The 49927-nt window shown below is 76.4% G+C and carries 46 protein-coding genes and 2 pseudogenes; 19 read left to right on the top strand and 29 right to left on the bottom strand.

What is annotated here, in order from left to right; translation table 11 throughout:
* Positions 1-49: 49 nt before the first annotated feature.
* Both IEX99_RS20665 and IEX99_RS20660 read right to left on the bottom strand, forming a co-directional pair.
* Positions 50-337, bottom strand: a complete 288-nt coding sequence (locus tag IEX99_RS20665; RefSeq protein ID WP_188903835.1) for a hypothetical protein — start codon at positions 335-337, stop codon at positions 50-52.
* A gap of 66 nt (positions 338-403) precedes the next feature.
* Positions 404-886 (bottom strand): peroxiredoxin, encoded by a 483-nt coding sequence (locus IEX99_RS20660; RefSeq protein ID WP_188903833.1) that lies wholly within the window; start codon positions 884-886, stop codon positions 404-406.
* Positions 887-1080: 194 nt separating this feature from the next.
* On the opposite strand from IEX99_RS20660, the gene IEX99_RS20655 reads away from it, so the two are divergent.
* Complete coding sequence (locus IEX99_RS20655) at positions 1081-1677, top strand: YqgE/AlgH family protein (protein ID WP_229678186.1); 597 nt, start codon at positions 1081-1083, stop codon at positions 1675-1677.
* Positions 1678-1734: 57 nt separating this feature from the next.
* Here IEX99_RS20655 and IEX99_RS20650 read toward each other — a convergent pair whose 3' ends face one another.
* Positions 1735-2484, bottom strand: coding sequence for a hypothetical protein (locus IEX99_RS20650; RefSeq protein WP_188903831.1), 750 nt, complete (start codon positions 2482-2484; stop codon positions 1735-1737).
* Positions 2485-2625: 141 nt separating this feature from the next.
* Between IEX99_RS20650 and IEX99_RS20645 the strand changes: the two genes are divergently transcribed.
* A complete protein-coding gene (locus IEX99_RS20645) occupies positions 2626-3372 on the top strand; it encodes a helix-turn-helix transcriptional regulator (RefSeq protein WP_188903829.1) in 747 nt (248 codons plus the stop codon).
* A 24-nt stretch (positions 3373-3396) separates the two neighbouring features.
* On the opposite strand, the gene IEX99_RS20640 is transcribed toward IEX99_RS20645, so the two are convergent.
* Positions 3397-4260: a TIGR01459 family HAD-type hydrolase gene (locus IEX99_RS20640; protein WP_188903827.1), complete on the bottom strand. Its 864-nt coding sequence runs from the start codon at positions 4258-4260 to the stop codon at positions 3397-3399.
* Positions 4261-4268: 8 nt separating this feature from the next.
* Positions 4269-5321, bottom strand: a complete 1053-nt coding sequence (locus tag IEX99_RS20635; RefSeq protein ID WP_188903825.1) for a quinone-dependent dihydroorotate dehydrogenase — start codon at positions 5319-5321, stop codon at positions 4269-4271.
* A 137-nt stretch (positions 5322-5458) separates the two neighbouring features.
* Between IEX99_RS20635 and IEX99_RS20630 the strand changes: the two genes are divergently transcribed.
* Positions 5459-6337, top strand: coding sequence for a DMT family transporter (locus IEX99_RS20630; protein WP_229678185.1), 879 nt, complete (start codon positions 5459-5461; stop codon positions 6335-6337).
* 185 nt (positions 6338-6522) lie between these two features.
* Here IEX99_RS20630 and IEX99_RS20625 read toward each other — a convergent pair whose 3' ends face one another.
* The 3 genes from IEX99_RS20625 to IEX99_RS20615 form a co-directional block, all read right to left on the bottom strand.
* Positions 6523-6822 (bottom strand): hypothetical protein, encoded by a 300-nt coding sequence (locus tag IEX99_RS20625; RefSeq protein ID WP_188903823.1) that lies wholly within the window; start codon positions 6820-6822, stop codon positions 6523-6525.
* Between the two features lie 235 nt (positions 6823-7057).
* Entirely contained in the window at positions 7058-7516 is a 459-nt protein-coding gene (locus tag IEX99_RS20620) for a cell wall hydrolase (RefSeq protein WP_188903821.1), read from the bottom strand.
* Positions 7513-7914, bottom strand: a complete 402-nt coding sequence (locus IEX99_RS20615; RefSeq protein ID WP_188903819.1) for a hypothetical protein — start codon at positions 7912-7914, stop codon at positions 7513-7515. The genes IEX99_RS20620 and IEX99_RS20615 overlap by 4 nt, the downstream gene beginning before the upstream one ends.
* A gap of 89 nt (positions 7915-8003) precedes the next feature.
* On the opposite strand from IEX99_RS20615, the gene IEX99_RS20610 reads away from it, so the two are divergent.
* On the top strand, positions 8004-8225 hold the full coding sequence (locus IEX99_RS20610) for a hypothetical protein (RefSeq protein WP_188903817.1): 222 nt from the start codon (positions 8004-8006) through the stop codon (positions 8223-8225).
* 14 nt (positions 8226-8239) lie between these two features.
* Here the strand turns inward: IEX99_RS20610 and terL are convergent, their stop codons facing one another.
* The 11 genes and pseudogenes from terL to IEX99_RS20560 all read right to left on the bottom strand — a co-directional run bounded on the left by terL (position 8240) and on the right by IEX99_RS20560 (position 19986).
* Positions 8240-9694: a phage terminase large subunit gene (gene terL, locus IEX99_RS20605; protein WP_188903815.1), complete on the bottom strand. Its 1455-nt coding sequence runs from the start codon at positions 9692-9694 to the stop codon at positions 8240-8242.
* The gene (locus tag IEX99_RS20600) at positions 9669-10016 is read right to left on the bottom strand and encodes a hypothetical protein (protein WP_188903813.1); all 348 of its coding nucleotides are present in this window, start codon (positions 10014-10016) and stop codon (positions 9669-9671) included. The genes terL and IEX99_RS20600 overlap by 26 nt, the downstream gene beginning before the upstream one ends.
* Positions 10013-12295, bottom strand: coding sequence for a hydrolase (locus tag IEX99_RS20595; protein WP_188903811.1), 2283 nt, complete (start codon positions 12293-12295; stop codon positions 10013-10015). The genes IEX99_RS20600 and IEX99_RS20595 overlap by 4 nt, the downstream gene beginning before the upstream one ends.
* Before the next feature lie 50 nt (positions 12296-12345).
* On the bottom strand, positions 12346-12786 hold the full coding sequence (locus tag IEX99_RS20590) for a hypothetical protein (RefSeq protein ID WP_188903809.1): 441 nt from the start codon (positions 12784-12786) through the stop codon (positions 12346-12348).
* Position 12787: 1 nt separating this feature from the next.
* Positions 12788-14680, bottom strand: coding sequence for a hypothetical protein (locus IEX99_RS20585; RefSeq protein WP_188903807.1), 1893 nt, complete (start codon positions 14678-14680; stop codon positions 12788-12790).
* 9 nt (positions 14681-14689) lie between these two features.
* A complete protein-coding gene (locus IEX99_RS20580; protein WP_188903805.1) occupies positions 14690-15262 on the bottom strand; it encodes a hypothetical protein in 573 nt (190 codons plus the stop codon).
* An 82-nt stretch (positions 15263-15344) separates the two neighbouring features.
* Positions 15345-16178: a phage capsid protein gene (locus IEX99_RS20575; RefSeq protein WP_188903803.1), complete on the bottom strand. Its 834-nt coding sequence runs from the start codon at positions 16176-16178 to the stop codon at positions 15345-15347.
* A gap of 430 nt (positions 16179-16608) precedes the next feature.
* Positions 16609-17334, bottom strand: a pseudogene (locus tag IEX99_RS22605) (capsid assembly protein); the annotation flags it as partial.
* 8 nt (positions 17335-17342) lie between these two features.
* Positions 17343-18809, bottom strand: a complete 1467-nt coding sequence (locus IEX99_RS20570; RefSeq protein WP_188903801.1) for a portal protein — start codon at positions 18807-18809, stop codon at positions 17343-17345.
* A 263-nt stretch (positions 18810-19072) separates the two neighbouring features.
* Positions 19073-19606 carry a hypothetical protein gene (locus tag IEX99_RS20565; RefSeq protein ID WP_229678184.1) on the bottom strand — a complete coding sequence of 178 codons (534 nt, stop codon included), beginning with the start codon at positions 19604-19606 and terminating at the stop codon, positions 19073-19075.
* A complete protein-coding gene (locus tag IEX99_RS20560) occupies positions 19603-19986 on the bottom strand; it encodes a hypothetical protein (protein ID WP_188903799.1) in 384 nt (127 codons plus the stop codon). The genes IEX99_RS20565 and IEX99_RS20560 overlap by 4 nt, the downstream gene beginning before the upstream one ends.
* Positions 19987-20143: 157 nt before the next feature.
* Here IEX99_RS20560 and IEX99_RS20555 point away from each other — a divergent pair, with 157 nt between their 5' ends.
* Entirely contained in the window at positions 20144-20806 is a 663-nt protein-coding gene (locus tag IEX99_RS20555) for a S24 family peptidase (protein ID WP_188903796.1), read from the top strand.
* Between the two features lie 22 nt (positions 20807-20828).
* Here IEX99_RS20555 and tldD read toward each other — a convergent pair whose 3' ends face one another.
* The 3 genes from tldD to IEX99_RS20540 are packed head-to-tail and all read right to left on the bottom strand — an operon-like array spanning position 20829 to position 25743.
* Positions 20829-22289: a metalloprotease TldD gene (gene tldD / locus IEX99_RS20550; RefSeq protein WP_188903794.1), complete on the bottom strand. Its 1461-nt coding sequence runs from the start codon at positions 22287-22289 to the stop codon at positions 20829-20831.
* On the bottom strand, positions 22286-24589 hold the full coding sequence (locus tag IEX99_RS20545; RefSeq protein WP_188903792.1) for a PAS-domain containing protein: 2304 nt from the start codon (positions 24587-24589) through the stop codon (positions 22286-22288). The genes tldD and IEX99_RS20545 overlap by 4 nt, the downstream gene beginning before the upstream one ends.
* Positions 24586-25743 (bottom strand): COX15/CtaA family protein, encoded by a 1158-nt coding sequence (locus IEX99_RS20540; RefSeq protein WP_229678183.1) that lies wholly within the window; start codon positions 25741-25743, stop codon positions 24586-24588. The genes IEX99_RS20545 and IEX99_RS20540 overlap by 4 nt, the downstream gene beginning before the upstream one ends.
* A gap of 182 nt (positions 25744-25925) precedes the next feature.
* On the opposite strand from IEX99_RS20540, the gene IEX99_RS20535 reads away from it, so the two are divergent.
* Complete coding sequence (locus IEX99_RS20535; protein ID WP_229678182.1) at positions 25926-26759, top strand: glycosyltransferase family 2 protein; 834 nt, start codon at positions 25926-25928, stop codon at positions 26757-26759.
* Positions 26756-27499 carry a TVP38/TMEM64 family protein gene (locus IEX99_RS20530; RefSeq protein WP_188903788.1) on the top strand — a complete coding sequence of 248 codons (744 nt, stop codon included), beginning with the start codon at positions 26756-26758 and terminating at the stop codon, positions 27497-27499. The genes IEX99_RS20535 and IEX99_RS20530 overlap by 4 nt, the downstream gene beginning before the upstream one ends.
* 22 nt (positions 27500-27521) lie before the next feature.
* Here IEX99_RS20530 and IEX99_RS20525 read toward each other — a convergent pair whose 3' ends face one another.
* Positions 27522-27797 carry an usg protein gene (locus IEX99_RS20525; protein WP_188903786.1) on the bottom strand — a complete coding sequence of 92 codons (276 nt, stop codon included), beginning with the start codon at positions 27795-27797 and terminating at the stop codon, positions 27522-27524.
* Positions 27798-28196: 399 nt separating this feature from the next.
* Between IEX99_RS20525 and IEX99_RS20520 the strand changes: the two genes are divergently transcribed.
* From IEX99_RS20520 to IEX99_RS20510, 3 genes are all read left to right on the top strand, one after another.
* Positions 28197-28511 carry a co-chaperone GroES gene (locus tag IEX99_RS20520; RefSeq protein WP_188903784.1) on the top strand — a complete coding sequence of 105 codons (315 nt, stop codon included), beginning with the start codon at positions 28197-28199 and terminating at the stop codon, positions 28509-28511.
* Between the two features lie 44 nt (positions 28512-28555).
* Positions 28556-30193, top strand: a complete 1638-nt coding sequence (groL, locus tag IEX99_RS20515) for a chaperonin GroEL (RefSeq protein ID WP_188903782.1) — start codon at positions 28556-28558, stop codon at positions 30191-30193.
* Between the two features lie 277 nt (positions 30194-30470).
* A complete protein-coding gene (locus IEX99_RS20510) occupies positions 30471-30674 on the top strand; it encodes a cold-shock protein (protein WP_188903780.1) in 204 nt (67 codons plus the stop codon).
* 48 nt (positions 30675-30722) lie between these two features.
* Here IEX99_RS20510 and IEX99_RS20505 read toward each other — a convergent pair whose 3' ends face one another.
* Positions 30723-31277, bottom strand: coding sequence for a hypothetical protein (locus tag IEX99_RS20505; protein WP_188903778.1), 555 nt, complete (start codon positions 31275-31277; stop codon positions 30723-30725).
* A gap of 91 nt (positions 31278-31368) precedes the next feature.
* On the opposite strand from IEX99_RS20505, the gene IEX99_RS20500 reads away from it, so the two are divergent.
* Positions 31369-32337 carry a threonine dehydratase gene (locus tag IEX99_RS20500; RefSeq protein WP_188903776.1) on the top strand — a complete coding sequence of 323 codons (969 nt, stop codon included), beginning with the start codon at positions 31369-31371 and terminating at the stop codon, positions 32335-32337.
* A gap of 463 nt (positions 32338-32800) precedes the next feature.
* Here the strand turns inward: IEX99_RS20500 and IEX99_RS20495 are convergent, their stop codons facing one another.
* From IEX99_RS20495 to IEX99_RS20485, 3 genes are all read right to left on the bottom strand, one after another.
* A complete protein-coding gene (locus tag IEX99_RS20495; protein WP_188903774.1) occupies positions 32801-33616 on the bottom strand; it encodes a sulfotransferase domain-containing protein in 816 nt (271 codons plus the stop codon).
* An 82-nt stretch (positions 33617-33698) separates the two neighbouring features.
* Positions 33699-34184 (bottom strand): tellurite resistance TerB family protein, encoded by a 486-nt coding sequence (locus IEX99_RS20490; protein WP_188903772.1) that lies wholly within the window; start codon positions 34182-34184, stop codon positions 33699-33701.
* A gap of 93 nt (positions 34185-34277) precedes the next feature.
* Positions 34278-37109, bottom strand: a complete 2832-nt coding sequence (locus tag IEX99_RS20485) for an ATP-dependent DNA helicase (protein ID WP_188903770.1) — start codon at positions 37107-37109, stop codon at positions 34278-34280.
* Between the two features lie 228 nt (positions 37110-37337).
* On the opposite strand from IEX99_RS20485, the gene IEX99_RS20480 reads away from it, so the two are divergent.
* The 4 genes from IEX99_RS20480 to pgmG all read left to right on the top strand — a co-directional run bounded on the left by IEX99_RS20480 (position 37338) and on the right by pgmG (position 43899).
* A complete protein-coding gene (locus IEX99_RS20480; RefSeq protein WP_188903768.1) occupies positions 37338-39089 on the top strand; it encodes a lysine--tRNA ligase in 1752 nt (583 codons plus the stop codon).
* Positions 39086-41056 carry a phosphatidylglycerol lysyltransferase domain-containing protein gene (locus IEX99_RS20475; protein WP_188903766.1) on the top strand — a complete coding sequence of 657 codons (1971 nt, stop codon included), beginning with the start codon at positions 39086-39088 and terminating at the stop codon, positions 41054-41056. The genes IEX99_RS20480 and IEX99_RS20475 overlap by 4 nt, the downstream gene beginning before the upstream one ends.
* Before the next feature lie 87 nt (positions 41057-41143).
* Positions 41144-42454 carry a UDP-glucose dehydrogenase family protein gene (locus tag IEX99_RS20470; RefSeq protein WP_188903764.1) on the top strand — a complete coding sequence of 437 codons (1311 nt, stop codon included), beginning with the start codon at positions 41144-41146 and terminating at the stop codon, positions 42452-42454.
* A 26-nt stretch (positions 42455-42480) separates the two neighbouring features.
* Complete coding sequence (pgmG, locus tag IEX99_RS20465) at positions 42481-43899, top strand: phosphoglucomutase/phosphomannomutase PgmG (RefSeq protein WP_188903763.1); 1419 nt, start codon at positions 42481-42483, stop codon at positions 43897-43899.
* Between the two features lie 213 nt (positions 43900-44112).
* Here pgmG and IEX99_RS20460 read toward each other — a convergent pair whose 3' ends face one another.
* Positions 44113-45120 carry a Bug family tripartite tricarboxylate transporter substrate binding protein gene (locus IEX99_RS20460; RefSeq protein ID WP_188903761.1) on the bottom strand — a complete coding sequence of 336 codons (1008 nt, stop codon included), beginning with the start codon at positions 45118-45120 and terminating at the stop codon, positions 44113-44115.
* Between the two features lie 267 nt (positions 45121-45387).
* On the opposite strand from IEX99_RS20460, the gene IEX99_RS20455 reads away from it, so the two are divergent.
* The 4 genes and pseudogenes from IEX99_RS20455 (at position 45388) to IEX99_RS20440 (ending at position 48526) form a co-directional block, all read left to right on the top strand.
* Positions 45388-46029 carry a tyrosine phosphatase family protein gene (locus IEX99_RS20455; protein ID WP_229678181.1) on the top strand — a complete coding sequence of 214 codons (642 nt, stop codon included), beginning with the start codon at positions 45388-45390 and terminating at the stop codon, positions 46027-46029.
* Positions 46030-46077: 48 nt separating this feature from the next.
* Positions 46078-46374, top strand: a complete 297-nt coding sequence (locus IEX99_RS20450; protein WP_188903759.1) for a hypothetical protein — start codon at positions 46078-46080, stop codon at positions 46372-46374.
* Positions 46375-46417: 43 nt separating this feature from the next.
* Entirely contained in the window at positions 46418-46672 is a 255-nt protein-coding gene (locus IEX99_RS20445) for a hypothetical protein (RefSeq protein ID WP_188903757.1), read from the top strand.
* Positions 46673-46829: 157 nt separating this feature from the next.
* Positions 46830-48526: pseudogene (locus tag IEX99_RS20440) on the top strand (M3 family oligoendopeptidase).
* A gap of 744 nt (positions 48527-49270) precedes the next feature.
* Here the strand turns inward: IEX99_RS20440 and IEX99_RS20435 are convergent.
* Entirely contained in the window at positions 49271-49753 is a 483-nt protein-coding gene (locus IEX99_RS20435) for a MarR family winged helix-turn-helix transcriptional regulator (protein ID WP_188903755.1), read from the bottom strand.
* Positions 49754-49927 lie beyond the last annotated feature (174 nt).

The following is a 49927-nucleotide window of genomic DNA, read 5'->3' as shown; positions in this document are numbered from 1 at the left end:
AGACACCACCGCCCCATGCGCAGACCGCAGACGCAAAGCCGACAGGTTGCTAGGCCGCCTCCGCGAGGAACGCGCGCAGCGCCGTGCCGGGCGCGTCCGCCGCGGCGTCGAGGAGGGCGGCGCCCCGCGCCGCCGCCACCGCGCCGGCGTCGGCGCCGCGCAGCGCGGCGCGGCTCGCCGCGACCCATCCTTCGGCGGCGGCGCGCTGCTTCTCGATCGCCATCGCCGTGAGGCTCGCCGCCGCCTCGGCCGGCCGGGCCCAGAGCCGCGCGCCGCGCAGCGCGAACACCCAGCCGCTCTGCCAGGCGAACCAGGCGAACCCGGCCGGGTGCCGCATCGGGCCTCTCCTCGCGGAACCGCCCCCATCGGCGGCGTCAACGCGCCGCCGGGGGGCGGACGCGCATCACAGCTTCTCGAGGATCGCCTCGGCCTTCGACACCTCGAAGGCGCCCGGCGCCTCGACGGCGAGGTGCGTCACCTTGCCGTCCTTCGCGACGAGGGCGAAGCGCTGGCAGCGCACGCCGAGGCCGCGCGGCGTCAGGTCCATCTCCAGCCCCAGCGCCTTGGTGAAGGCGGCCGAGCCGTCGGCCAGCATCGTCACCTTGTCGCCCACGCCCTGGTCCTTGGCCCAGGCGCCCATCACGAAGGCGTCGTTCACCGCCATGCAGACGATGGTGTCCACGCCCTTCGCCCGGATCGCGTCGGCCTGCTGCACGAAGCCCGGCAGGTGCTTGGCCGAACAGGTGGGCGTGAACGCCCCCGGCACGCCGAACAGCACCACGGTCCTGCCCTTGAAGATCTCGTCGGTCGAGACCTCGCGAGGCCCCTCCGCCGTCGCCTGCATCACCTTCACCGAAGGGATGGTGTCGCCGACCTTGATCGCCATGGATGCTCCCTCTCCGTTCCTGACCGGGCGTGACTGCGTGACTGGAGGTCCGGGTCCGATTGCCCGACCGCGCCGCTTGGGCACTGTCCGTGTAGCGTCTGCCGGCCGCGCTGTCATGGGGGCGGCCGCCGCTCCCGCAACGGTGGCGCCGCCGGGTTGCACCGCCGCGGCCGCGCCGCCATGTTGAGGCAGCCATGGCCAGACGCGCGATGCCCGCCTCGGACTCCCTGGGCGAGGGAGGCTACCTCGCCGGCCAGCTGCTCATCGCCATGCCCGGGATGCAGGATCCGCGCTTCGCGCACTCGGTGATCTGCCTCTGCGCCCATTCCGCCGAGGGCGCGATGGGCATCGTGGTGAACAAGCCGCTGGACGGCCTCTCCTTCGACGACCTGCTGCGCCAGCTCAACCTCGACCCGGTGCCGCCGCAGCGGCGCATCCGCCTGTTCGCCGGCGGGCCGGTGGAGGGCGGGCGCGGCTTCGTGCTGCACACCACCGACTGGTCCACCGAGGGCAGCCTGCCGGTCAGCGGCGAGGTCGCGCTGACCGCGAGCGTGGACATCCTCAAGGCCATCGCCGGCGGCGGCGGGCCGCGGCGGGGCATCCTCGCCCTCGGCTACGCGGGCTGGGGCCCGGGCCAGCTGGAGGAGGAGATCCAGCGCAACGCCTGGCTCTCCGTGCCGCCGGACGAGGCGCTGCTGTTCGGCGAGGACGACGAGCGCAAGTGGCGCGACGCGCTGGCCAAGCTCAGGATAGACCCGCTGCTGCTGTCGAGCACCGCCGGCCGCGCCTGAGCGGGGCGGGCCGCGCGGGGCGGGGCACCGTCACCGCCGCCGGGCGGGCCCGGAGCCTCATCGCTGCCCGGTGGCGGTCGTCGTCGCGTCACGGGCGAGCAGGGAAGCGGCGCAGCGGCCGCCGGTTGCGTCGCCGGTCACCGCCGCCACCGCGGCGCACAGCAGCGGAACCCGCTCCGGCCACCGCTCCGCGGGCGGCGGCGGCGTGCCGGCGGCGAAGCGCGTCGTCCCCGCCCCGATCGCGATCGCGGCGACGAAGCGCGGCCCCTCCGCGCCGAGATGGGAGGCGGCGACCGACTCGTCCGCCGCCGCCAGGGCGGCGTCGGCCGCCGCGCCGCATCCGATGGCGAGCACGACCGGCCCGGCGCCCGCGTCCCGCCGCAGCGCCCGCAGGGCGCCGAACAGCGTGACCAGCGGCGCCGCATGCCCCGCGGCGGCCGGGGCGGCGTCGAGTTCCAGCACCCCCGTTTCCTCGGCCAGCAGCGCGGCGATCAGCCGGTCGCGCACCCCGCCGGCATCGCATCCGGCGCCGCCGAGCAGGACGGCGACCGCATCGCCCAGCGCCCATCGTGGTGGAACGGCGAGGGGTGCCATGCGCAGCGGCGCCGGGGCCGACGGCCCCGCCGGCGCCGGCGCCGCCTCGAACCAGACCGGCAGGGTATCATGCGGCGGGGCGCGGAACCCGGCAGCCGAGGGCGCCGCGGCGCCACCGACCGCGAGGACGAGCAGCGCGGCGCCGATCGCCCGCCCGCCAGGGAGGCGCAGGGACCGCGCGGTCGCGATGCCGGGGCGGCGATGTCCGCGCATCGGGGGGCCTGTCCGCTCCGCGGCCGGCCGGGCCGGCCCGCCGCCGCCCGCATCCGGGTCACACCCAGCGGAGCGCGATCCCGGCTCGCCCGGAAGCTGGGGAATTCCGGTATGCTTCCGTCCCGGCCGCGGAGCCGGCGCATGGACCCTTCCCTGCTCGCACTGCTCGACCGGCTGGCCGCCGCGCGCAGCATCGAGGCCGCCTGGTCGGAGGCGGTCGCCGGCTTCGCCGCGATCGGCGTCGCCTGGTGCCACCATGCCTACGCCCCGCCCGCCTGGTCGCCGCCCGGCGCGCCGGCCCGGCTGCGGCTGACCACCCTGCCGCCCTCCTGGACGGCGCACTACGAGGCGAGCGGCTTCTCCGGGACCGACGCGGCGCGGCGGCGCTGCGCGCACGCCGTCGCGCCCTTCCCGGTCGGCGAGGAGTTCGCCCTGGCGCTCGGCGACCGGGCATGGGCGCGGATGTGCGCCGAGGCGGCCGCGATCGCCGGCATCGGCTGCGGCCTCGCGGTGCCGCTGCGGCCGGCGCCGGGGGCGGCGCAGGGCGGCTTCACCCTGCTGACCCGGCTGCACGGCGCGGCCTTCGCCGCTTGGCGCGGCGCCCACGAGCGCGTCGCCGTGCTCGCCGCGCACGCGGCCGCGCAGCGCATCCTCGAGCTGGCCGAGGACCCCGCGGCCGCCGCGGCGCAGCGCCGCCTCAGCCCGCGCGAGCGCGAGTGCCTGCTCTGGCTCGCCGCCGGGCTGCGCAACGACCGCATCGCCGAGCGGCTCGGGATCGCCACCGCGACCGTCGCGCTGCACCTCGCCCGCGCCCGCCGCAAGCTCGGCGCCGCGACGCGGGAGCAGGCGCTGGCGAAGGCGCTGTCCCTCGGGCTGCTCGCGCCCTGACGCGGCGGCGCCGGGGCCGCCGCCTCACCAGCGCAGGCCGCGCACCGCCGCCAGCGGCCGCACCGCGTGCTCCGCGAGCGCCTTGCGCAGCGGCTCCGGGCCCGGGTCCTCGCCATGCGCGTCGGCGGCGAGGCCGGTGAGGGCCCAGACCGCGTCGAGCCCCGCCGCCTGCGCGCCGGCGAGGTCGGTGTGCGGCGAATCGCCGATCGCCAGCACGCGCTCGCGCCGCCGCACGCCGAGCAGGTCGAGCACCGGCGCATAGACCGCGGGGTCGGGCTTGCCGATCTCCGCCACCGCGCCGCCCATCTCGCGGTAGCGCGCGGCGAGGGCGCCGGCGCAGATCAGCCGCTCGCCGGCGACCATCACGGCGAGGTCCGGATTGGCGCAGACCATCGGCAGGCCGAGGCCGGCGCAGGCGGCGAGCGTCTCCTCGTAGGGCGCGACGCTCTTCGGCCCGCGCCGCGGGTCGGGGCCGGTGTTGAGCACCCAATCCGCCCGCGCCGGGCTGTCCGCGAAGGCGAGGTCGAGGCCCTCGATCACCGAGTGGTCGCGCTCCGGCCCGATGTGGAAGACGCGGCGGCCGAGGCGGGCGAAGAACGGGTCCTCGCGCCGCGCGAGGTGCCGCCAGACCAGCTCGCCCGAGGTGATCACGCCGTCGTAGTGCGCGCCCCTGGCGATGCCCATGCCGGCGAGCTGCCTCTCCACCACCCGGGCGCGGCGCGGGGCGTTGGAGAGGAAGGCGACGCGCTTGCCCGCCTCGCGCAGCCGCGCGAGCGCCTCGACGACGCCGGGATAGGGGCGGCGCCCGTCGTGCACCACGCCCCAGAGGTCGAGCACGAAGCCGTCGTAGCGCGGCGCGAGGGGGGCGATTCCGTCGAGGATGTCCATGCGTGTGCTCAGGCGTCCGTTCCCACCGCCTCGGAGAGGCGCGCGAAGCCCTCGCGCCGCAGCAGGGCGGCGAGGTCGTCCTTGATCCGGCGGATCAGCGCCGGCCCCTCGTAGGCGAGGGCGGTGTAGAGCTGCACCAGCGACGCGCCGGCCCTGATCTTGGCCAGCGCGTCCGCGCCCGAGGCGACGCCGCCGACGCCGATCAGGACGAGCCGCCCGCGCGCCAGGCGATGGACGCTGCGCAGCACCGCGGTCGAGAGCGCGAAGAGCGGCGCGCCGGAGAGGCCGCCCGCCTCGCCGCGGTGGCGCGAGCGCAGCGTCGCCGGCCGCGTGACGGTGGTGTTGGAGACGATCAGCCCGGCGACGCCGCGCGCGACGCAGGTCTCGACCAGCGGGCCGAGGGCGTCCCCGGCGAGGTCGGGGGCGATCTTGACGAGCACCGGCGGGCGGCGCGGCGCGGGGGCGGCGGCGATGGCGTCGAGGATCGCGGCCAGCCGCTCCTCGCCCTGCAGGTCGCGCAGCCCCGGCGTGTTGGGGGAGGAGACGTTGACCGTCACGTAGTCGGCATAGGGCGTGACGGCGGCGTAGGCGGCCGGATAGTCGCGCTCCGGCTCCGCCCCCTCCTTGTTGATGCCGATGTTGACGCCGAGCGGGGCGGGCAGCGGGCGCGGCAGGGCGGCGAGGCGGGCGAGGAAGGCGTCGAGGCCGCCGTTGTTGAAGCCCATGCGGTTGATCACCGCCCGGTCCTCGGCGAGGCGGAACAGGCGCGGGCGCGGGTTGCCGGGCTGCGGCCGCGGCGTGACGGTGCCGGCCTCGACGAAGCCGAAGCCGAGGCGCATCAGCGGCAGCACCGCCACCGCGTCCTTGTCGAAGCCGGCGGCGAGGCCGACCGGGTTGCGGAAGGAGAGGCCGAAGGCCTGGGTCGCCAGGATCGGGTCGTCCTCCGCCGGATCGGCGCCGACGAGGCCGGCCCGCAGCGCGAGCAGGGCGAGATCGTGCGCGCGTTCGGGGTCCATGCCGCGCAGCAGCGGCATGAGGGCGGAGGCGAGGCGGGGGGTCATGTCGGCGGCCTGAATGCCCGACCGGCGCGGCGCTGGAAAGGCCCGCGCGCCGCGGCGCGTTGACGCCCGGCGGCGCGGCGGCGAGAAGGAGGGCGGCGGCCGGCCGACGACCGCCGGGCCGGGAGGGAACATCGCGCGTGCGGGGACCGGCGCTCCTGGTCGCGGGGATCGCGCTGTTCGGGCTGCTGGACGCGAACAGCAAGCTGCTCTCCGGGCAGTACGGGCTCGGCCAGGTCGTGTTCCTGCGCTACGCCGTGCTGGTGCTCGCCTTCCTCGCCGCGCGCGCGGCCTGGCGCGGGGCCGGCGGCGAGCTCGGGACGCGCCATCCCTGGCTGCACCTGATCCGCGCCGCGGCGATGATGGTCTCCGCCGGGGCGTTCTTCCTCGCCTTCCGCCGGCTGAGCCTGGCGGAGGGCTACCTGGTGTTCTTCACCGCGCCGTTCTGGGTGCTCGCCCTCGCCGCCCTGGTGCTGCGCGAGCCGGTGCCGCGCATCGCCTGGGCGTGGAGCGCGGTGGCCTTCGCGGGCGTGGCGCTGGCGGTGGCGCCGCGGCTGCTCGAGGAGGGCGCGAGCTTCTCGGCGGCGGGCTACGCCTTCGCGCTCTGCGCGACCTTCTCCTACGCCACCACGATGACGGTGAACCGCCGGCTGCGCGGCGAGAGCGGCGCGGCGCGGGTGCTGCTCTGGCCGACGCTGCTCGGGATCGCGCTGTACGGGCCGCTGGCGGCGCTCGACTGGACCACGCCCGGCCCGCGCGACGCGGCGATGCTGGCGGCGAACGGGCTGTTCGCGGGGGCGGCGGTGGTGTGCACGGCGGCGGCGTTCCGCCACGCCGACGCGGCGCGGCTGGCGCCGTTCAATTTCGTCGGGCTGCCGGTGTCGCTGCTGCTCGACCTCGCGATCTGGGAGGTGTGGCCGCGGGCGACGACGGTCCTCGGCGGCGCGGTGGTGGTGTTCGCCTGCCTGATGAGCGAGCGGGCGATGCGGCGGCTGCGGGCCGGGCCGCGCGGGCGCTGACGCGGGAAGACCCGGCGCCGTCCGCCCGCGCCGGGCGGAGCGCGACGGCATGCGCGGCGGCGGGCCAGGGGTCGTCCCGGCCCGCAGGGCGCCTCGCCGCGCTCGCGGGGCGCCGCGCGGGGGCCCTTGCGGCGGTCCTCGCCGGTGCCGCGGCAGGCGCCGGTCCGCGGCCGGGGGGCCGCGCCTCAGCCGCGCGCGTTCCGGCGCAGCAGCCAGAGCCGCTCATGCGCGGCGATCAGCGCCTTGATGTCGTGCCGCTGGCCGGGGGCCGTCGTGCCGCCGCCGCGGAGGATGGCGGCCTCGGCCGTGCGCAGCAGGGCCGAGGCCACCTCGTGCTCGCCCTGGTCGCAGGCCTGGTGGAAGGCCCGCAGGATCGTGCCGGCGAGCCGCTGCGCGCGGCCGGCGCGCGCACGGCGCGCGCGCGAAGGGGAGTCGCATCGCCGGACCAGGGATCCGGGCCATGCGGTCGCAGGCGTCGCGGTCATCGGCCATGTCCTCCGTGCAGCGATCGGGCCCCGAGGCCGGCCCGGCCCGCGACGCCGCCCACCGCCGCCGGAAACCGCCCTCCCTCCGACGTCCCATGCGCTTCAGGTCGTGCGGCGAGGATGCGGCACCGCCGCTGCGCCGACCATTGCACCGTCGTTAAGGATTTCCGTGAAAAAGGCGCTGCTCACGCGAAAGGGAGGCCAGGGGGGACCCCGGCGCACCGCCGGGCGGCGCTCAGCGGCCGGCGTCGTCGAGCCGGTAGAAGACCAGGCCGCCGATCTCCGCCACCGGCACCGCGCCGATCGCCCAGCGCGGCAGCGTCGCGGCGTCGTGGTAGCGCGTCGCGCCGCCGGTGGGGTCGGGCAGGGCGCCGGCCACGGCGCGGGCGGCGACGCGGCGGCAGAGGGCGAGGGCCGCATCGCCCTCGGGCGCGTCGGGCATCGCGGTGCGGCGCCGATGGCGCGACGTCCCGCAGGGGAACCGCAAGGGCGCGCGGCAGACGCCGGCGATGCCCCGGCCCCGGTGCGACGGGCCGCCCGGGGCGGCGGCGAGGCGCACGCGGTTCATCACCACCGCCGCCACCGCCTCGACGGCCCGCACGGGGCGGCCGGCGGCCTCGCCGAGCAGGGTGCGGGCGAGGATCTCCGTCGCCGCGGCGCGGTCGCGGCCCTCCCGGCGCGGGGCGGCGCTCATGCCTCCTCCTCCCCCGCCGCGCCGCCGAGGCGGGCCCCCGCGGCGCGGTGGCCCCCTGCGGCCGTCGCCTTCTGCGCGGCGTCGAGCGCGGCCGCGGCGGCGGTGGTGGCGCGCGAGACCTCCTCGAGCTTCGACTCGATGCGCAGGAGCTGCTGCGAGAGGCGGCGGTCGATCTCGCGCACCAGCGAGAGCGGGACGTAGGTGCGCGCGACCTCGAGCTTGAAGGCGGCGAGGTCCTCGCGGGTGCGGCCGAGCGCCTCCGAGTCGCGCTCGTCGGCGCGGTCGATGCGCGCGTGCAGGTCGCGGCGCAGGCCGTGCAGCATGTGGAACAGGGCGGCGACGACCGGGATCTCGATCACCGAGATCCACCAGGTCGGCTCGATCTGGATGGGGGTCATGCGGGGCTTGCCTTCTTGCGGGGGCGGGCGGGGCCGATCACCTTGCGGGCGGGCGATCGCCCCCCTCTCTGCTGGACGCGACGCGAGCGATGTGGAACGAGCCCTACCTGGAGACCTGCTGCCGCTCCGCGCTGCACCGGCTGACGCTGGTCGGCGAGCTCGGGCGGCCGCCGGGGCTCAAGGACGGGCCCTGCCTGGAGCGGCTGGCGGGCATGGGCCTCGCGCGGCGGCGCGAGGCGGACGGGCGCTACGAGATCACGCCGGCGGGCGTGGCGCGGCATGCGAGCGAGGTGCTGAAGCGGGCGGGGTAGCGCGGCGGCCGCCGTCAGGCGCCCCGCCACTCCGCCCTTCGCGCCGCCGCCGGCACCGCCGGCAGGCGCACCGGCTCGGCGAGCAGGCAGCCCGCCACCGCGTCGAGCGCGTCGTCGCGCGCCGCGCCCGGCGCGTCCGGCCGCCAGGCCGCCATCTCCGCCGGGAAGGGCGTGCGCCACACGCCCTCGTGCGCGTAGAGGCGGCGCGCGGCGAGCGCCGGCTCCAGCGCGGCGAGGATGCGCTCCGCCTTCGCCCGCGTGCTGGCGTGCTCGATCACCGCGCAGGCGGCGCCGGCGCGCGCCATCTCGCGCCGCAGCAGCGCGGGGAGGAAGCGGCCGAGCCCGTTCGTCTCCACCCGCACCGCGGGCAGCATCAGCGCGCGGGCGATGGCGGCGACGGCGCGGCACTGCTGCGTCGCCGGGTCCTCCGGCCGCTCCGGGTCGTGCGCCAGGTAGGCGAGGCGGTGCAGGTAGCGGTTGCCCTCGCCGTCGGCGTAGACGGCCGCGAGCACCGAGGCGTCGCCCCCGCCGCCCGCCCGCCCGTAGGCCGGGTCCCAGAACCCGCCGCCGGAGACGAGCCGCCGGCCCAGCAGCGTCAGCACCGCGCGCCCGCCGGCCTCGCGGTATTCCGGCTCCTCCGCGTAGCGGACCAGCGCCGCGGGATCGAGCCGGGCGGCGCCGTCGGCGACCGCGCGCAGCAGCATGTGCCGCGCGAATTGCAGCGGGCCCACGCGCCGGCGCAGCGCCGCGATCGCCTCCGGCGGGAAGCGCTCCGGCCAGACGCTGCGCCCGGCGGCGTTGAGCAGCGGCAGGGCGAGGCGGCGGTAGCCGGCGAGGAACACCTCGTCGTCCTCCCCCTCCGGCGCGCGGTAGAGGCTGTCGGCGCAGTGCGGCGTGCCGACGTAGAGGATGGTGCCGCCGGGGACGAGGACGAACTCGGTCTCCGCCAGCCGCTCGCGCAGCTCGGCGCGCTTGGCCGGCGTGTCGCTGTTGCCGGCGACCTCGACGTCGTCGCAGACGATCAGGTCGGCGTGGCTGCCGGTGATGTTGCCGCCGACGCCCTGGGCGAGCATCGAGGGATCGCGCAGCACCGCCCGGCGCGCGACGGTGAAGCGGTCCGCCGCCCACGCCTCCGGCCCGGCGGGGCGGATCGCGGCGCAGAGCGCGTGGCGCTCGACGATGCGGCGCACCGTGGCGACCATCTTGGTCGCGAGCGCGTGGTCGGCGGCGAGGACGAGGATGCGCGCGTCGGGATCGCGCGTCAGCGTCCAGGCGCAGTAGAGGCCGACCAGGGTGCTCTTGCCCGAGCCGCGGAAGGCGGTGAGCAGCAGCCGGCGGTCGCCGGCGTTGCGGCGGGCCTGGAGCCAGCGGGCGATGCGCCGGTGCAGCACCGGCGTGTCGAGCCGCTGGCGGCGGTTCCAGACCCAGACGAATTCGAGGAAGTCAGCCGGCCGCGTCGGTTCCGGCATCCGCCGCCTCCTCCTCGTCCTCCTCGCCCGGCGGCAGCAGGGCCATCTCGCTGCGCGCCTCGGCCAGCGCGGCCTCCGCCTGGATCAGCGCCGCGTCGCGGGCGGCGCCGATCTCCCCGCCCATCGCGCGGGTCAGGCGCAGCAGGTGCTCGAGATGGGCGAGCGCGGCGCGGCAGGCGGCGTGGCGGGCGGCGAAGGCCCTGGTGTCGGTCCCCTCCGGCGGGGCGGCGGCGAAGGCGCGGTAGTCCTCGACGACGTGCAGCACCATCTCCGCGAGCCGGGCGGCGGGATGCCGCGCGGCGGCGGCGCGACGTCGCCTCATGCCTTCACCACGCGCGCGCGCACCGTGCCGGCGCCGAGGTCGATGGTGACGCCGCTGCGGTTCCACGCCGTCACCGTCACCACGTCGGACGCGCCGACATTGGCGAGGAAGACGATGCCGGAGGTGGCCAGGCTGAAGCCGGCCTGCGCGAAGTCGCCGGCCCGCGCGCCGGGCAGCGGCACGTTGACCTGCGTGCTGGCGCCGGCGGCGAGCGAGGGCGGGTCCCAGGCGAGCTCGGCCGTCAGCTCGCGCCGGCCGTGCGGCAGCCAGGGCAGGCCGTAGAGCAGGGGCGGCGAGAAGGCCGGGTCGCAGCAGAGGCGCAGCGCCCGCACCTCGTAGTCGGCGGAGATGCGCGCGATGCCGATGATGGCGTAGGCGACCTGCGGGGCGAGGCGCACCACCTGCAGGCGCAGCAGCCCGGCATCGGTCATGTCGGCCGAGCCCTGCCACCAGCGCGCCGTCGCGTTGTAGGCGAGCGTCTGGCCGGAGGCGAGGGCGAGCGGCCCGGCGGCGTCGGTCAGCAGGGCCCGGTTGGCGTCGAAGCACTGCACGACGAGGCGCGGGCCGTCGGCGTCCACGGCGAGGGCGAATTCGCGGCAGCGCCGCGCGTCCACGACGAAGCCGAGGCCGCGCCCGCCGGTCAGCAGCACGCCCGCGTCGGTCAGCACGTACTGGTCGAGCCCCGGGAAGGCGAAGTGCTCGAGCAGGCCCGGGCTGCCGGAGACGCTGGTGGAGAGGCAGGCCAGCCGCTCGAAGCCGGTCTCGGTGTTCGACCAGCGCAGCGCCGCCGCGCGCAGCGAGGGGACGGCGGCGACCTCGCGCGCGAACTCGCGATGCGCGGCGGCGCGATGGTAGCGCCGCACCACCGAGCCGGCGCGCGTCGCGCCCGGCGCGTAGTCCACGTCCACCTCGTAGCCCTGGCTCGCCCAGGCGACCTCGTAGAGGTGGTCCTCCGCCGCGCCGGTGTGGCGGGCGACGTAGGGCGAGCAGCCCTCCATGCGGATGCCGCGCGCCCAGACGGCGCGGCTCGACACCTCGGAGAGGAAGGGGATGCCGCTGATCGGGCGCCCCTCCGCCTGCAGCTCGAAGTTCGGGCCGTCGAAGAGGTGGCGGTTGTGCGCGATGTAGGCGCCGGGCGCCGCGGAGAGGCGCACGCCGAACCGGTCCTTGTCCGTGTGCAGCGCGGAGGCGACGGTGAAGTGGCCGCCGTAGTAGCGGACCGAGGTGTTCCACCCGGCCGCGGTCGCGGTGCGGATGTCGAGGCCGATCCGGTTGTTGCTGAAGCGGCCGAGGACCAGGGTGGTGTCCTCGAAGCCGCGCTCCTCGCCGAGGGTGCGGGCGCCGATGGTGAAGCCCTCGACCTGGCGGATCTCCACCCGGCTGGCGTCGAGGTTGCGCAGCACGATGCCGATGTCGGCCTCGTCGAGCCAGTCGGAGACCGTCTCGCGGACGACGCGCAGGCCCTCGTAGAGCTTGGCGGCGTTGCGCACCGCGGCGCCGTCGCCGAGGGTGAGCGCGGCCTGGCCCGCGGGCCCGGCGTAGAGGATCGCGCCGCGCATGGTGAGCCCGGCGGCGGCGCCGGGGAGCGAGAGCGGCTGGCCCGTGCGGTAGGTGCCCTCGCCGATCTCGAGGTGCCGGCCCGAGGCGGCGGCGGCGTTCATCGCCGCCTGCAGGGCGGGGCCGTCGTCCGCGACGCCGTCGCCCACCGCGCCGAGGTCGCGGGCGGAGAGGCGCTCGGCAAGCTTGTCCTCGACCGTGCGCGGGATGCCGCCCGGGTGCGGCACGCTCAGCGTCGGCTCGCCGCGGGCGAACACCGTGGCGTCGCCGAGGCTGTCGAAGCCGAGCAGGCGGTTGGCGCGCGCCTCGCGCGGCGGCAGGGTCAGGCGCCCGCCGGCCTCGGAGGGGTCGAGGCGGATCGCGCCCGCGGTCTCCGCCGCCACGTCCTGCAGGGCGGCGGTCTGGTAGTCGAGCTCGTCGTTCAGCGTGCGCGCGCGCAGCACGCCGTTCTCCTGGAAGTCGGTGGTGCGCGCGATGCGCAGGCGGCGGCGCAGCGCGACCAGGGAGCCGGCCGCGGGCGGCGCGGCGAACACCACCTGGCCGCCGCCGGACTGGCCGGCGCCGGTGACCGCGTAGCCGCCGGACTGCAGCACGCGGTTCAGCCGCACCTCGAGGTCGGCGGCGGCGAAGATCGGGAAGGGATAGGTGAAGGCGGTCTGCACGCCGTCCGCGACGTAGAGCGCGTGCGGCGCGACGTCGCCGATCGTGATGTGCTCGGGCATCGGGGGGACCTTGCGATCGAGGTCGGGAGGGGGCGCGGGCCGGCGCCCGGCTAGTCGAGCAGGCTGCGCAGCGCGGTGCCGAAGCTCCGGCCCGCGCGCAGGTAGGCGTTGAGCGAGCCGTCGGGCCGCAGCAGGCTGGAGCGGCCGGTGGAGAGCCGCAGCGCGTAGAGCGCGTCGTCGTCGGCCTGCGCCGCGGCGGCGTCGCGGGCGAGGCCCTGGGCCAGCGCGGCGCCGGAGCCCTCGTCCGGGTTCACGCCGCCGGCGGCGAGGCGCGTGCGCGCGGCGGCGATGGTGCGGCGCAGGCGCTCGGCGCGCTCGCGCGCCCGGGCCTGCTGCTCGATCTGCAGCTCCTGCTGGCGCGCGGCCTCCTGCGCGGCGAGCTCGCGCGCGCGCTGCCTCTGATACTTCTCGATCTGCTGCCCCTGGCGGATGTTGGCGTAGGTGGAGACGCCCGCGCCGATCAGGGTCGCGAGCGAGGCGAGCTGGGCCATGTCAGTCGTTCGTCCTCGTCTCGGTGGTGACGGAAAGCAGCGTCAGCGGCAGCGGCGCGTCGCCCTCGACGCGCCACAGCGGGGCGAGGCTGTCGCGCCGCCAGCCGAGGCCGCGCAGCGTGACGTCGCCGGTGAAGGGCGCGGGCGGCGCGTCGAGCACGGGCGTGTCGAGCCGCCGGAACGGCACGGGCTGCGGCCCGCGCCCGAGATCCACGGCGAGCGCCGCCGTGCCGAGCAGGCGGAAGGTCGCCGAGACCAGCCGCACCGGCCCGGTGCGCGCGGCGCCGCCGGGCGCCAGCACGTCCGGCGGCAGCGGCTCGACCAGGTGGCGGAAGGGCAGGCCGAGCTGCACCGCGCGCGCCGGCGGATCGAGCGTCACCGCGCCGTCCAGCACCGGCGCCGGCGCGCGCACCGAGCCGTCCGCCAGCACGCCGACCGTGCGGCCTTCGAGGTGCGCGAGGCCGGACCAGACCGCCTGCGGCGCCGCGGCCTCCGCGGCCACCGCCGCGTCGAGTCCGAGCGTCGCGTCGAAGCGCTCGAGGAAGAACCGGCCGCCGCCGTGCCGCTCCACCACGGCCCAGACGGTGCCGTCCACCTCGGCGAGCGCGCGGAAGGCGCCGTCGGTCTCCTGCCGCGTCCAGGCGGTGACCTGCTCGGCGCGGAACAGCGTCAGCGTGCCGAGCGCGCCGTCCGCCATCGCGAGGTGCAGCAGGCGGAGCGCCGGGTCGTAGCACATCGCCGCCGGCGCCTCGACGAGATGCCGCGCGAGCAGCGCCAGGTCGTTCGCCTGGTAGCTGTCGGCGACCTCGGTGTAGGCGAACTCGCAGACGCCGCGGCCGCCGCGGGCGACGAAGATGGTCGCCCCGTCCACGTCCACCGGCGGCACCTGGCGGTCGGTGGGCGAGCCGACCCGCGTCTGCCGGTGGAGCTGGATCGAGGCCGGGGTCAGCGGCTCGCCGCTCACCATCCACTCGGCGCCGGAGGTGAAGACCTGCAGGTGGCGGCCGGAGAAGACGGCGCGGATCGCGTTCGCCTGGTCGGAGACGAGGCCGAAGGCGATCGCCTCGTCGTCGAGCCCGCCGCCGAGGTCGAAGTCCGCCGGCGCGCCGGTGCGCGACATCCACAGCCGGTTCGGCAGGTCGCGCGAGCCGCCGAGCACGAGCCGGTCCTGGTGGAAGCAGGCCGAGACCGGCCAGCCGCGGGCGGCGGAGAAGGCCGCCTCGTCCCATTCGGCGGTCGGCGCGGCGGCGGCGAGCGCCTCCTCCACCACGGCGGTGGCGCTGGTCGCCGACGCCACCCCGGTGACCAGCACCTTCCCGCCGCCGAGACGGAAGCGCGCGCCGGCATGGCCGGCGAGGAAGACGGGGGCGGAGGCCGTGAGCGCGATGGTGCCGGTCGTCGCCGAGGGCGCGAGCGTCACCCCGGCCGGCGCGAAGCGGTGGAAGGGCTCGCGCGCGAAGGCGAAGGGCGCGATCGTCCAGGCGCCGCCGTCGTCGCGCGCCACCCGCTGCGGCGGCATCGCGGGGTGGAGCAGCAGCAGCGAATCGGCGTTCTGCGTGAACGCCATCTGCGGCAGCATGGCCGCGGTCCAGGGCGCGGCGACCTCCGCGATCCGGTCGTCGCCGCGGAACACCGAGAGCGCGCCGGCGGTGAGGGCGAGCAGCCAGGTCTCCCCGGCGCCGTGCTCGAAGGCGACGAGGCGGGCCGGACCGGGCAGCTCGGCGACGAAGCGCAGGCCCGGGCGGCGCGTCACGCCGCCGGTGGGCTGGAGGAAGACGTTGCGCAGGCGCCGCGCGCCGTTCTCCCAGACGCGCAGGTCGCCGCGGCCGAGCAGCTCGGGCGCCAGCTCGCCGGCGGCGAAGCTGGTCTTGGCGCGGCGGATCGGGCTGGCCATGGGCGGCGCTCAGCTCCCCCGCGCCGCGATCAGCGGGAAGCCCGCGAGCGCGGCCGTCGTGTGCTGCTGGCTGTCGGCGAGGCGCGCGGCGCGCAGCTCGCCCTCGGCGAGGCGGAACAGCAGGTCGGCGCGCGAGGCGCTCTCGGTGATCGGGATGCAGAACTCGGCGGCGAGCCGCGCCACCAGGGCGGCGGCGAAGAAGGCCGGGAAGGCGCCCTCCTCGGGGCGGAAGATGTAGGTCAGGGTGATGCGGGCGGAGTTCGCGTGCAGCCGGTCCTCGGCGATGCGGTAGGGCACGCCGCGCCCCGCGCCCTCGCCGCCGGCGGAAAGCGCGCGCAGGAAGTCGGGCGGGAGCTGGAAGGCGTAGGCGAAGTCGGCGACCGGCACGGCGGCGAGGCGCGGCAGGGTCGTCTGGCCGGTGGCGAAGCTCCACGGATGCGCGGAGAGCAGCGCGTCGCGGATGCCGGGATAGAGGTTGGCCGCGACCTCGGCCTCGGCGGTGCCCTCGTCGAGCGAGGCGACGGGCCGCGCGCCGATGCGGATCAGGGCGCGCGAGCAGAGCGCGAGCGCGGACAGGGCCATCGGGGGCTCCGGAAAGCGTGGGACGGGAGGGCCGCCCGCCGGCGGCGCGGCCGGCGGGCGGGAGCGGTCGGGGCGCGGCCCGCTACTCGAAGCAGCGCATGCGCACGACGCCGGTGTCGTCGATCAGCACCGCGCCCTGCGACATCATGTTGTTGACGAAGTAGGCGGCGCGGTCGCCGTGCCAGGTGATGTCGGTCACCACCTCGCTGCCCACGGCGTGGCCGACCGCGGTCTTGTGGTAGAAGTAGCAGTAGCGGAGCTGCCCGGTCTTGGTCAGGCCGGAGTGCGGGATCCACAGCGCGCCGAGCCAGCGCTTCGCCTGCGTGCCCTTCCAGGGCAGCTCGTCGTCGCCGATGTAGTCGGCGTTGGCGAACTCCTCGATCTGCAGCAGCTCGCTCCACTGCTTCCAGCCGACGACGGCGTAGCGCTGGCCGTCGTCCGGCACGTCGGCCTCGCCCATCATCTCGAAGGCGAGCAGCACCTTCTGCCGGGTCAGCCCGTCGGTGTCGGTGATGCCGGTGCCGGTGCCGCTGGCCTCGCGCGTCGCGGTGTCGAGGGCGGCGATGATCAGCTCGTCGGTCTTGCGGCCGAGCGCGTAGGCGCCGGCGGCGGCGACCACCGCGCGCTCGTCGAGCGCGGTCTTGAGGTCGTCGAAGTGGTCGATCCACTCGCCGGCGTAGTAGTCCTGCAGGAAGCACTCGGCGTTGGCGTATTCGAGGTTCATCACCGGCACGGCGCCGTTGCGCGCCTTCGACGCCGCCGTGCCCTTGCCGACGCGCGGGAACACGGTGGAGGCGCCCTTGACGCCGGTCTTGGAGCGCACGGTCGGGCGCAGCTTCGAGCCCTGGCGCTGGTAGGCCTCGTGCACCTCGGCCTCGAACTGCTTGATGAAGGCCTGCTCGATGTTGATGGACATGCGCGGTCGGTCCTCGCGGGGATGGAGGGGACGGGGCGCCGCCGCGCGGTTGGCCTCGCGGGGCCGCGCGGCGGCGCGGGGCGCCCGCGGCCCCGGGGGGTTGGCGCGGGCGGCAACGGGGCGGGGCGGCGGCATCCCGGACGGGCGGGCGGCAGGCAGGGCGGCGCGCCCGGCGCGGGACGCGGGGAGGATCGTCCTCGCGCGCCGGGGGCGGGCCGCCGCGGGGATCGCGCCAGGATGCGGCACGGGGCGCGATCCGGCCTGCCGCCCGCCCCGGGGCCGCCGATGCGCGCCGGAAGGGGCGGGCGGGCGCATCGGCGGCCGGCGGCGGGGCGAGCGGCGCGGGGAGGGCGGGCCGCTCGAGCCCCGCCGCGCAGGCGGCGGCGGCGCGCCGCGCCGCGCCGCCGCCGCCGACCAGGCGCCGGAAGCCCTCGGTGACGCGGCGCACGAATTCCGGCTCGCGCGTGCGCCAGTAGCGCGGGTCGCGCATCAGCGCGCGCAGCGCCGCCTCGTCGGGGGCGTCCTGCGCCTCGGCGTCGCGCGCGAGCGCCGGCTCCTCCTTCTGCATCATGCGCTGGAGCGTCAGCACGCCCTCGTAGGTCGAGGCCAGCGCGTCGAAGACGGAGGCCGGCAGCCTCGCCCTGCCCCAGGCGGCGAGCTGCGCGGCGACGCGGCGGAACCGCTCCTCGCCGCCGAAATGCGCGCGCAGCCGGTCGAGCTCGCGCTCGGTCTCCAGCGCCTGCGCCGCCTCGGCGACCAGCGGCAGCAGTCGCTCCGCCGCCAGGTCGTAGACGAGCTGCGCCTGGGCGCAGGTGAAGCCGGCCGCGTGCAGCCGGGCGTTGATCTCGGGGTCCGGCCCGCACAGTTCGTGGCGCGCCTCGATCGCGTACTCCTCCGGCGTCTCGGGGACGCCGAGGGCGCGGCGGTAGCGGCGCTTCTCCTCCTCCGGCGCGTCCTCGGGCGGCGGGGCGAGGCGCTGGGAGAGGCGGCGCTCCAGCTCGCGGTAGGACTTCAGCAGGGCGTCGAGGCGCACCGCGCCGCGCTCGGCATCCCAGAACTTCTCCGGCACCTCGGGCGGGCGCCGGGGCGCGGCGGTGGCGTCCTTCGCCGCCTCGCCGCCTTCGGCGAGCGCGGTCTCGAGCAGGTCCTCGGCCATGCGGGCGGTCACTCCTCAATCGCGTTGGGGGTGGAGGGCGGAAGCGGGCGCAGGATCTCGGGCGGCGCGCCGAGGGTTCGGGCGAGCCAGCGGGCGGCGGCGGCGGTGTCCACCTGCGCCGCGCCCTCGGCGCCGAGGGCGCGCACGGCCTGGAGGAAGAGCAGCGTGTTCGCCGCGTCCGCCCGGCCCTGCACCTGGGCGAGCGGGCTCGCGTAGCGCAGCCGCACCTCGCGCCCGTCGAGGATCACCGGCGGGACCTCGCCGCGCCGGCGCAGGATGGCGAGGCAGCGCGCGACCAGCGGCGTCAGCAGCTCGGCCTGCAGGCGGCCGTAGGTGGCGCCGAGCAGGCGCGCGGATTCGGCGCTGCGCTCGATCACCTCGGTCGCGGTCATGCGCGCCGCGGAGTCGCGCGCCGGGCCGAGCCGGTCGGCGAGCAGGGCGCGGCGGATGCGCGCGCGCAGGTCGTCGAGCACGAGCTGCGAGACGTCGAAATCCCCCGGCGCGGCGAGCGGCGTCAGGCCGGAGGAGCCCGGCGCCTTCGGGATGATCGCCCCCGGCACTAGGCGCACCGTCGCCGGGTTCAGCACCCCGTCGTCCTCGGCCTGCCAGATGCCGGTGGCGGCGATCGAGGCGTTCTTCAGCACCAGCTCGACCACCTTGTTGGCGGTGCGGATGTCGGGCAGCGCCTTCGCCACCGGGCCGCGGCCGTAGGTCTCGCCCGGCGCCTTGAGCCAGCGGAAGGCGACGAAGGGCGACTCGGCGAAGCGGCCCGCGGCGAGGCCGACCGGCGCCGCGCCCGGCAGGTCGAGCACGGCGGCGTAGCGGTAGCCCTGCGCGGCGCCGGCCTCCGGCCAGACGGCCTCGACCACGGCATGGCGCGCCGCGTCGTCCTCCGCCGCCTCGCGTGCCGCCTCGGCCTCGATCGCGCGCGGCAGGGCCGCGCCCGGCCAGCGCGCGCGGATCGCGGCGGCGGGGAGGCGGGCGGTGCGGAACACCGTGTCGAGGCGGCCGGAGGGGCCTTCCTCCAGCACCGCCTCGCGCAGCGGCACCGCGGCGAAGCGCAGCGCCGAGGCCTCGCCGGGCGGCGCCTCCTCCACCAGCAGGACGCCGGTGCCGGCGATGACCAGGTCGAGGAAGGCCTGGTGCAGCTCGAGGGCGAAGTTCGAGCGGTCGAGGTGGCCCTGCAGCGTCTCCGCCACCTCCTCCAGGGCGCGCGCGGCGGCGGCGCCCTCCGCGGTGTCGCCGATCCCGCGCGCGGGCGAGAGGCCGAACCAGCGCGACCAGGGCGGCGCCAGCTCGGCGAGCAGCGAGGCGGCGAGCTGCTCCGCCGCGTCGGCGGCGGTGGCGTCGAACAGCGCGGCGGCGCCGCTCGCGGGCGGCAGGACGTGGTCGTAGCAGTCCTGCCAGAGGGCCTCGTGCGGGCGGCGGCGCTCCAGCGCGCGGCGCTGGCGGGCGAGGATGTCGGCCGGGCTCATGCGGCGCCCCGCCGGGGGGGGCGGCGCCGGATGGTGCCGCGGGGCCCGGCGGCCGGCGGCGGTGGCGGCGGCGTGTCGCGGAAATGGCCACCCATGGGCGTGCGCTTCCCCTCTCTCGCTGCGGGACGGACGGGCGACCTCCGCGCGCCCGGGAAAAGGCCGCGGGCCCGGCCGCCCGGGAGGAGGCGGCCGGGCCCGCGGTGGCAGGGTCCGGGGAACGGGAGGAAGGCCAGGGCGCAGTTCGCCCGCTGGCGAGGGGAGAGCTACACCGGGGCGGCGGGGGCGGTCAAGGTATTTTTTCCTAGACCGGCGAGACGCCGCCGCAGCTTGCGGAACAGCCCCCGCGGCGTCAGCGCGAAGGGCGCCCCCGCGCCGAGCAGTGCCCGGCACAGCGCCACGCAGGTGAAGGGGGCGAGCGGCGGCAGCCGGCGCCGCCGCGCCGGCCCGGGCGCGAACGGGCCGAGCACCGCGAAGCCGGCCCGCCGCCAGGCGCGCGGCAGGTCGAAGCCCGGCGGCAGGTCGAGTCGCGCCACCACCAGCCGCCCGGACAGCGGGTCGAGCACCGTCCAGCCGCCGGCGGCGTCGCGCAGCGCGGCGAAGCAGTGCCGGAAGCCAGGGCGCAGCACCCGCAGCCAGGGCTGGTCCGCCCGGCCGCCGAAGGCGATCCACACCTGCGGTGGCCCCCCCGGCGCGGCGACGCCGCCGGCCGCGCGCAGATGCGCGAGGCGCGGCGCGCCGGCGCGCCCGGCGCCGCCCGCCGCGGGGCGGGCGACGGCGCGCCCGGGCGCGGCGCTCACGCCACGATCCCCTTGACGCGGAGCGGCCATTCCAGCCGGTCCAGCGCCTCGCGCCAGAGCCGCCAGTCGCTGCGCTCGCGCGGCGCGCGCGGATCGGGCGGCACGCCGCGCTCGCCCCAGATGCGGAGGATGCGCGCGTGCACCAGGTCCACGCGCCGCTGGCGGTAGAGCCGGTCGAGGCACTTCACGACGTCGTCGGGCTCGCAGGGCCGCAGCGTGCGGCCGGCATTGGCGACGATGCGCGCCCCGTCGCGGCGGGCGACGAGGGCGGCCATGGTCCAGAACCAGGCCTCCTCGGCGTCGCGGAAGGGGACGGCGCGGGAGAGCGGGGAGAGGCCGGCATGCGGGGCGGCGCGGGAGGCGGCGGTGCGGGGGGCCATGCGCGGTCGGGTCCTCCGACGTGTGGAACATTCGTAGAACATAACCACCAGTTGTTGCCGCCGGCAAGCCGGAATGTGCAAATGTTCCTATTGAACGGGGAGGCGAGACCTAGGATATTCTGCCCATGCGGCCCGCACGCTCCGGGGAGGCCTCCGCTTGAGGCACGACGACATCTGGCGCGCCATCGACGCGCTCGCGGCGGAGCATGGCCTCTCCGCCTCCGGCCTCGCGCGCAAGGCCGGGCTCGACCCGACCGCCTTCAACCCCTCCAAGCGCGTCGGCGCCGACGGCCGCGCCCGCTGGCCCTCCACCGAGAGCGTCGCCAAGGTGCTGAGCGCCACCGGCACGGGCTTCGACGCCTTCGCCGCCCTCGTCACGGGCGCGGCGAGCGCGCTCTCGCACGGCGCGGCCGGGCGCGGCGGCGGCGGCGGGGCGCGGCGCATCCCCCTCATCGGCCTCGCCCAGGCCGGCGGCGAGGGCTATTTCGACGACGGCGGCTACCCGGTCGGCGGCGGCTGGGACGAGATCGCGGTGCCGGAGATCGGCGATCCCAACGCCTACGCGCTCGAGATCAGCGGCGATTCGATGGAGCCGGTGTTCCGCGACGGCGACATCGTCATCGTCTCCCCCGCCGCCCCGGTGCGGCGCGGCGACCGCGTGGTGGTGCGCACCCGCAAGGGCGAGGTGATGGCGAAGGAGCTGCGCCGCCAGTCGGCCCGGCGGATCGAGCTCGCCAGCCTCAACCCGGCGCACCCCAGCTACGGCTTCGAGCTGCCGGAGATCGCCTGGATGCACCGCATCGTCTGGGCGAGCCAGTAGCCCCCGCCGCCGCGCGGCGCGGTCAGCGCACCGCCGTCCCGCCCACCGTCAGCCCGCTCAGCTTCAGCGTCGGCTGCCCGACCCCGACCGGCACCCCCTGCCCGTTCTTGCCGCAGGTGCCGATCCCCGGATCGAGCGCCATGTCGTCGCCGACCATCGTCACCCGGGTCAGCGCGTCCGGCCCGTTGCCGATCAGCGTCGCGCCCTTCACCGGCGCGCCCACCTTGCCGTCCTCGATCAGGTAGGCCTCGGAGGCGCTGAAGACGAACTTCCCGCTGGTGATGTCCACCTGCCCGCCGCCGAAATTCACCGCGTAGAGCCCGCGCTTGACGCTGCGCAGGATCTCCGCCGGCTTGTGCGCCCCGCCCAGCATGATCGTGTTCGTCATCCGCGGCATCGGGATGTGGGCGTAGCTCTGCCGCCGCCCGTTGCCGGTGGGCCGCGCGCCCATCAGCCGCGCGTTCTGGCGGTCCTGCAGGAAGCCGACCAGGATGCCGTCCTCGATCAGCACCGTGCGCTGCGAGGGCGTGCCCTCGTCGTCCACGGTGAGCGAGCCGCGGCGGTCCGGGATCGTGCCGTCGTCCACCACCGTCACCCCCGGCGCCGCGATGCGCCGCCCGAGCAGCCCGGCGAAGGCGCTGGTCCCCTTGCGGTTGAAGTCGCCCTCGAGGCCGTGGCCGATCGCCTCGTGCAGCAGGATGCCGGGCCAGCCGGGGCCGAGCACCACCTCCATCTCCCCCGCCGGCGCCGGCACGCTCTCGAGGTTCACCAGCGCCTGGCGCAGCGCCTCGTCCACCGCCGCCTTCCAGCCCGCCTCGTGCACGACGCGGCCGTACCCGAAGCGCCCGCCGGTGCCGTAGCTGCCGGTCTCGCGCCGCCCGGCCTGCTCGACCACGACCGAGACGTTGAACCGCACCAGCGGGCGGAGGTCGGCGACGCGCGTGCCGTCCGGGCGCAGCACCTGCACCGCCTGCCACTCGCCGGAGAGCGAGGCCATCACCTGCACCACGCGCGGGTCCCTCGCGCGCGCGTAGGCGTCCACCGCGGCGAGCAGCGCCGTCTTGGCCTCGAACGGCATCCCGGCGAGCGGATTCGCGTCCGTATAGAGCTTCGCGTTGGTCGCCCGCGGCGCCACGTCGAGCGTGCCGCTCCGCCCCTGGCGCACCGCCTTCACCGTCTCCGCCGCGCGCTTGAGCGCCGCCTCGGAGAGCTCGGCCGAGTGCGCGTAGCCCGCCGCCTCGCCCAGCACCGCGCGCAGGCCGAAGCCGCGCGTCGCGTCGAAGGCGGCGGCGCGGATGCGGCCGTCCTCGAGCGACAGCGCCTCGCTCTCGCGGTATTCGAGGAACAGCTCGCCGTCCTCGCTCCCCGCCGTCGCCTCCGCCAGCAGGCGCTCGGCCGCGGCCCGGTCGAGCCCTTCGGGGCCGGCGAAGAACAGCGCGTCGGTGGCGGAGAGGGGATCGGTCGTCGTCTTCGTCGGCGTCATGCCGGCATGGCTCCTTCTGCGGCGGCACCTTCGGGCGGCAGCAGCCGCTCGCGCGGCAGGCGCACCGTCGCGGTGGTGCCCGCCCCCGGCGCGCTCTCCAGCGTCAGCCCGCCGCCCTGCGCCTCGACCAGCGCGCGCGACAGCGGCAGGCCGAGTCCCGAGCCCGCGAACCGCCGCGCCAGCGAATCGTCGAGCTGGGTGAACGGCTCGAAGGCGCGGGGGATGTCCTCCGCCGGCATGCCGATGCCGCTGTCCGTGACGCGGAACAGCAGGTCGCCGGTCGCCGGCTCGATCGCCGCGGAGAGCGTGACGCTGCCGCCCGTCGGGGTGAATTTCACGGCGTTGGAGATGAGGTTGAGCAGCACCTGGCGCAAGCGCCGCTCGTCGGCGCGGAGCCGCGGCAGCCCCGGCTCCAGCCGCAGCGACAGGACGAGGCCCGCGGCCCCCGCGGCCGCCTGCATCACCCGCACCACCCCCTCGGCCAGCGCCGCCGGGTCGAGCGGCGCCTCGGTGACCTCGAAGCCGGTCGTCGCCGCCCGCGCCACGTCGAGCACGTCCTCGATCAGCGACAGCAGGTGCCGCCCGGCGTCGTGGATGGCGCGCGCGTATTCCTGCGCCGGGCCGTGCAGGCCGGGCTGCGCCAGCAGCGCCTCGGAGAAGCCGATCACCGCGTTCAGCGGCGTGCGCAGCTCGTGGCTCATCATCGCGAGGAAGCGCGACTTCGCCCGGCTCGCCGCCTCCGCCGCCTCCTTCGCGCGGCGCAGCTCCTCCTGCGCCCGGCGGTCGGCGGTGACGTCGGTGTAGGTGCGCACGAAGCCGCCGTCGGGCGTCGGATCGGTGGTGACCTCGATCGCCATCCCGTTCGGCCGGGTGCGCTCGTAACGCCGGCCCTCGGCGATCCCCGGCCGGGTCGCCAGCCAGGCGGCGGCGGCCGGGCCCTCGCCGAACTCGCCGCGGGCGAGCTGCAGCCGGCGCAGATCGGCGAGGTTGCGGCCGGGCGCCAATTCCTCCGGCGTCAGCCCGGTCATGCGCGCGGCCAGCGCATTGGCCGCGACCACGTTCCCCTCGGCGTCGAACAGGCAGATGCCGTGGCGGGTGTTCTCGAGCATCAGCGTCAGGATCTCCGCCCGCCGGCTCGCCTCCTCCCGCGCCCGGTGCAGCTCCGTCACGTCGGTCACGACCGAGACCCAGCCGCCGTCCGGCAGCGGCGCGGTGCGGACCTCGATCGCCGTGCCGTCCGGCCGCACGCGGTGCCGCGCCTGCGGCCGGTCGAGCGGGCGGCCCAGCTCGCGCCGCGCGATCTCCTCCGGGTCGCCGGGGCCGAACTCGCCGGCCCGGGCGCGGCGGCGGATCACCTCCTCCAGCCCCTCGCCGGCCGCGATCGGCGCGCCGCGCATGATGCGCCCGTAGGCCGCGTTGACGCGGGCGAGCCGGCGGTCCGGGCCCCAGATCGCCACCCCGTGCGGCAGCGCCTCGAGCACGCCGTCGAGCAGGGCGGCGCGGCGGCGCGCCTCGTCCTCCGCCCGCTTCAGCGCCGTGACCTCGGCCACCTCGATCAGGAACCCGCCATCCGGCATCGGCTGGCTGCGGAAGCGCAGCACCTCCCCGCTCGGCCGCTCGCGCTGGTAGGTGGTCGGGCGCGAGCGGTCCATGGCGGCGCGCTGGCGCACCACCGAGTCCGCGTCCGCGTTGGTGAACTCGCCGGCCGCCGCCAGCTTGCGCAGCACCTCGGTGAGCGTCAGCCCCGGCCGCACCTCGTCGCGGTCGAGGCCGACCAGCTCCGCGTAGGCGGGATTGAACAGCACCAGGCGCTGCCCGGAATCGTACTGCGCGACGCCGCTCCGCAGCTGCTGCAGCACCCGCTCCAGGCGCCGCGCCCGCGCCGTCGCCTCCCGCTCGGCGGCGAAGTGGGCGGTCAGCTCCACGGAGCTGATCACGAAGCCGCCGCCCGCCATCGGCACCGAGTGGAGCTCGAACACCCGCCCGTCGGCGCTGCGCGTCACCCGCCGCGTGACGCTGCGGCGGTCGAGCCGGAGCGCCGCCTCGGCATGCGCCTCCGGATCGCCCGAGCCGTAGATGCCGCGGAACGCGACCAGCCGCACGAAGTCGCGGAACGGCATCCCGGGCGGCGCCAGCGACGGGTCGAGACCGAGCCCCTCCCACACCGCGGCGTTCACCAGCAGCACCCGGTCGGCGGCATCCACCACCACCACCCGGTGCGGCACCGCGTCGAGCACGGTGCGCAGCGTCGGCCCCGCCGGGTCCGGTTCGTGGTCGCGCGACGTCGGGGTCCCGCTCACGGTCCCCTCGTCCCCGCGCCGTCGCCGCGCGCCGGCGCGCGGCGCAGCCCGTGCAGCGCGACCAGCGCCATGGTCAGCACCAGCACCGCCGCCGCCTGGTGCAGCGTGCCGAGCCAGACCGGCACCACCAGCAGCAGCGTCGCGACGCCGAGCGCGTACTGCAGCGCCACCGCGCCGAGCAGCCCGGACACCGCCCCCCGCCGCGCCGCCGCGCCCGGCCGGCCGCGCCAGGCCGCGTGCGCCGCCCCGGCGGCGGCGAGCAGCGTCAGCGTCGCGAGCAGGCGGTGGTGGAACTGCACCGCCGCCACGTTCTCGGTGAGGTTCCGCCAGGCCGGCTCGAGCCACCAGTAGCCCGACGGCACCAGCCGCCCCTCCATCAGCGGGAAGGTGTTGTAGTCGAGCCCCGCCCGGATGCCGGCGACGAAGCCGCCGGCGAGCATGGTCAGCGCCGCCAGCCCGGCCGTCGCCCACACCCAGCCGCGCAGCGCCCGCGGCGCCTCCTCCGCCGCCGGCGCCGGCCGCAGCAGCGACAGCGCGGTCCACAGCAGCGCCGCGTAGAGCGCCAGCGCGAGGCCGAGATGCGCCACCAGCCGGTAGGGCGAGACCGCTGTCCGGTCGGGCTCGAAGCCGGAGGCGACCATCACCCAGCCGACCACCCCCTGCATCCCCCCGAGGAGCAGCAGCAGCAGGAGGCGCGGCTTCAGCCCCGCCGGGATGCGCCCGCGCGCCCAGAACCAGAGGAGCGGCAGCAGATAGGCGAGCCCGATCAGCCGCCCCCAGAGGCGGTGCACCCACTCCAGCCAGAAGATCCGCTTGAACCCCTCGAGACCGAAGCCCTGGTTGACCAGCGCGTACTGCGGGATGGTCCGGTAGAGGTCGTAGAGGCGGTTCCACTCGGCCTCCGACAGCGGCGGCAGCGTGCCGGAGAGCGGCGCCCACTCCATGATGGACAGGCCCGACCCGGTCAGCCGCGTCGCCCCGCCGAGCGCCACCATGATCCAGACCATGGCGCAGACCAGCAGGAGCCAGCGGGCGAGGGCGCGCGCGTCGCGGCGGGCGGCGGCGGGATCGGCGTCCACCGCGCGGCCGGCAGCGGCGGGGGCATGGGTGGCCGCCGCGGCGGCCACGGGCATGTGGCGAGCGGAAAGCGACATCGCCAAAGTATAGGGCCTGGCAGGGCCGCGCGCAGCCCGCGCCTCCCGCGGGACCGGCGCGCTTGTCCCACCCGCCCCGGCCCTGCTAACCGCCACGCCGCATGTCCGCCCCGCCAGGTGCGGAGTCGCGCTCGCCGCCGGTCGCGGCGTCGCGCCCCCCGCTGCCCGCCGCCGCCCCCCCTGTGCTGGAGCCCGCCGCGTCCGCCGCGACGGCGCCGCCCGCGCCGCCCCTGCTCTCGGTCGTCGTCCCGGTGCGCAACGAGGGGCCGAACATCCTGCCGCTGATCGCCGAGATCCGCGCGGCGCTCTCCGCCGCGCCGGAAGGGCCGATCGCCCACGAGATCGTCTACGTCGACGACGGTTCCACCGACGACACGGCGCAGCGGCTGCGCGAGGCGGCGGCCTGCGGCGCGCCGCTGCGCGCGCTGCGCCACCGCACGAGCTGCGGGCAGTCCGCGGCGATCGTGACCGGCGTCAAGGCCGCGCGCGGCACCTGGATCGCCACCCTCGACGGCGATGGGCAGAACGACCCGGCCGACATTCCTCGCCTCCTCGCCCGCGCCCGCGAGGAAGCGGCCGCGGCGGGCGCGGCCAGGGCGGGCGCCGTCGGGGCGGTGCTGGTCGCCGGCCACCGGGTTCGCCGCCAGGACGGCCCGGTCAAGCGGATCACCAGCCGGCTCGCCAACCGGGTGCGCGCCCGGCTCCTCGGCGACGCCACGCCCGACACCGGCTGCGGCCTCAAGATCTTCCCGCGTGCGCTGTTCCTCGAACTGCCGCACTTCGATCACATGCACCGCTTCCTTCCCGCCCTCGTGCTGCGGCAGGGCGGGCGGGTGGTGAGCGAGCCGGTGAACCACCGGCCGCGCACCCGCGGCCGGAGCAACTACGGCACGCTCGACCGGCTGGCGGTGAGCCTGTTCGACCTCGTGGGCGTTGCCTGGCTGCAGCGGCGGTGGCAGCGGCCGGCGGCGGAGGCGCTGGTGACGCCGCCGGACGACGCGGAGCCGACGGCATGACGGGCGCGGCCTCGCCCCCCTCCGCCGCCGCGCCCGGGGCCGCCGCTGCGGCGGCCCGGGCCCGGCGGCGCGGCGCCCTGCTCCGGCTTCTGCTGCTCGCGGCCGGCTTGGCCGCGGCCGGGCTGGTGCTGCGCGAGCTCGGCGCGGCGCCGGGGACGGAGTGGGTGGACCGCCACGTGCGTGGCCAGGGAGTGCTGGGAGAGGCGGTGTTCCTCGCCGTCGGCGCGGTGGCGGCGGCGGTGGGCGTGCCGCGGCAGGGGGTCGCCTTCCTCGGGGGCTATGCCTTCGGCGCGGTGCGCGGCTCGGGCCTCGCGCTGGTCGCGCAGCTCCTCGGCTGCGCGCTTTCGTTCTACTGGGCCCGCCTAGTCGGGCGCGACTGGGCGGAGCGGCGCCTCGCCGGCCGCTTCGGCCGCCGGCTGCGGCCGCTGCGCGACGTGCTGGCCGGCAGCCCGTTCGGCGCGACCCTGGCGATCCGCCTGCTGCCGGTGGGCAACAACCTGGCGCTCAACCTGCTGGCCGGCATGGCGGGGATCGCGGCGCTGCCCTACTTCGCCGGCTCGGCGATCGGCTACGTGCCGCAGACGGTGGTGTTCGCGCTGCTCGGCAAGGGCGTGCGGGTGGACGGGCTGTGGCAGGTGGCCCTGTCGGCGGCGCTGCTCGCCGCCTCGATCGCCCTCGGCCTCCGGCTGCTGCGCCGCCACCGCGCGGCGCAGGCGTTCGAGGAGGCCGGCCCCGGCTGACGGGGCCGGCGGCCCCTTCGGCTCAATGCAGCGAGAACACGCCGTTGGCGTAGCGCAGCTCCGCGGGACGGGTCAGTGCGGCGGAGGCGACGCGGACCGAGTGCAGCGGCCCCTCGATCTCGCGCCGCCAGAAGTCGAGGAAGCGGTTGAGTTCCGGGAAGTGCGGCGCGAGGTCGATCTTCTGCCAGATGAAGGTCTGAAGGACGCCCGGGTGGTCGGGCATGTGGTAGAGGATCTCGGCGGTCGTCAGGCGCCAATCGGGGAACCTGACGAGATCGTCCTTGCAGCTCAGCAGCATGGTCTCGCTCTCTTCTCGGGTCCTTCCTCTGATCGCGGGATGCCGGGGAGCGGTTCTTGGTCCCGGCGGTCCCATGGTGCGTCCGGGGTCATTGCGTGGCTCGCCGGGCTGGATGCGATGGCGTCATGTCCTCCGGAACGCGGTTCGAGGCGACGGGTTGGCTATAGAGTTGACATGAAAGTGCGGGGGCGGCGCAAGAAAAACCTTTTGGTTCAAGCGGTTAGCACTCGCGCTCGGCGGATGCTGCTTGCCGCTTGACGCCTCTCGCGGCACGCCCTAGATCGCTGGCACTCCTCTGGGGGGAGTGCTAACGGGCGCCCCGCCCGGGCCCGCCCCGCCGGGGCGCCGCAGAGCGAGCCATCACGACCTTCGAATCGGGCTGAACAGGAGAGGACCGAGATGAACTTCCGTCCCCTGCACGACCGCGTCCTCGTCCGCCGCGTCACCGCGGAGGAGAAGACGGCGGGCGGCATCATCATCCCCGACACCGCCAAGGAGAAGCCCCAGGAGGGCGAGGTCATCGCCGTCGGCCCCGGCGCGCGCAACGAGCGGGGCGAGCTGGTGCCGCTGGACGTGAAGCCGGGCGACCGCATCCTCTTCGGCAAGTGGTCGGGCACCGAGGTGAAGCTCGGCGGCGAGGAGCTCCTGATCATGAAGGAGTCCGACGTGATGGGCATCCTCGAGAACGCCTCCGCCGCGAAGAAGGCCGCCTGAGCCCTCCTTCCGAACAACCGATCGAAACATCGAGGTAGACAGAGATGGCAGCGAAGGACGTCAAGTTCGGCGCCAGCGCGCGCGAGCGCATGCTGCACGGCGTGGACATCCTGGCCAACGCCGTGAAGGTCACGCTGGGGCCCAAGGGCCGCAACGTCGTGCTCGACAAGAGCTTCGGCGCGCCGCGCATCACCAAGGACGGCGTCACCGTCGCCAAGGAGATCGAGCTCGCCGACAAGTTCGAGAACATGGGCGCGCAGATGGTGCGCGAGGTGGCGTCGAAGACCAACGACGTCGCCGGCGACGGCACCACCACCGCCACCGTGCTCGCCCAGGCGATCGTGCGCGAGGGCGCCAAGGCGGTCGCCGCCGGCATGAACCCGATGGACCTCAAGCGCGGCATCGACAAGGCCGTCGCCGCGGTCGTCGAGGAGCTGCAGAAGCGCTCCAAGAAGATCACCACCTCGGCCGAGGTCGCCCAGGTCGGCGCCATCTCCGCCAACGGCGAGCGCGAGATCGGCGAGATGATCGCCCAGGCGATGGAGAAGGTCGGCAACGAGGGCGTCATCACGGTCGAGGAGGCGAAGTCCATCCAGACCGAGCTCGACGTCGTCGAGGGCATGCAGTTCGACCGCGGCTATGTCTCCCCGTACTTCATCACCAACGCGGAGAAGATGATCGCGGAGCTGGATGACCCCTACATCCTGATCCACGAGAAGAAGCTCTCCGGCCTGCAGCCGATGCTGCCGCTGCTCGAGGCGGTGGTGCAGTCCGGCCGTCCGCTGCTCGTCATCGCCGAGGACGTCGAGGGCGAGGCGCTGGCCACCCTGGTCGTCAACAAGCTGCGCGGCGGCCTCAAGGTCGCGGCGGTGAAGGCGCCCGGCTTCGGCGACCGCCGCAAGGCGATGCTCGAGGACATCGCCATCCTCACCGGCGGCCAGGTCATCTCCGAGGACCTCGGCATCAAGCTCGAGAACGTGACGCTCAACATGCTCGGCCGCGCCAAGAAGGTGCGGATCGAGAAGGAGAACACCACGATCATCGAGGGCGCCGGCTCCAAGGACGAGATCAAGGGCCGCTGCGAGCAGATCAAGGCGCAGATCGAGGAGACCACCTCGGACTACGACCGCGAGAAGCTGCAGGAGCGCCTGGCCAAGCTCGCCGGCGGCGTGGCGGTGATCCGCGTCGGCGGCGCCACCGAGGTCGAGGTGAAGGAGCGCAAGGACCGCGTGGACGACGCCCTGCACGCGACCCGCGCCGCGGTCGAGGAGGGCATCGTCCCGGGCGGCGGCGTCGCGCTCGCCCGCGCCTCCAGGGTCCTCTCCGGGCTCAAGGTGGACAACGACGACCAGCGCTTCGGCGTGGACATCGTCCGCCGCGCGATCCAGGCGCCGCTGCGCCAGATCGCCGAGAACGCGGGCGAGGACGGCGCCGTGGTCGCCGGCGAGGTGCTGCGCAAGGACGACTACAACTGGGGCTACGACGCCCAGGCCGGCGAGTACAAGGACCTCGTCGCCGCGGGCATCATCGACCCCACCAAGGTCGTGCGCACCGCGCTGCAGGACGCGGCCTCCGTCGCCGCGCTGCTGATCACCACCGAGGCGATGGTCGCCGAGCGGCCGGAGAAGAAGGCCGCCCCGGCCGGCGGCGCCGGCGCCGGCATGGGCGACATGGACTTCTGATCCGCCCGGATCGGAAGCGGAGCGAGGGGGCGGCCCGCCGGGCCGTCCCCTTCTTCGTCCCGGCGCGCCCCGCCTCGGCAGGCCGTGATGCCGGCCGCGCCACGCGATCATTGACTTCGCCCCCCCGATCTGCGCCCATGGTCGGGCCAACCGCTCTTGGCTCGCCGTGCCGTGCCTCCGGACCGCCGGGTGCCTCCATTGCGTCCCTGAGACCCGGTTGATCCGCGCAGGCGATGGGCGCCCGCGCGGCTCCTGAGAGAAGAGGAGCCCGCATCGCATGGCGATCGGCACCGTGAAGTGGTTCAACGCAACCAAGGGTTACGGCTTCATCGTCCCGCAGGACGGCGGCAAGGACGTGTTCGTCCACATCACCGCCGTGCAGAAGGCCGGCCTCCAGGGCCTGAACGAAGGCCAGAAGGTCAGCTACGACGTGGTGATGGAGCGCGGCAAGGCCGCGGCCACCAACCTGAGGGCGATGTAGCGCCACCACCGCGCGGCGCGGGCCCGGCGCCCGCGCCGCTGCCGGCGTTCAGCCGCCGGCGCGCGCCTCCTGCACCCAGACCCGCACCGCGCCGCTCTCGCGCAGGAAGCGCTCGGCGCGCTCGCGCAGCTCCGCCGTCGCCGCCCTGAGGCCCAGCATCGGGCCCTGTGCCTCCGCCGCGGCCTTCACGCCCGGCGGCGGGTTGCCGGTGGAGGCCGGCTCAAGCGAGGTGCCCACCACTTCGCCCGCCGCCCCGGTCGCGCCGGCCGCCAGGGCCGCCGCCGCCGGCAGCACCGCGCCGCCGGTCGCGATCACCGCCCCCGCGGCCAGCATCCCGGTCGCCGCCATCGCCGTGCCCACGCCGAGCTGGCGCTGGGTCCGCGCGCTCGCGCCCCTCGGATCCTCGTCGGGCGGCTCGATCGGCGCCGCCTCGGGCGCGCGCGTGCGCGCCTGCCGGCGATGGAACGCCTCCTCCTCGTCGAGCCGCGCCGCCGCCGCCGGCAGCGTCGCCGCGTCCGCGAACTCGCCCCAGACGACGGGGACGGTGAGCGGCGTATCGTCGTGCTGGCCCGTCCATTCGGCGCTGTTCGCCCTGATGGCCATGCCGGAGACCTCCGCTACTCTCGCGTCCCGGATGGGCGCGTCCCACCGCGGGCAACGCCCGCCGCACCGCGCCGTTCCGGAGGGCCGCCCCATGTTCGACCTCGCCGCGCTGGAGGACGCCGCCGGCCTCGTCCGCGCGCACCTGCCGCCGACGCCGCAATACGCCTGGCCGCTGCTCGCCGCCCGCGCCGGCTGCGAGGTGTGGGTCAAGCACGAGAACCACACGCCGACCGGCGCCTTCAAGGTGCGCGGCGGCCTGACCTACATGGATCGTCTCGCGCGCGCGCGCCGCGGCGCGCAGCGGCGCGGCATCGTCTCCGCCACCCGCGGCAACCACGGCCAGAGCCTTGCCTTCGCCGGCCGCGCCTTCGGCGTGCCGGTCACCATCGTCGTGCCGCACGGCAACAGCACGGAGAAGAACGCCGCGATGCGCGCCCTCGGCGCGCGCCTGGTCGAGCACGGCCACGACTTCGACGCCGCGCGCGAGGAGGCGATGCGCCTCGCCGCCGCCGAGGGGCTGGAATTCGCCCCCTCCTTCGCGCCCGAGCTGGTCCTCGGCGTCGCCACCTACGCCCTCGAACTGTTCCGCGGCGTGCCCGCGCCGCTCGATGCGCTCTACGTGCCGATCGGGCTCGGCAGCGGCATCTGCGGCTGCATCCTGGTGCGCGACCTGCTCGGCCTGCCGACCGAGATCGTCGGCGTGCAGAGCAGCGGGGCGCCCGCCTACGCCCTCTCCCTCGCCGCCGGTCGGCCGGTTTCCACCGGCAGCGCCGCGACGCGCGCCGACGGCATGGCGACGCGCGTCCCCGACCCCGACGCCTTCGCCATGATCCGCCGCGGCGCCGCGCGCATCGTCACGGTGACGGACGATGCGGTGGCGGAGGCGGTGCGCGCCTACTGGCAGGACACCCACAACCTCGCCGAGGGCGCCGGCGCCGCCCCGCTCGCCGCGCTGCTCCAGGAGCGGGCGCGGATGCGCGGCCGGCGCGTCGGCCTGGTGCTCACCGGCGGCAACATCGACCTCGACCTGTTCCGGGACTGGGTCCTCGGCGGCGGCTGATACGGCGGCATCGGCCGCGAAGGAGGCCGCCCGTCCATCCCCCATCCGCATCGCGACCGCGGCCCGCGCCGCCCGCCATCGCCCCGCCATCGCGACGCACCGGCACGGGACCCGGCCCGCGGACACCGGACCGGGCCTGCGCGACACGCGCCGCCCCGGCCTCCTCCGCCCCCGTCGGGCGCGACGCCGCCGCGCCCGCGCTCCGATCCGGCGCGGGCGACGGCCCGCGAGCGCCGGCATCGCGGCCTCTCCCCGTCGGCGAGAAGCCGTTTTTCGCTCGGCGGTGCTCGCTGCAACGGTTCTCGCTCGTTGTCTGCCGAGCCGATGCGCGCTCCCGGCTGTTTCCAGCCGTCCGCGATCTGCTCGAGCGCTGCATCGTCGTCGAGCCCCTCGATCCCGGCCGCGCCGGCGGGCCCGCGGAACCCGCACGCCGCCACCCGCCGCACCGCGCGGGAGGCGGCGCTCAGGTCGCGGAAGCGCCGCCGGCCGCCGCCGGCGCGGCCGCCCCGGGGCCGTAGCCGAAGGCGCGGCAGTAGGTGGCCGTCGCGGCGAGCACCTCCGCCGCCGCCGCCGGTGCCAGCGCCTCGCGGTACTTGCCCACCCGTCCGTCGCCGACATGCCCGGGATGCCAGAGCGTCTTCGGGTCGTGCCGGCGCGGATCGGGCGTCGCGCCGTAGACGCCGGCCCGCTCCAGCGTCGCTACCGTCTCGCGCACCCGCTCCGGCGTCAGCGCCGCGGCGATGGTGGCGCAGGCCGCCTCCGCCACGGCGAGCCGGAGGAAGGCGGCGAGGCGGGCGACGGTGCCGGGCGCGGTCGTGAACCCGTCCTCGTAGCGCAGCACCAGCACCCGCGGCTGCTCGCGCAGCAGCATCAGGTGCCGCGCGCAGTCGGCGACCGCGCGGACGCAGTCCGGCACCGGCTCGCCGAAGCGCTGCGCCATCGAGACCACCGCGTCGCGCGGATCGCGCACCGAGACCACCATCGGCGCCCGGTAGATCGCCCCGAGCACGCGCAGCGACCGGTCCGGCCGGTGCGCCTTGACCACCAGCGGCGAGCCGAGGCGGGTGAATTCGGGCAGGTCGCGCAGGCTGTCGGCGAACAGGCCGCGGATCTCGGCCTGGCCGGTGGCGTGCGCGAGCAGCGCGCGCACCGCGTTGAACACCCAGGTCGAGCCGCTGCCGAACTGCCCGGCGCAGAGCACGAGGCGCGGCGCCGCCGGCCTGGCGGCGCCCCCTCGCGCGCGGGTCGTCCCGGCGGTCGTGTCGTCCGAAGGGGGCATAGGCGTCGATGTGATGCACGCGCCGCGCGATCGGGCAAGTGCCCCTGCGCGCGGATCGCCCGCGCCCCCGGGGGCGGCGCCCTCAGATCACCTGGTAGCGCGCCCGCGCCGCCCGCTCGATCGCGCCGGCGACGAGCCGGTCGAGGTCGAGCGCGATCCGCAGGTCCTGCAGGAAGCGCAGCTCCTCCTGGCTCGCGTCGCCATCGGCGGCTGCGACCTCGCAGGCCAGCACATAGGCCGTCTCGCGCAGCCGCGGCGGCAGCGCCTCGCGGATCATCGCGCAGGCGCGGTCGAGTCCGTCCGTCTCCTCGAGCAGCCGCAGCACCGTCTCGGTCACCAGCTCGATCTCGGCGGCGTTGAAGTCGGCGAAGGCGGGCAGCTCCTGCACCAGCCGCGACATCATGGCGAGCTCGGCGTCCGACATGGCGCGGTCCGCGGCGGCCATCAGGACCATGGCGCAGATCAGCGCCTCCTGTGCGTTGAAGCGCTGGACCGCTCGGCCCGAGCCTTCGCCGCGGAGCTCGGCGGGCGCGGCCCGATCGGCGGGGGCCAGGGTGGCGGGAGGCATGGCGGAATCTCCTTCGCCGTCCTCCTCGCCCGCCCCGGCGCGGGGGTCAACCATGGCCCGATCACGCCTGTGACAGGAGACACGGCCGGGGCGTCACCGCGCCGCCAGGAACGCCCCGGTCTCGGCCACCGCCTCCTTCAGCCCGACGCGCCGCGCCACCACCCCCGCCGGCAGTCCCGCGAGCAGGCGCGAGGGGCAGGAGCGGTCGAGCAGCACGAACACGCCGCGGTCGTCGGCGCGCCGGATCAGCCGCCCGAAGGCCTGGCGCAGCCGGTGCCGCGTCAGCGCGTCGTCGTAGGCCTGCGGCCGCCCCCCGGAAAGATGGGTCCGCCGCTCGCGGTGCAGGATCGAGGGCCGCGGCCAGGGCACCCGGTCGAACACCAGCAGCCGCAGCGAGCGGCCCGGCACGTCCACCCCGTCGCGCATCGCGTCGGTGCCGAGCAGGCAGCTCTCCTCCTCGGCGCGGAAGACGTCCACGAGCGTCGCGTTGTCCATCGCGTCCACGTGCTGCGCGTAGAGCGGGATGCCGGCCTCGGCCAGCGCCGGGGCGATGCGCGCATGGGTCTCGCGCAGCCGGCGGATCGCGGTGAACAGGCCGAGCGCGCCGCCCCCGGCGGCGAGGAACAGGGCGCGGAACGCCGCCGCCACCTGCCCGGGGTTGTCGCGGGCGACGTCCGTGACGACGAAGGCCCGCGTGCGCGCCGCGTAGTCGAAGGGCGAGGGCACCGCCGCGCGGATCGCCGGCAGCGGCAGGTGGACCGCGCCGGTGCGCGCCTCCGCCGCGTGCCAGGCGGCCTCCGGGTCCTCGTCCTCGCCGGCGACGGCGTCGCGCAGCGTGGCGGAGGTGATCAGCAGCCCGTGCGCCGGCGCCGCGACCGTCGTCGCGAAGGGCACCGTCGGATCGAGCCAGTGGCGGTGCAGCCCGGCGTCCACCTCCCGCCCGTCGCGCCGCTCCAGCGCCAGCCAGTCCACGAAGTCCGGCCGCTCGCCGGCGGCGCGCGGCGGCGCGGCGAGCGCCCCGAGCATCGCCGTCCAGGCGGCGAGCGGGGCGAGGGCGCGGCGCTCCAGCGCGCGGCACTGCGCCTCGATGCGGATGCGCTCGCCGAGCTCCAGCTCCTCCGCCTCGTCCTCGAGCCGCGCCGCCAGCCGCTCGCGCAGCGCCGCCAGCGGCTCCCTGAGGCGCGCCAGGGCGCGCCCGAGCGCCTCCGCCGCCTCCGCCAGCCCCTCGCCGAGCGGGTGGAGGTCGCATTCGAGGTCGTACATCCCCGCGTCGTCCGCCGGGGCGCGCGCCAGCACCTGGCGCCGCACGCGGCGCAGGAAGGCCTCGGTCGGGTTGCGCCGCCCTCCCTCCCCGCCGCCGGCCCCGGCGCGCTCCTCGGCGACGCGCGTCATCCAGCCCGGCGCCGGCAGCGCCGCCCGGGCGGCCTCCAGCGCCGCCTCGAGTGGGGCGTGCAGGTCCGGCCGGTCGCCGACCAGCTCCTCCAGCCGCCGGCGCAGCCCGCGGGCGCGGCTGCGCGCCCCGCCCTCGGCGCCGAGCAGCCAGCGCCGCAGCTCCGCCGTCTCCGCCCCGGTCAGCGCCGCGGAGAAGGCCGAATCGGCGGCGTCGAACAGGTGGTGCCCCTCGTCGAACACCAGGCGGATCGGCCGCCCGTCCTCGCCGCCGCCGAACGCCGCCTGCACCATCACCAGCGCGTGGTTCGCCACCACGATGCGCGCCGAGCGGGCGCGGCGGATCGAGTGCTCGACGAAGCAGCGCTTGTAGTGCGGGCAGGCGGAATGGATGCACTCCCCGCGCCGGTCGGCGAGCGGCCAGATCGCCGCGGGGCCGAACAGCTCGGCGAGCCAGCCCGGGAAGTCGCCGCCCATCAGGTCGCCGTCGCGCGTCGCCAGCGCCCAGCGCGCCACCAGCGCCAGCGGCACGACGAGGCCGGCGAGCGTCGCCTGGCCGAGCAGCTCCTCCATATTGAGCAGGCAGAGGTAGTTCTCCCGCCCCTTGCGCACGACGACGAGGCGCCGCCGCTCCTCCGGATCGGGATGCAGGCGCGCCAGCTCCTGCTCGATCTGGCGCTGCAGGTTGCGCGTGTAGGTCGCGATCCACACCGGCGCGCCGTTCTTCTCCGCCCAGAGGCTCGCCGGCGCGACGTAGCCCAGGGTCTTGCCGGTGCCGGTGCCGGCCTCGGCGAGCACGAGATGCGGCGCGCCGCGCTGCGCACGCGGGGCGAAGGCGGCCGCCGCGGCGGAGGCGTAGTCGGCCTGCTGCGGCCGCTGCTCCGCCGCCCCGCCGAGGATCGCGGCGAGCCGCGCGCGCGCCTCCGCCGGCGTCACGGGGTGCGAGGCGGCGGGCATGGGCGGCGCGGTGTCCTGCCACTCCGGCAGGCGCCGCCAGACCCGGAAGGCGTCGAAGGAGGGGTGCGCTCGCGGCCGGCCGAGCGCGGCGAGGACGGACTCCGCCCAGGGCCAGTTCGCCGCCTCCCGCATCCTCGCCGCCAGCGCCGCCGCGTCGCGGTTGAGCGGCCGGTCGCGCGCGGCGGCGAGGCGGCGCAGCAGCTCCGCCGCCAGCTCCGGCAGCAGCGCCGCGGCGGCCTGGTCGTCGCGCGGCGGGTCCCGCTCGAGCGCCAGGGCGAGCCCGCGCGGCGTCGGCGCGGCGGTGCGCGCCGGCAGGCAGAAGGCGAACAGCTCCAGCAGGTCGTACGCGACGGGGAACAGCGGCAGGCCGAGCCGCCGCGCGGTCGCGGGCGCGTGCACCAGCATCGGCGGGGGCAGGTCGCGCAGCCGCGCGGCCAGCCGCTCCGCCGCCAGGGTCTCGATCTCGCCCTCCGGCGTGACGAGGCTGGCGCGGCCGTCGCCGCCCGCTACCAGCGCCGGCGCCGCCGGCAAGGCGAGGCGCGGCGGAGTCGCGGAGGCGGCGGGCGGCGCGGGCGGCATCGCGCCATTCTAGGGGCGGAGCGGGGATCGCCGATACCGCCCCTGCCCCCTGCCGAGCGCGATCGGGGCCGCCGGGGGCCGGGGCGGCGGCCGTGCCGGCCGGCCCCTCCCGCCGCGGCATGCCGGCAGCCGCCTCGGGCGGCGGGTCCCGCCGCCCGGGGTCGCGCGCCCCGGCCCGCGCCCCTATAACCCCGGGCCGAACACGCAGCCCTGGTTCACCGAGTCCCGATGCCGGACGCCATTCGCCCGCCGCCCGACCTGTCCGCCGTCAAGGCCTGGCCGTTCGAGGAGGCCGCCAAGGTCGCCGCGCGGCTCGCGGCCTCCGGCAAGGGCGAGGCCCTGTTCGAGACCGGCTACGGCCCCTCCGGCCTGCCGCACATCGGCACCTTCGGCGAGGTGGCGCGCACCACCTGGGTCCGCCGCGCCTTCGAGCGGCTCGCGCCGGGCGTGCCGACGCGCCTGATCGCCTTCAGCGACGACATGGACGGGCTGCGCAAGGTCCCGGACAACGTGCCGAACCGGGAGATGCTGGCGCGGCATCTCGGCAAGCCGCTGACCGCCATCCCCGACCCCTTCGGCACGCACGAGAGCTTCGGCGCGCACAACAACGCGCGGCTGCGCGCCTTCCTCGACGCCTTCGGCTTCGAGTACGAGTTCGCCTCCGCCACCGACTACTACCGCTCCGGCCGCTTCGACGCGGCGCTGCGGCGGATGCTGGAGGTGCACGAGGAGGTCCGCGCGGTGATCCTGCCCACCCTCGGGCCGGAGCGGCGCGCCACCTACTCGCCCTTCCTGCCGATCCACCCGCGGACCGGCGCGGTGATGCAGGTGCCGGTGGAGGAGGCGCGCCCGGCGGAGGGCACCATCGTCTGGCGCGACCCCGAGACGGGCGAGCGCTTCGAGACCCCGGTCACGGGCGGGGGCTGCAAGGCGCAGTGGAAGGCCGACTGGGCGCTGCGCTGGTACGCGCTCGGCGTGGACTACGAGATGTCGGGCAAGGACCTGATCGACTCGGTCCGCCTCTCCTCGCGGATCTGCCGCATCCTCGGGGCCGAGCCGCCGATCGGCTTCACCTACGAGCTGTTCCTCGACGAGCACGGGCAGAAGATCAGCAAGTCCAAGGGCAACGGCCTGACCATCGAGGAGTGGCTGCGCTACGCCCCGCCGGAGAGCCTCGGCTACTTCATGTACCAGGCGCCGCAGCGCGCCAAGCGGCTGTATTTCGACGTGATCCCGCGCACCGTGGACGAGTACCTGGGGAGGCTGGACGAGGCGGCGCGGCAGGCCAGAACGATCGCCGCCCGCGGGGCCGAGCTCGGGGTGGCGGACGTCGAGGAGCTGGTGCGCGCCGACCGCATCGCCCGCCAGGCGCGCGACGCGCTCTGGTCGAACCCGGTCTGGCACATCCTCGGCGGCGAGGTGCCGCAGTCCTTCACCGCCGTGCCCTTCTCGATGCTGCTGAACGTCGTCTCGGCGCTCGGCAGCGACGATCCCGGGCACCTGATCCGCTACGTCGAGCGCTACCTGGGCCGCCCCCTGGCGGCGGGCGAGGCGGCGGAGACCGCGCTGCTGCGCCGCCTCTGCGAGCACGCCATCAACTACTACAAGGACTTCGTCGAGCCGAACAAGCGCCACCGCGCGCCCACCGCGGCGGAGCGCGCGGCGCTCGAGGCCCTGCTGCACGCATTGCGCGAGCGCGTCGGCGACCTCGACGCCCTGCCCTTCGAGGAGCGCGCGAGGGCGATCCAGGACCTCGTCTACGACGCCGGCCGGCGCGAGCCGTTCCTGGAGCGGACGAAGGACGGCCGCATGGGCGTCTCGCGCGCCTGGTTCAACGCGCTCTACCAGGTCCTGCTCGGCCAGCCGGAGGGCCCGCGCTTCGGCGGCTTCGTCGCGCTGTACGGCATCCCGGGCACCATCGGCCTGATCGAGTCGGCCCTCGCCCGCGGCGGCGCGGAGGAGGAGGCCGCCCCGGCGTGAGCCGCGCCTGGCCCCTGATCCGCGCCTACGGGCCCACCGTCTTCGGCCTCGCCCTCCTCGTCGGCGCGATCTACGTCCTCCAGCGCGAGTTCCGCGGCCTCTCGGTGGCCGAGGTCGGCGAGGCGCTGCGCGCCATCCCGGCCTCCTCGCTCTGGATCGCCGCGGGCTGGACCGTCGCCGCCTACATGCTGCTGACCATCTACGACCGGCTCGGCTCGATCTACGCCGGGCATCCGGTGGGCTACGCGCGCACCTCGCTCGCCTCCTTCTGCGCCTACACGCTGGCGCACAACCTCGGCTTCGCCGCGGTGTCGGGCGCCGCCGTGCGCTACCGCTTCTACGCCGCCTGGGGCCTGTCGCCGCTGCAGATCGCCAAGGTCGTCGCCTTCACCTCGCTCACCTTCGGCCTCGGCGGCTTCGCCCTCGGCGGCGCCGTTCTCCTGTTCGAGCCGGAGGTGGTGCCCTTCGTCGGCGAGGGCGCCTCGCTCTGGGTCCCGCGCGCATTCGGCCTGCTGCTGTGGGCGGCGGTGATCGCCTACATCACCCTTGCGCGCTTCGTGCCGCACCTGCACCTGTTCGGCCACCGGATCGACCTGCCCGGCTTCCGCATGGCGCTGGCGCAGACCGCGCTGGCCAGCACCGAGGTCGCGGTGACGGCGGCGATCCTCTACTCGCTGCTGCCGCCCTCCGAGGATCTCACCTTCCTGATCTTCCTCGGCGTCTATGTCACCGCGCTGACCGCCGGGCTGCTCGCGCACGTCCCGGGCGGCATCGGCGTGTTCGACGGCACCATGCTGCTCGGCCTGCAGCACCACCTGACCACCGCCCAGCTCGTGGGCGCGCTGCTGCTGTTCCGCCTCTACTATTACGTCGTGCCGCTGTTCCTCGCCGGCGCGCTGTTCGCCGCCTTCGAGCTGTCGCAGCGCCGCGCCGCGATGGCCCGGATCACGGCGGCGGTGGGCGGCGGCGCCCCGTTCGAGGTGCCCGCGCTCGCCTCGCTCGTCGGCCTCGGCGGCACCGTGCTCCTCTTCATCGGCGCCCTGCCGCCCCGGGGCTCGGCGATCGAGGCGTGGGGCGGGTACGGCGCGGCGCTCGCCTCGCACTTCGCCGCCTCGGTGGTCGGCAGCCTGCTGCTCGTGATGGGCTACGGCCTGCTGCGGCGGCTGCGCCTCGCCTGGGGGGCGGCGCTCGCGCTGCTGCTCCTCGGCGCGGTGATCACCGGGCTGCGCGGCGATCCCTGGTGGGTGGCGGGCGCCTTCGTCTTCGTCGCCGGGCTGCTCGCCACGCTGCGCGGCGCCTTCTACCGCGATGCCCGCCTGCTCGCCGAGCCGCTCAACGGCGAGGCGCTGTTCGCCATCGGCGCGGTCGCCGGCTGCGCCCTCGTCCTCGCCCTGGTCGCCTACGGCGGCGCCGTCGCGGGCGAGAGCTGGTGGCGCGTGGTGCTCTCCCCGCTCGCCCCCGATTCGCTGCGCTTCACCGTGGGCCTCTCCGCCGTGCTGCTGCTCGTCGCGCTGGTCCGCCTGCTGCGGCCGGCGCGGTTCGCGCCCGTCCCCTACGATGCCGAGGCGCGCCGGCGCCTCGCCGCCCTCGGCGCGCTCGCCCCGGCCGAGGCCGACGGCGCGGTGTTCGGCGAGCAGGGCCGCGCCGGCTTCGCCTTCCTCAAGCGCGACGGCGTCTGGCTCGGTCTCGGCGACCCGATGGGCGAGGAGCGCGACCGCGTCTCCGCGGTCTGGCGCTTCCGCGACATCTGCGAGCGCGCCGGCGTGGACCCTGCCTTCTGGCGCGTGGGCCCCGATCTGCTGCGCGTCTACGGCGACATCGGCCTGACCGCCTTCCCGATCCTCACGCCGGAGAGCCGCGGCCTGCGCTACCTCGCCTGCCGCGCCGAGCGGGACCTCGAGCGCCTGCGCGCGCTGCTGCCGGAGGAACCGGTGCCGGCGCCGCGCCGCGCCAGGGCAGCAGCCTGACGCGAGGCGCCCGTGATGGCGGCTCCCGGGGAAATGTGTTGCCGGCACCGTGCGGGCCGCGCATCAGGCGGTTGAGGGGAGCGGCGGATGCGCATCGCGATGGTGGGGGCCGGCTATGTCGGGCTGGTCTCGGGCGCGTGCTTCGCGGAATTCGGGGTCGAGGTGCGCGTCGTGGACACCGACGCCGCGCGGATCGCCGCGCTGCGCGAGGGCCGCATCCCGATCTACGAGCCGGGCCTCGACCGCCTCGTCGCCGACAACCTGCGCGACCGGCGGCTCTCCTTCACCACCGACCTCGCCGCGGCGGTGCGCGGCGCCGACGCCGTGTTCCTCGCCGTCGGCACGCCGAGCCGGCGCGGCGACGGCCACGCCGACCTCTCCTACGTCTTCGCCGCGGCCGAGCAGGTCGCCCGAGCCGCCGAGGACCCCCTGGTGCTCGTCACCAAGTCCACCGTCCCCGTCGGCACCGGCCGGCGGGTGCAGGAGCTGGTGCGCCGCGTCCGCCCCGACCTCGACATCGCCGTCGCCTCCAACCCGGAGTTCCTGCGCGAGGGCAGCGCGATCGGCGACTTCATGCGCCCCGACAGGGTCGTGATCGGCACCGACTCGGAGCGCGCGCGCGAGGTGCTGCGCCGCCTCTACCGCCCGCTCTACCTGATCGAGACGCCGATCGTCGCGACCTCGATCGAGACCGCGGAGCTGATCAAGTACGCCGCCAACGCCTTCCTCGCGATGAAGATCACCTTCATCAACGAGATGGCCGACCTGTGCGAAGCCGCCGGGGCGGACGTGCACGACGTGGCGCGCGGCATCGGCCTCGACGGGCGGATCGGGCGCAAGTTCCTCCACCCCGGCCCGGGCTACGGCGGGAGCTGCTTCCCCAAGGACACGCTCGCCCTCGCCCGCACCGCGCAGAGCCTCGGCGCCCCGGCCCGCCTGGTCGAGACCACCATCGCGGTCAACGAGGCGCGCAAGGCGCGCATGGCCGAGCGCGTCATCGCCGCCTGCGGCGGCTCCGTCGCCGGGCTCGCCATCGCCGTGCTCGGCCTGACCTTCAAGCCGGAGACGGACGACATGCGCGACGCCCCCTCGCTCGCCGTCGTCCCGAGGCTGGTCGAGGCGGGCGCGAGGCTGCGCGCCTTCGACCCCGCGGGGATGGAGAACGCGCGCGCGCTGCTGCCCGCGGCGGGCATCGAGTACGCGGCCGGCGCGTTGGAGGCGGCGCAGGGCGCCGACGCGCTGGTGCTGCTGACCGAGTGGAACGAGTTCCGGGCGCTCTCGCCCGACCGCCTGCGCGCGGCGATGCGCGGCGACGTCGTGCTCGACCTGCGCAACGTCTGGGACCCGGCCGCGATGCGCGAGGCCGGGTTCCGCTACCACTCCATCGGACGCCCGTGACGGGCCAAGGCGCGGAGACTTCGCGAATGACCGTCTTCCACCACCGCTTCGACCCGACCGTGCTGCGCGAGTACGACATCCGCGGCGTCGTCGGGAAGACGCTGAAGCCCGAGGACGCCTTCGCCATCGGCCGCTGCTTCGGCTCGATCGTCGTGCGCGAGGGCGGCCGGGGCCGCGTCGCGGTCGGCTACGACGGCCGGCTCTCCTCGCCCGACCTCGAGCCGCAGCTCGTCGCCGGCCTGCGCGCCTGCGGGCTCGAGGTGCTGCGCATCGGCCTCGGCCCGACGCCGATGCTCTACTACGCCGCCCACGCGCTGGAGACGGACGGCGCGGTGATGGTCACCGGCAGCCACAACCCGCCGGACTACAACGGCTTCAAGATGATGCTCGGCAGGAAGCCGTTCTTCGGCGCGCAGATCCGGGAGATCGGCCGCATGGCGGCGGAGGGCGACGTGGTGCCCGCCTCCGCCGAGGGCTCCGACAGGCGGGTGGACCTCGCCGGGGACTATGTCGCCCGCCTGCTGCGCGACTACGACGGCGGCGAGCGCCGGCTCCGCGTCGTCTGGGACCCCGGCAACGGCGCCGCGGGCGAGGTGCTGAAGCGCCTCGTCGCGCGCCTGCCGGGCGAGCACTTCGTCATCAACGCCGCGGTGGACGGCACCTTCCCCAACCACCACCCCGATCCCACCGTGCCGCGCAACCTCGCCCAGCTCATCGAGGAGGTGGCGCGCGAGAAGGCCGATCTCGGCATCGCCTTCGACGGCGACGCCGACCGCATCGGCCTGGTGGACGACCAGGGCGGGATCCTGTTCGGCGACCAGATGATGGTGATCCTCGCCCGCGACGTGCTGCGCCAGCGCCCCGGCGCCACCATCATCGCCGACGTCAAGGCGAGCCAGGTGCTGTTCGACGAGATCGCCAGGGCCGGCGGCAATCCCCTGATGTGGAAGACCGGCCACTCGCTGATCAAGGCGAAGATGGCCGAGACCGGCGCGCCGCTCGCCGGCGAGATGTCGGGCCACATCTTCTTCGCCGACCGCTGGTACGGCTTCGACGACGCGCTCTACGCCGCCGTGCGCCTGCTCGGCGTGCTCGCCCGCTCCGACCGCCCGCTCTCCGCGATCCGCGCCGCGCTGCCCAGGGTGATCAACACGCCGGAACTGCGCTTCGACTGCCCGGAGGAGCGGAAGTTCGCGGTGGTGCAGGAGGTCAAGGACCGCCTCGCCGCGGAAGGCGCCCGGGTGCAGGACGTGGACGGCGTGCGCGTCCTCACCGAGGACGGCTGGTGGCTGCTGCGCGCCTCCAACACCCAGGCCGTGCTGGTCGCGCGGGCGGAGGCGCGGAGCGCCGAGGGGCTGGAGCGGCTGAAGGCCGAGATCGCGCGCCAGCTGCGGGCGAGCGGCCTCCAGGCGCCGGACTTCTCGGCCGCCAACGCGGGCCATTGAGGGAGACGCACGCGCCGTGCGCGACCGCGGCCGGTGTCGCGGATCGGGCCGGATGCGACCGGGGGCGGCGGAACCGCCGCGCCGCGGCACGTCGACGCGGGCGTGCGCGCCGGCTCGCGGCCCGCATGAGGGCAGGCGCGCGGTCTTGTCCGGCCTGACGCGCCCGTCCTGGCGCGCGCCGCGAACGCCCCCGCCGGGCCGGGGGCGGTTCGGCTAGTCGGGGCGGATCCCCGCGGCGCGGATCACGCGTTCCCACTTCGCCAGCTCGGTCTCCATGATGCGCCGGAACTCCGCCGGGCCGGCATCGCGCAGGTCGAGGCCGGCGCCGGTGATCCGCTCGCGCACCGCCGGCGCCTGCACGGCGGCGCGCAGGTCGCGGTGCAGCTTCGCCACGATCGGCTCGGGCAGGCCGGCGGGGCCGAGGAACCCGTACCAGGCGCCGACCTCGAAGCCGGGATGGCCGAGTTCCGCCACCGTCGGCACCTCCGGCAGCTCGCGCCAGCGCTCGAGGCTGGTCGCGGCGAGCGCGCGCAGCCGTCCGGCGCGCACCTGCTGCGTCGCGACGGTGGAGTTGAGGAAGGAGGCCTGCACCTGGCCCGAGACCAGCGCCGTCATCGAGGGCGCCGAGCCGTTGTAGGGCACGTGGGTGAACGGGAAGCCCGCCTCCACCCCGAGCAGCGCCGCGGCGAGATGCGAGGCGTTGCCGACCCCCGCCGAGCCGATCGTCACCCCGCCCTCCTGGCGCCGCGCCAGCGCCTGGAACTCGGCGAAACTGCTGGCCGGCACCGAGGGGTGCACCACCAGGATCATCGGGTGGTACGCGACCTGCAGGATCGGCGCGAAGCCGCGCACCGGGTGGTAGGTCAGGTGCGGCATCAGCGGCGGGTTCATGACATGCGCCGAGGCGGCGAGCAGCAGGGTGTGTCCGTCCGGCGCGGCGCGCGCGACGTGCTCGGCGCCGATCGTGGCGCCGGCGCCGGGCCGGTTCTCGACGACGACCGGCTGGCCCCAGGCCTCGAACAGGCGCTCGGCGATGGCGCGGGCGATGATGTCGCTCGGCCCGCCCGCGGCGTAGGGCACGACGATGCGCACCGCGCGGTTGGGGAACCCTCCCTGGGCGCGCGGGCGCCGCGGCGCGGCCAGCCAGGCCCCGGCCCCGATCGCGAGCAGATCCCGGCGGCGGTGGCGGCGGCCGCCGGGCGGCGTCGGCGTCGGCGTCATGGCGTCGGTCCTCCCTCGGAAGGCGCGACTATCGCACGCCTCCGCCGGAGCCGGCGAGGCTCGGGCCCGCGCCCGGCACGGGGGCGAAACCGTGTCGCGGGCCGCGACCCGTCGCGCCCACCCGTTTCGTCGGCGGCGCGCGGCTCCCCGCGGCGACGACCTTGGCCATGCCCGGCACGGCGACCATCTCTGAGAGTGGCCGCGGGCGGCGGCACCGTGTGGCGAAGGTGCCGCACGCATGCGCGGGCGCGACCCGGCGGAACAGGAATGACCGACACGACCATCGTCCCCTTCCGGATCACCGTCTGCGGCATCGAGGAACTGAACGGTCATTGCGCGGCCGGCGTGAGCCACGTGCTGTCCATCCTCGACCCGGGCTGGCCGGTGCCGGAGGCGTTCGGCGCCTACGGCGAGCACCGCAGGCTGGAACTGCGCTTCCACGACGTCATCGAGGAACTGCCCGGGACGGCGCCTCCGCGCGCGGAGCATGTGGACGAGCTCCTGGCGTTCGGCCGCGGCCTCCTGGCGGAGCCACTCCCGGCCGGCGGGCACCTGCTCGTCCACTGCCATGCCGGGGTGTCGCGGTCCACAGCGTCCCTGGCGCTGATCCTCGCCCAGGCGCTGCCCGACCACCCGGCCGGCGGGATCCTGGCGGAGGTCCTGCGGATCCGGCCGAAGGCCTGGCCCAACCTGCGCCTGCTCGAGCTCGGCGACGCCGCGCTCGGCCGGGGTGGCGAGCTGGCCGCGGCGGCGCGCGCGGTCTACCGGCGGCAGCTCGCGGCGCGGCCCGAGCTCGCGGAGCAGATGTCGCAGGGCGGCCGGGGGCGGGAGGTCGTGGCCGCCACCGGCTGGCGGACCGCGGCCGGCCCCTTCGCCGCCGCGCCGCCGATCCGCCGCGAGGCGCGTTGAGGATCGCGGCCCCCGGCGGGCCGGCGGCCCGGAAGCGTCGGAGGATCCATGCAGGGGCCGGACGACGAGCTGGACGAGCTGCGCGGCGAGATCGTCGCCCTCGAGACCGCGCTCGCCGCCGCCTTCGGCGAGATCGCCGCGCTGCGGGCCGCGGTCGAGGGCAGCGGGGTGGAGGCGGCGCGGCGCGCGATGGAGGACATGGCGGCGCAGCTCGAGGGCGCGCTCCTGCGCGGCGTCCTCGGCGCGGAGGCCGCCGGGCGGCCCGCCGCGGCGGCGGGGTTCGAGCGGCGCATCGAGCAGATCGCCCACGCCCTGCGCAACGCGATCGCCTTCCGCGACCGCTGAGCGCGGCCGGCTCTGGGCGGCCGCCGGCGCCGCCGAGGCGGCGGTGTCGGTCCTGCCCGGCCGCCCCGCCCTCGGGGGGCTGCGCTGGCCGGTGACGGCGCTGACCGCCTCGCCGGCGGCGATGGCCCTGGCGCGGCCGCCGCACGGGCTGACCTTCGCGGCGCGGCCCCTGGCGGCGATGGCGATCCCGGTCCCGGTGGCGCCCGGCGGTCTCGCGGCAAGGGCGCAGCCGGTGCCGGCCTCGCCCGGCACCGGCCTCGTCGCGGCGGGATTGACGCGCGGCGCGGGTCCGCCCTAGGCGCGGTCCCGCGCGGGCGGGCTTCCGGGCGACGGCGCCGCCCTCTGCCGCGGCGGTGCCGGCGGCGCTCCGGCCGCGGCGCATCCGGGGCGGCCGGGCAGGGGGACCCGACGCGCCGCATCCCCGCATCCTGCCCGCCCGCCGCCCGGGAATCCCCATGTCGCCGCCACCGATCCGCTTCGCCGACATCGCCGCCGAGACCCCGACCCGCGACGGCCTCGCCGCGCGCTACGCCGAGCTGAACGCCCTGCTCGACCGCGGCGGCGCGGCGGCGCGCGCCGAGGCGCTGGCGCGCTGGGACCGCCTGCGCCGCGCGCTCGAGACCTGGAGCGCGCTGGTGCGCCTGCGCTTCGCCCAGGCGACGGACGATCCCGCGGCCAGGGCGGCGCGCGCATACGCCGACGCCCTCGCGCCGGTCGCGACCGGGCACGAGGTCGCGCTGAAGCGCCGGCTGCTCGCCGACCCGGACCGCGCCGGGCTGGAGGCGGCGACCGGCGGCCACGCGCCGCGCCTGTGGGAGATGGACGTCACCACCTTCGACCCGGCGATCGCCGCCGAGCTGGAGGAGGAGGCGCGGCTCTCCGCCCGCTACACCGAACTGCTCGCCTCCGCCCGCTTCGCCATCGGCGGGGCCACGGTCAACCTGGCGGGCCTCGCCCCCTTCGCGGAGGACCCCGACCGCGGGACGCGGCACGACGCCGAGCGCCTGCGCTGGGACTTCTTCGCGGCGAACGGGGCCGAGCTCGACGCGCTCTACGACGCGCTGGTGCGGCTGCGCCACCGCATGGCGCGCACGCTCGGCTACGCCACCTACGCGCCGCTCGGCTACCGCCGCATGCGCCGCACCGACTACGGTCCGGAGGAGGTCGCGCGCTACCGCGACGAGGTGGCGGAGCGCGTCGTGCCGCTGGTCGCGCGCCTGCTGGAGGCGCGCCGGCGCGCGCAGGGCTGGGACCGCCTGCGCTTCTGGGACGAGGCGCTGGTGGACCCGGAGGGCAACCCGAAGCCCGTCGGCGACCACGACGCGCTGGTCGCGCAGGCGCGCGCCCTGTTCGACCGCCTGCACCCCCGGCTCGGCGCCTTCTTCCGGCTGATGGAGGAGGGCGGGTTCCTCGACCTGAGGAACCGACCGGGCAAGGCCGGCGGCGGCTTCTGCACCGCCTTCCCGACGCACGGCGTGCCCTTCGTCTTCGCCAACTTCACCGGCACGCATCACGACGTCGGCGTCCTCACCCACGAGATGGGCCACGCCTTCGAGATGGGCCACGCCTTCCAGTGCTGGGAGAGCCGCGACCAGCCGCTCCTCGACCTGCTCTGGCCGACCATGGAGGCGGCGGAGATCCACTCCATGGGGCTGGAGTTCCTCGTCCACCCCCACATCGGCCTGCTGGTGGGCGAGGACGCGGCGGAACGGTTCCGCCGCATGCACCTGGTCGCCTCGCTCGCCTTCCTCCCCTACGCCGCCTGCGTGGACCACTTCCAGCACGAGGTGTACGCCCACCCCGACGCGACGCCCGGGGAACGGCACGCGATCTGGCGACGGCTGGAGCGGCGCTACATGCCGTGGACCGACTACGGCGACCTCGCCCATCCGGCGAAGGGCGGGCGCTGGCAGGCGAAGCACCACATCTACGACGCGCCCTTCTACTACATCGACTACGCGCTGGCGCTGTGCTGCGCGATGCAGCTCTGGGCGCGCGCGGCGCGCTGGACGCCTATGTGGCGCTGTGCGGGCGCGGCGGGTCGGCGCCGTTCCGGGCGCTGGCGCGGTCGGCGGGGCTGGTCTCGCCCTTCGCCCCCGGCGCGCTCGCCGGGGTGGTGCGCGCGGCGGAGGCGGCGCTCGCGGCCGCCTGATCCCGGCGGGAGGGAGGCGAGACGCCATGGCGCGACGGCATCCATGGGCGACTGTCCCGGCAGACGCCTGCTCCTCGGCCTTGCGGGCGGCTCAGGCTGCCGCCGCTGCGGCTCGAGACCTACGCGACGGCGCTCGTCTGGGGCACGCCCTTCCGGCCTGCGGTGCGGCCGGCCGCCCCGCAATGGATCGAGGCGCGCGGCGACGGGCGCGGCAACGCCGTTCTGCGCTGGTCCCCGAAGCGCGAGCCGAACTTCTGCACCTGCGAGCTGCTCCGCTGGCGCCGGAAGGACCGCCTGCGCCCATCGCGCCGGTGCCGCTGCGCGGGGCGATGTGGGCGGGCACCGCGCCGCCGCCGGGCGTGGCGCACGTCTACGCGGTGTGCGCCGTCTCCGCCTCGGGCGCGTGGGGCGCGCCGGCGTGGAGCGGCCGGTGCGCCTCTGACCCCCCGGTGGCGCGAGGGTGGCCGGCGGCGGCCTCCTGCTCCTCGCTCCGCTGCACCGCCCGGCAAGCCGCCGGGTCCGGAGGTGGAGGACCGGCGTCGGCGCTGGGGAGCCGGCGATGCCGAGGCGCAAGCGGCTTGCCGGCGTCGGGCGCCCCGCCGCGGGCTCGCTCCCCGCGGCGGAGCCGCGCGGGCAGATCGCGGACCGCTGACACCGCCGGGGGGCGCGAAACGGCGCGACGGACGAGGCCGGTCGCCGCGCGGGTGGCCGGGCGAGGACCGCCCCCGTCCCGCCGTGCGACGCTCATTCGCCCTCCGGCCCGGTCATCCGGCTGAGGGCGTGCCGCAACCGATCGAGCAGACGGAACAGCTGCACGCACTCCTCGGTGGAGAAGTCCGCCAGGGCGTCCTCGTAGTACCGGCGGATGTTGACCAGCATCTCCGACCAGACCCGATCGCCCGCCGGCGTCAGCCGGACGTGGCGGAGCCGGCCATCGCCATCCGCGGCGCGGACCCGCTCGACCAGGCCCGCGCCCTCCAGCCGGTCCAGCACCGCGGTGAGGTTCTGCCGGCTGACCATCAGGAAGGCGATCAGCTCCTTGACGGCCATGCCCCGGTCGCGGACCGCCGGGCGCGAGAGCGCCCCCAGCACGGCCCACTGCTGGGTGGTGGCGCCGAAGCGGCTGACCGCGCGGGTTCCCGTTTTGTGCATCAGGTTGGAGGCCTGGTACAGCCGCAGGAACAGGCGGTTGGCGATGTCGAACCGGGCCGCCGCGTCGTCGCGCATCGGCGGCGTTTCGGGCGCTCGATCTTTGGCGAGGTGATTCATCAATATCTTGCCTTATCGGCGGAGATGAAGCATACCATTGCCATATCCGGCCCGCCAGCGTGTCGGGCGGCCTGACCATGGTGGGTTGAGGGAGCAGCGACATGACCTACGAGGACATCCTGTTTGACGCCA

This window comes from Caldovatus sediminis (assembly GCF_014644455.1).
GTDB lineage: Bacteria > Pseudomonadota > Alphaproteobacteria > Acetobacterales > Acetobacteraceae > Caldovatus > Caldovatus sediminis.
The sequence above is the reverse complement of the archived record's forward strand: the minus strand, read 5'-3'. Positions and strand labels throughout refer to the sequence as shown.

Excerpts from the sequence above, each read along its gene's own strand:
- IEX99_RS20665 (WP_188903835.1), bottom strand. The coding sequence starts at position 337 with ATGCGGCACCCGGCCGGGTTCGCCTGGTTCGCCTGGCAGAGCGGCTGG.
- IEX99_RS20660 (WP_188903833.1), bottom strand. The coding sequence starts at position 886 with ATGGCGATCAAGGTCGGCGACACCATCCCTTCGGTGAAGGTGATGCAG.
- IEX99_RS20655 (WP_229678186.1), top strand. The coding sequence starts at position 1,081 with ATGGCCAGACGCGCGATGCCCGCCTCGGACTCCCTGGGCGAGGGAGGC.
- IEX99_RS20650 (WP_188903831.1), bottom strand. The coding sequence starts at position 2,484 with ATGCGCGGACATCGCCGCCCCGGCATCGCGACCGCGCGGTCCCTGCGC.
- IEX99_RS20645 (WP_188903829.1), top strand. The coding sequence starts at position 2,626 with ATGGACCCTTCCCTGCTCGCACTGCTCGACCGGCTGGCCGCCGCGCGC.
- IEX99_RS20640 (WP_188903827.1), bottom strand. The coding sequence starts at position 4,260 with ATGGACATCCTCGACGGAATCGCCCCCCTCGCGCCGCGCTACGACGGC.
- IEX99_RS20635 (WP_188903825.1), bottom strand. The coding sequence starts at position 5,321 with ATGACCCCCCGCCTCGCCTCCGCCCTCATGCCGCTGCTGCGCGGCATG.
- IEX99_RS20625 (WP_188903823.1), bottom strand. The coding sequence starts at position 6,822 with ATGACCGCGACGCCTGCGACCGCATGGCCCGGATCCCTGGTCCGGCGA.
- IEX99_RS20620 (WP_188903821.1), bottom strand. The coding sequence starts at position 7,516 with ATGAGCGCCGCCCCGCGCCGGGAGGGCCGCGACCGCGCCGCGGCGACG.
- IEX99_RS20615 (WP_188903819.1), bottom strand. The coding sequence starts at position 7,914 with ATGACCCCCATCCAGATCGAGCCGACCTGGTGGATCTCGGTGATCGAG.
- IEX99_RS20610 (WP_188903817.1), top strand. The coding sequence starts at position 8,004 with ATGTGGAACGAGCCCTACCTGGAGACCTGCTGCCGCTCCGCGCTGCAC.
- terL (WP_188903815.1), bottom strand. The coding sequence starts at position 9,694 with ATGCCGGAACCGACGCGGCCGGCTGACTTCCTCGAATTCGTCTGGGTC.
- IEX99_RS20600 (WP_188903813.1), bottom strand. The coding sequence starts at position 10,016 with ATGAGGCGACGTCGCGCCGCCGCCGCGCGGCATCCCGCCGCCCGGCTC.
- IEX99_RS20595 (WP_188903811.1), bottom strand. The coding sequence starts at position 12,295 with ATGCCCGAGCACATCACGATCGGCGACGTCGCGCCGCACGCGCTCTAC.
- IEX99_RS20590 (WP_188903809.1), bottom strand. The coding sequence starts at position 12,786 with ATGGCCCAGCTCGCCTCGCTCGCGACCCTGATCGGCGCGGGCGTCTCC.
- IEX99_RS20585 (WP_188903807.1), bottom strand. The coding sequence starts at position 14,680 with ATGGCCAGCCCGATCCGCCGCGCCAAGACCAGCTTCGCCGCCGGCGAG.
- IEX99_RS20580 (WP_188903805.1), bottom strand. The coding sequence starts at position 15,262 with ATGGCCCTGTCCGCGCTCGCGCTCTGCTCGCGCGCCCTGATCCGCATC.
- IEX99_RS20575 (WP_188903803.1), bottom strand. The coding sequence starts at position 16,178 with ATGTCCATCAACATCGAGCAGGCCTTCATCAAGCAGTTCGAGGCCGAG.
- IEX99_RS20570 (WP_188903801.1), bottom strand. The coding sequence starts at position 18,809 with ATGAGCCCGGCCGACATCCTCGCCCGCCAGCGCCGCGCGCTGGAGCGC.
- IEX99_RS20560 (WP_188903799.1), bottom strand. The coding sequence starts at position 19,986 with ATGGCCCCCCGCACCGCCGCCTCCCGCGCCGCCCCGCATGCCGGCCTC.
- tldD (WP_188903794.1), bottom strand. The coding sequence starts at position 22,289 with ATGACGCCGACGAAGACGACGACCGATCCCCTCTCCGCCACCGACGCG.
- IEX99_RS20540 (WP_229678183.1), bottom strand. The coding sequence starts at position 25,743 with ATGTCGCTTTCCGCTCGCCACATGCCCGTGGCCGCCGCGGCGGCCACC.
- IEX99_RS20530 (WP_188903788.1), top strand. The coding sequence starts at position 26,756 with ATGACGGGCGCGGCCTCGCCCCCCTCCGCCGCCGCGCCCGGGGCCGCC.
- IEX99_RS20525 (WP_188903786.1), bottom strand. The coding sequence starts at position 27,797 with ATGCTGCTGAGCTGCAAGGACGATCTCGTCAGGTTCCCCGATTGGCGC.
- IEX99_RS20520 (WP_188903784.1), top strand. The coding sequence starts at position 28,197 with ATGAACTTCCGTCCCCTGCACGACCGCGTCCTCGTCCGCCGCGTCACC.
- groL (WP_188903782.1), top strand. The coding sequence starts at position 28,556 with ATGGCAGCGAAGGACGTCAAGTTCGGCGCCAGCGCGCGCGAGCGCATG.
- IEX99_RS20510 (WP_188903780.1), top strand. The coding sequence starts at position 30,471 with ATGGCGATCGGCACCGTGAAGTGGTTCAACGCAACCAAGGGTTACGGC.
- IEX99_RS20505 (WP_188903778.1), bottom strand. The coding sequence starts at position 31,277 with ATGGCCATCAGGGCGAACAGCGCCGAATGGACGGGCCAGCACGACGAT.
- IEX99_RS20500 (WP_188903776.1), top strand. The coding sequence starts at position 31,369 with ATGTTCGACCTCGCCGCGCTGGAGGACGCCGCCGGCCTCGTCCGCGCG.
- IEX99_RS20495 (WP_188903774.1), bottom strand. The coding sequence starts at position 33,616 with ATGCCCCCTTCGGACGACACGACCGCCGGGACGACCCGCGCGCGAGGG.
- IEX99_RS20490 (WP_188903772.1), bottom strand. The coding sequence starts at position 34,184 with ATGCCTCCCGCCACCCTGGCCCCCGCCGATCGGGCCGCGCCCGCCGAG.
- IEX99_RS20485 (WP_188903770.1), bottom strand. The coding sequence starts at position 37,109 with ATGCCGCCCGCGCCGCCCGCCGCCTCCGCGACTCCGCCGCGCCTCGCC.
- IEX99_RS20480 (WP_188903768.1), top strand. The coding sequence starts at position 37,338 with ATGCCGGACGCCATTCGCCCGCCGCCCGACCTGTCCGCCGTCAAGGCC.
- IEX99_RS20470 (WP_188903764.1), top strand. The coding sequence starts at position 41,144 with ATGCGCATCGCGATGGTGGGGGCCGGCTATGTCGGGCTGGTCTCGGGC.
- pgmG (WP_188903763.1), top strand. The coding sequence starts at position 42,481 with ATGACCGTCTTCCACCACCGCTTCGACCCGACCGTGCTGCGCGAGTAC.
- IEX99_RS20460 (WP_188903761.1), bottom strand. The coding sequence starts at position 45,120 with ATGACGCCGACGCCGACGCCGCCCGGCGGCCGCCGCCACCGCCGCCGG.
- IEX99_RS20455 (WP_229678181.1), top strand. The coding sequence starts at position 45,388 with ATGACCGACACGACCATCGTCCCCTTCCGGATCACCGTCTGCGGCATC.
- IEX99_RS20450 (WP_188903759.1), top strand. The coding sequence starts at position 46,078 with ATGCAGGGGCCGGACGACGAGCTGGACGAGCTGCGCGGCGAGATCGTC.
- IEX99_RS20435 (WP_188903755.1), bottom strand. The coding sequence starts at position 49,753 with ATGCGCGACGACGCGGCGGCCCGGTTCGACATCGCCAACCGCCTGTTC.